The organism is Thalassospira sp. Z349TD_5, from assembly GCF_056173045.1.
In genome coordinates this window covers 2048238-2105908 of record NZ_CM149654.1, presented here as the reverse complement: position 1 = coordinate 2105908, position 57671 = coordinate 2048238, and the positions used below count along the sequence as shown (strand labels likewise).

Below are 57671 nucleotides of genomic sequence, written 5' to 3'. Positions count from 1 at the left end.
TTGGGGCGATTCTCTGACCAAAGTTTCCGAGAAAATGTGTGCCATCAACGAAGAAATCTTTGGCGATGCGCCCGAACTGAAACTGGCCAATGCCTTTGTTCAGGAACGCGTTGAAGGTACGCGCAGCTGCTTGATGGACCTCCATCGCCTATGCAGCTTTGGGCATTTCAAACTTGAAAAGCACCTGTTGACCGTTCGTGAGATGCTGTCTGCCATTGGTGAGTCCCATAGTGCGCACAACACCATGTTGCTGCTGCGTGCCAAGGGCGTGAATGCTGTGTTCGCCGACCTTTCGGGGTGGCGTGAGCCAGAAGCATCAACCCTTGATGGTCGCATTTCAAAAGTCTTCGACGACATTGACCTTGGCAGCCAGCTTGCGATTGCAACCGGCTATGCCCAGTGCAGCGAAGGCCTGATGAGCATCTATGGCCGCGGCTATAGTGAAGTCACCTTCTCACGCATTGCATGCCTGACACAGGCGCGAGAAGCGATCATTCACAAGGAATTCCACCTCTCAAGTGCTGATCCGCGCATCGTCGGCGAAGATGCTGTGCGCCCAATTGGCCGCACGAGCTATGATGTGGCTGATCAGCTGTCAAACATGGGGATGGAAGCTATCCACCCACGTGCAGCCAAGGGTTTGCGTCAGAACGACATTCCGCTGCGTATCGCCAATACCTTTGAACCGGAACATCCCGGTACGGTCATTGACGATCATTGGGATCCTGAAAACAGCCGGGTTGAGATTGTCACTGGCGTTCCGACCGCGTTCGAGATTGAAGTTTTCAATCAGGATATGGTGGGCATTCCGGGCAGCGAGGAATCAATCCTTAGCGTGCTTAAACGTTATAAGGTTCCGACCGTCACCAAGAACCTGAACGCCAATACAATTACGCATTATGTATCAGCACCGCTCAAGCAGATCCGTCGTTGTGTTGACGAGATCGAGGAAAAGCACCCTGAAGCAACCGTTCAGACCCGTAAGGTCGCGATTGTTTCGGTAATTGGCGCCAATATCGATCAGCCTGGCCTGTTTGCACGTGCTGTGACAGTCCTTGATAAGGCAGGCGTCGAACTGGTTGCCTCGCACTTCCCGAGCCGTCGCGTCGATCTGCAGTTTGTTGTGGCAGAAGGCGATTTCAACAAGGCAATCGTTGCCCTGCATCGCGGTCTTGTTGAAGGTAAAAAAGAAGAAGGCGCGTCAGACAAAAAGACCAAGAATGATAGCGCTAACAAACAGGACAAGCTTAAGGCTGCATAAGCCTTAAGGCATCCGAACATCACATCAGAACCCGCAGTGCTTGCAAAAGCCTGCGGGTTTTGTTTTGTGCCAACCCCATACTTGCCATTGTCAGAGATGGTGCGTCGCGATAGGACTTATCTGTCTATTCCAGTCCAAAGCCCGTTTCTCAGGAAAGCCCGCATGAGCACTCATAACAGCAAAGCGATTAACGACCTTCTTGATATTATGGCCAAGCTGCGCGACCCGGATGGCGGGTGTCCTTGGGATCTGGAACAGGATTTTTCGACCATCGCCCCCTACACCATCGAAGAAGCCTATGAAGTTGCCGACGCCATTGCCGATGGTGATATGAACGAACTTCGCGATGAGTTGGGGGATTTGCTGTTGCAGGTGGTTTTCCATGCGCAGATGGCACAGGAAGAAGGTCATTTCACCTTCGAAGATGTCGCCAACAGCATCAATGAGAAAATGATCAGCCGCCATCCCCATGTATTTGGCAACGGAAACGCCACTACAACCGATGGCGTCAACCAGACGTGGGAGAAAATCAAGGCTGCCGAACGGGCGCAAAAGGCCGAAACCAAGGGTCACGACCGTCACAGCGCGCTTGACGGTGTTGCCAGCGCCCTCCCCGCACTCATGCGGGCTGAAAAGCTGACCAAACGTGCTGCACGTGTTGGCTTTGACTGGCCAAGTACGGATGAAGTGTTTGACAAGCTTCATGAAGAAATTGACGAGCTTAAAGCCGAAATGACCGAAAACCCCGATCAGGACCGTATCGAGGATGAACTGGGCGACATGTTATTTGTCATGGCAAACCTTGGTCGTAAGCTTGGCGTCGATCCCGAAGTCGCCCTGCGGCGCGCGAACCATAAATTCACCCGTCGCTTCCACTTCATCGAAGATGAACTGGCGAAAGACAGCCGCACCGCGTCACAGTCCGATTTGCAAGAAATGGACGCGCTTTGGAATAAGGCAAAGAAGGTTGAACGGGGTCAGGCATAAGTGCACCGGCACGACACCTGCCCCTTCATATAATATGTGCGTCAACCTTCAAGCGGCATATAAATCTCGGTCAAAAGCTCGGTTGGTGCCGTTTCACGCGGGTTGTTCAAATATTCCTCGAACACGGGGCCCTCGCGTACTTCTTCACCAGACTGGGGCAACCATTTGCCAAATAACCATAAATAAGCTGACTTCATATCAGCATATGGTCCCTTATACCGCAGGCATGCGTATCTTCCGGCCTCCACCACTGTGCGTTCAACCGGCGCCTCAATCGTAATTGATTCCGTCTGATCAAGTAGCGCACCCGCCTTTGAGAACAGATCGTTTTCGGTAAAGGCATCTGGGTCGGTGTGATACACGCCAATAAGTCTGACATTTGGCTCAATCAGGTCACGCACCGCAAGCCACCCAAACAGGCGATCAAATGCTTCGCCAATTTGCATGAATGATCCGTGGTGATCGATGGTCAAAAGCGACATTTCAGGCACATCGCGTATTTCGACAGTCCAAGGACCACAGACGCTTTCACGCTGCTCTTCAAGGGCGTCATGGAATTGGCGATGGCTGCCTTCCTTGCCATAGCGCGCCGGTGGCATCCCATAGCTGTCAGAGAATATTCGGGTGAAAGATTGTATATTGGGATAACCACATCGTTTGGCGATCTCATCAATCTGAATTGCACTGTTTGCTAGCATCCCGGCCGCGCTATGAAGGCGAACGCGCTTTACCGTCGCGGCGACGGTTTCACCAAACACACCGTGATAAATGCGATGCCAATGCGTTGGCGACATACAGGCAATTTCGGCCAGTCGATTTAAATCAAGTTCGTCAGAAAGATGGTCATGGATGTGGGCCTGTACGCGGGAAAGGCGGTCTTGGTAGGAGCGTTGGGCATGTAATTTGTTCATCGTTCTCTCATGCAATTTGTTGTGCACTTTGAAAACGCTAACACGCGTCGATTTGACAAATCTTGCGATCTTGCGTCAAGCCGTGGCTCGGATCGACTTACGAAAAGAGCGGCAGAAGAATTTCATTCATCTCAGACCACAGGTCTTCGGAACTGGCACACAAAAGTCCGGGGGCCTCTGTATTGGCGTTATATTCATTACTACGGTCTGCGGTAATATAGCGGGCATACCCACCAGCTTCGCGCACCAAAAGCGTGCCCGGCGCGTGGTCCCAAGGCTTTAGAGTCCGATAGGCGCAAAAATCGAAATCACCACGTGCCAATTCTTCATACTCAGCCCCGCAGCATGAATAATGCGCAACAGTGTCAAAGAAATCGATATGGCCGTAATGGCTTACAAGACGGTCACGCGCATAGGAAATCAGAAATCCTTTGGCATCGCAGGCTTTTGTGATGTGGGATCGCACCGAAACAGGGCTACCCTGATAGCACGTTCCAGCACCCTTTTCGGCCACGGTTGCGGTTCCCTCAATCGGGTCAACAATCCATGCCGCAACCGTTTCACCCGCAACATACAAACCAACCATGCAGCGAAACGGTTGACGATTGTGGGCAAAGTTTTTGGTGCCATCGACTGGATCAATGATCCAGACGGGATCGGATGCCGCAAATGCATGGTCCTGCAATTTCGGATCGGCATGTGCGGCCTCTTCGCCCAAGGCGATACTGCCCGGTAACAGGTCGGTTAACCGGGCAGTTAAAACGCGTTCGGCTTCTGTATCGGCGATGGTCACCAGATCAAGCGCGTGGGTTTTGGCCTCGATATCTTCATCGGCCAGTTGGCCAAAGCGCGGGGCAATTTCAGCAGCCGATACTTCCCGGATGATACCGGTTACTTTTTCAATATCGACTTTCACCAACACGCAACTTCTCCTTCTGGCGTTTAACGACAATCAGACAACGTGTATTTCAAAACCAGATTTAGCACACCAGTCTTCAAACCGCCCCACCCGCGTAGAATCTATCCGCACCTGAATGGCAATGCCGTCATCGCCTTCTGTGCGCTGAAGAACTTCACCATGTTCATAAAGGCGTGCAAGCGATTTGCCATCCGAATACGGCACGCACAGCTCAAACACCGGCATATGTTCCGTAAGCCGGTCTTCAACCAAGCCCAGAAGCGCATCGCAATTCGTGCCTTTGATGGCCGAAATGGCGATCGTGTTGTCGTGGCGCGCCGCTGACTCGTTCACCGCCTGCAGGTCATCACCTTTAAGCTGGTCAATCTTGTTAAGCGCTTCAACAAGTTCTTCGCCGTCAATTGCCTTTTGCAGCCCAAGTTCCTTAAGAACTTCAAGCACGTCAAGCCTTTGCTCTTCGGTTTCTGCCGAAGCCACATCACGGACATGGACAATCAAATCCGCTTCAAGCACTTCTTCAAGTGTTGCACGGAATGCTGCCACCAGATCGTGCGGCAAATCGGAAACAAATCCGACAGTGTCTGACAGAATGACCTTGCGTCCACTTGGCAAGATCAGACCGCGCATGGTCGGATCAAGAGTTGCAAATAGCATGTCCTCGGCAAGCACTTCGGACGTGGTCAGCTGATTAAACAGCGTCGATTTTCCGGAGTTGGTATAGCCCACCAAAGCCACAATAGGATATGGCACACGGCGACGTGCTTCGCGGTGAAGCTCACGTGTTCGTTTAACTTCCTCAAGCTCACGCCGAAGTTTGGCAAGCTTGTCACCAATCAAACGACGGTCAATCTCAATCTGACGTTCACCCGGGCCGGCAAGGAAGCCGCGACCACCTCGCTGACGCTCAAGGTGGGTCCACGTGCGAACCAGTCGTGACCGCTGATAACTCAGCAAGGCCAATTGTACCTGCAAGCGTCCCTCACGGGTCCGCGCACGGTCCGCAAAAATCTCAAGGATCAGACCGGTACGGTCAATAACCTTACACTTCCACTCTTTCTCCAGGTTACGCTGCTGGATCGGGGTAAGTTGGCCATTGATCATAACGATGTCGGCTTCTTCTGCCTTGATCTGCAGACCGAGCCGTTCGGTAACGCCCTTCCCGAATAAGGTAGAAGGGCGTACTTTTGCGATGGGCACAATATCTGCGCCCACCACTTCAAAATCCAACGCGCCAGTCAAACTGATTGACTTGGCCAGACGCGACGACGCGTCGCGCCAGGACGCTTTTTGGTCCGCGCGTTTTAGTTCCGGGTGGAAAACGAGGACTCGGGGGGCTTCCGGCTCAGTGCCTCCCCCCGACGTCAAAGATTCTTCAGCTATTTTCTTCTTCCGTTGCTGGCTGGCTCGGATCAAACAGTTTGATCGGTGTCGTCGGCATTACCGTCGAGATCGCGTGTTTGTACACGAGCTGGGTGTGAGCATCGCGCCGCAGCAAAACAGAGAAATTGTCAAACCAGGTGATAATACCCTGCAATTTGACTCCGTTGACCAGAAACACGGTAACCGGCGTTTTGTTTTTACGGCAATAATTCAGGAAAACGTCCTGAACATTTTGTGATTTTTCCGCCATTGGTTAGACCTAGCCTTCTTTTATGAGCGTTTTTTTAGTTTCGGGCGGCCAAGCAAAATGCGGAACCATCGACGTCAAGTTCGTCACGGTTCCAGCCCCATCTTAATGACCAACCTGAACTATAAGACTTTCGTAAAGGTTTTTACAACCCTTACAAGCGCTTCGCAATCAGCGAAATGCCAATCAGGTTCGAGATTCGCGGAATTCTGCGCATCACTGTGTCCGGTAATTTCATCCCCGATCAGGATTGCAGTTGCCCCGACGTTGCGCGCGCATTGAATATCGACAACACTATCGCCTACAAACCAGAGATTCTCATATTGCGGCGCCGAAGAGTCGCCCATTGCCATATGCACCGGATCGGCGGCAGGTTTATCATTAGCCGCATCTGTCGCCCCGACAATTTGACCAAAAAACGCGGTCCAGCCAAGATGTTCGGCCTCTTTGCGCAAGAAGTCGCCGTTCTTGTTGCTGACGACACCGATGTAGGTCCCGTTTTCACGCAGCGCACACAAAAGATCATAGGCACCGGTCAAAGGTGTCAGCGTTTCAAGGTGAATGCTGCGAAAATGCGCGTAAAAACTATCCTTGGCCGCTTCCCAGCGATCTTCGCCAAACAAAACAGGGAAACTGTCACGAAGCGATCGGGCAACCCGTTGCTTGGTTTCATCAAGCGACCATTTGGGTTTGTCGAACTCTTCAAATGTCATGTTCAGGGCTGCCTGAATGGTGCCCCAACTATCAACAAGGGTATTGTCCCAGTCAAACAGGACGGCATTTGGTCGATGGGGCAATTGATCAGACATAACGAAATCCGGTAGCTTGGATGGATACAATTTGTATGAGGATAACGAAAATCCCGATGCCGGTCAGAAGTATTCGAGACGCACAGCAAACATTTTCTCGACCTTTTTGATCTGCTCAGACCCGGCAAAGACAACAATGCGATCATTCGCTTCGATCACGGTATTGGCACGCGGCATGACAACTTCACCATTTCGCAAGATTGCGCCAAACACCACACTGGCGGGCATGGCAATATCCTTAATTGCCTTACCGACAATCGGTGCTGTTTCAAGTGCCTCAGCCTCAAGCACCTCGCCAAAGCCCTCTGACAGGCTATGAACCGCACGGATACGCCCACGGCGGACATGATGCAGGATCGTCGACACCGTCGTCATGCGCGGGCTGATGACAACATCAACGCCCAGTTCGGACACCAGCGAGTTATAGGTGCTTTTGTTAATCAGCGTCAGAGCACGCGGGCAGCCATACCGCTTTGCCAGAAGGGATGCCAGAATGTTGGTTTCGTCATCGTTGGTAAGCGCAACAACGGCCTCGGCATTGCCGACGTTGGCTTCTTCAAGCAATTCTGGATCCAGAACGTCACCGTGCAAAACCACGCTTTTCTTTGGCAACTTCTGTGCGACATAGCGTGCGCGCTCGGCATCTGCCTCGACAAGGCGTGTGGTCACGCCCGGGAAGTTCTTGTTGATTTCTTCGGCCAGGAACAGCGCAATGTTACCTCCACCAAAGATGACAATACGGCGTGCTTCGGGGTCTTCGTGCCCGAATGCGGACATTGCCCGATCCACCTGATCGCTTGATACCGCAAGATACACAAGGTCACCGGCCAGCATCTGATCATCGCCCTTGGGATAGACCGGCTTGTCGTTTCGGATCATGCCAAGGATCGAAATATTCAAATCCGGGAACAGCTGATGAAGCTGACGCAGCGGCGTATTGATCACCGGGCAATCTTCGCTACACCGCAGGCCAAGGATTTTGACCTTGTCATCGGCAAACGGGATCATGTCGAACGCACCAGGCGCCTGCAGACGGCGTGCAACGGCACGGGCCACTTCCATTTCCGGTGAAATCACTACATCAATTGGCAGCTTTTCGCGGCCAAACAAGCTGGCCCATTCCGGCTGCAAATAGGTCTGGCTTCGGATACGGGCGATCTTGGTCGGTACGTTGAACAACGAATGCGCGACCTGACAGGCTGTCATGTTGACTTCGTCAGCAAAGGTCACTGCAATCAGCATGTCGGCTTCTTCTGCGCCGGCCTGCTGGAGAATATCGGGGTGTGAGCCAAACCCGATAATGCCCTTGACCTCTAGCGTGTCGGAAATTTTCCGCACCAGTTCTTCGGACTGGTCGATCACGGTTACATCATTGTTTTCTGCAGACAGATATTTGGCAATGTGGAAACCCACCTGCCCGGCCCCGCAAATGATGACCTTCATCGTGTATTCTCCCGTTCACAGCAGCCTGCGATGTCGCGACTGGTAATCAGACTGGTCCGAAGACTGGTATCAGCAGGCTGAAAATCAGCCCCCAACACCCAGACTTTTAAGTTTGCGATGCAACGCGGAACGTTCCATCCCGACAAAGGCCGCTGTTTTGGAAATGTTACCCGCAAACCGGTCGATCTGTGTCTGCAGATATTCTTTTTCGAACATCTCGCGTGCTTCGCGCAGCGGCAATGCCATGATTTCACTGGTTTTGTCAAAACTTAGCGATGTCGGCATGTCCGAAAACAGCTCTGACGGCAGCATCTTGCCCGTGATGATATCGGTTGTATTATCGTCCGGCGCCATGATCATCAAACGCTCAATGACGTTACGAAGCTGCCGGACATTCCCTGGCCAATCGTAAGCGTGAAGGGTCGCCATGGCTTCTGGCGAAAGCTTACGTTGCGGAAGGCCAGTGGCCTCGGCATAGCGCACCAGAAACCGTTCGGCAAGTTCGGGGATATCATCGCGACGTTGCTGAAGTGATGGCACATCAAGCGGAACCACGTTCAAGCGATAATAAAGATCCTGACGGAATGTTTGCTCGGCAATACGGGCTTCAAGATCACGCGCCGTTGTCGCAATCACACGAACATCGACACTTACCGGAAGCGCACCACCGACACGTTCAAACGTCTGATCCTGCAAAACACGGACAATTTTTCCTTGCGTTTCCAAGGGCATGTCAGCCACTTCATCAAGCAGAAGCGTGCCGCCATGCGCCAGTTCAAGAACCCCGGTACGCGCGTCGCGATCTGATGACGCCTCCGCACCAAACAGGGATTCTTCCATCGTTTCAGGTGAGATATTTGCGCAGTTCAATACGACAAACGGGGCTTCTGACCGTGCTGATTTTTTATGGATAAGCCGCGCAATAACTTCCTTGCCCGACCCTGCTGGTCCATTGATCAGGACGCGACTGCCCGTTCTGGCAACACGTTCGGCCGCCTGACGTAAGTTATTAACCGCAGAAGATTTGCCAATCAGTTCGTTGTCACCGCCAGCCTTAAGGGTGAGTTCACGGTTTTCACGACGAAGACGCGCATCATCAATGGCGCGCTCGACAACCAGCAACAGACGATCCGTATTAAACGGCTTCTCAATGAAGTCATAGGCACCGCTACGCGATGCTTCGAGTGCGGTTTCAATGTTGCCGTGGCCTGAAATCATCACAACAGGCACTTCGCTGTGTTCACGTTTGATCAGCTTAAGCGTCTCAATACCATCGTGATCGCTCTGATCCATCCAGATATCGAGCACAACCAGACTGGGGCGACGCGCAGAAACCTGCGACAGCGCTTCCTGACTCGAACCCGCTTGTCGTGTGGTATAGCCCTCGTCTTCCAAAATACCGGAAATAAGTGCCCGGATATCTTGTTCATCATCGACAATCAGAATGTCGTGCGCCATATCGTGACCAAATCAATTTTCTGTTTTCGTTGTAAGGCAGGCAATTGGATCAACTGCCTTAGGAGTGTACGTCGTCCGCTGGATCGTCCGTTGCAAGATCAACAACCAGCGGGAAGGAAAGCGTAACCGTTGCCCCCGCATCAACGCCGTCAGACAGTATCAGTTCTCCACCATGATCTTCCATGATTTTCTTGACGATCGCCAATCCAAGTCCAGTTCCCTTGGCACGGGTCGTAACATACGGTTCGGTGAGACGTTCACGATGTTCAACCGGAAGCCCACGGCCATTATCGGAAACCGCAACAAACACGCGTTTTGTTTCATCTGATTGCGTGATCGATACTTCAATCCGCCCCGGTGGCAGATCACTGGCATTGCCATCGCGACCATCAATTGCCTCAGCCGCGTTCTTCAGCGTATTTGTCAGGCATTGGTTCACCTGTCGTGAATCACATGAGATTTTCAGATCGCTAAACGCATTCGAATCAAAGTCATACGTAATCTTTGTATGCGCCTGTTTTTGAAGAAAAATAGCGCTCTTAACAAGATCGGTTATTTTCTCTGAACGCATTTTGGGCGTTGGCATTCGAGCGAAACTGGAAAACTCGTCAACCATACGGCCAATGTCAGATACTTGACGAATGATCGTGTCGGTACAGGTCTGGAAGACTTCCTTGTCGTCGCCAATCTGCTTGAGGTAACGCCGCTTAAGCCGTTCAGCCGAGAGCTGGATCGGGGTAAGCGGATTTTTGATCTCATGGGCGATACGGCGTGCAACATCGGCCCAAGCGGCCATGCGCTGGGCAGTTTGCAATTCGGTAACATCATCAAATGTAACGACGTAGCCGAAAACAGCACCATCGTCGGCCCATTCCGCGGTAACACGCGCCAAGAGTGTCAAATTGACACCATTTCGGCGAATTTCGATCTGGCGCGGCTTGCTGCGGTCTCCATCACGGGTCAGATCGCCAAATAGCGGCGCAAACTCGGGGATAACAGTGCTCAGCTTCTGACCGAGATAATCTTCGAGGTCTACACCCAGTAGATCAGATGCACTACGGTTCGGTAGCTCGATATTGCTTTCAGGGTCCAGGCCAATCACACCCGCAGTTACCCCGCCAAGGATCGCTTCGGTAAACCGGCGGCGCTCATCATTTAGCCGGTTTGCCGCGACCAACTCATTGCGTTGCGTATCAAGCTGCGCGGTCATTCGGTTAAAGGCACGCGACAACGCTTCGAGTTCGTCACCCTGCCCGTCGAGTGGCACACGGTAGGTCAAGTCACCATCGCGCACACGCTCAGCAGCAATGATCAACTGGGACACCGGTTGCACCAATCGGGTGGCAACCATAAGACCAAGCGTCACCGCGGCCAGCAACAACACAACCGAGATCAACACAAAGATCATCACAAAGGTAATGACAATCCCTGATCGTTCGCCTTCGAGACTTTCATAGGCGTCAACAGCACGACGCGCTTTGTCAATGCGATCCAAAACGTTGGGATCAACAAACCGGCCGACCAGCAAATATGCATCCACAAAGCTTGGGATTTTTGCCAACGCCCGGATCCGGTTGTCAGACGACCCGATCATCAGGACCACATCCTTGATCCGTGCGTCGTCAAAAACTTCCGGTGGGATATTCTTTAATTCGAAATCATTCGAAAAACTGTAATCGGACTGGGCAATAATCTGCCCGGAACCATCAATCATCAAGACCTCCGGCAACCCACGCGCCAGCGCCTGATCGGTTAGAATATCGGAAATTCGATCCGCATTGGTCGAGAAATTCACACCAAAACGTTGAAGATCGTTGGTCGTTGCCAGTACGTCGGCACGGATCAATTCCTGATGCTCTTTAAGATACGCATCCGCAATCACCATGCTTTCTTCGACCGCCGTTCTGATCCGGTCACTAAACCAGCCCTGAATCCCGAAATGCAGGAACAAGGCCGAAAAGACGGCAACCACAATCGCCGGCGTCACCGCCACAAGCGAAAACATCAGAACCATACGGGTGTGAAGCTTTGCGCCCGCAACACCACGCCGACGTTCGACCCAAATCTGCACCAGTTTCCGGGCCACCAGTGTTGCCAGCAGCAACACCAGCACCAGATCGGCATTCAACAGCAACAGGATCAGGCGCGGATCGGGCTGGAATGGCGCCGTTCCCGTCATCGCAAGATAGGTTGCAGTTACCGATATGAGTGCGGCTGCGACCAAGCCAAACGCAAACCTGCGCGATTGGCCCAACCGCCCCAGAAACCGTACAAAGCCCGACCGTAAAAAACGGTTGGAGATCGAACGGTCGGTATTATTCATTTCGTGCCTCTCACGACTTCCAGCCCAAGATCACGAATTTTCTTACGCAGGGTATTTCGGTTCAACCCAAGCACTTCGGCCGCCTTGACCTGATTTCCACGGGTCGCTTCAAGAGTGATATTCAAAAGCGGACGTTCCATTTCGCGCAAGATGCGATCATACAACCCGGCAGACGGCAAGTCTTCATCATGGGCGTCAAAATACTCACGCACATGACGTTCGATCGATTCCGATAGCGACTGTGGTTCGGTACTTGGCGCTGCATCATTGAGGCTGTTTTCGGAAAACTCGGTCTCGATCACATCAACGCCGATCACGTCATGCGAATAAAGCGCGGTAAGACGGCGAACCATATTTTCCAGTTCGCGAATGTTACCCGGCCAGCGATGCGCCTTAAGCCGTGCCATCGCGTCTGATGACAGGGTTTTACGCGGTAGTCCCTCTTCGCTGGCTTGCATCAGGAAATGATTAACCAGTTCCGGGATGTCTTCCAGACGTTCGCGCAAGGACGGCAAACGGATCGGCACAACGTTCAGGCGATAGAACAAATCTTCGCGGAAGGTTCCTTCGCGGATCAATTTGCGCAAATCACGATGGGTTGCCGCAACAATGCGCACATTAACCCGGATTGGTGTACGACCACCCACACGGGTATATTCGCCTTCCTGCAAAACGCGCAAAAGTCGGGTCTGGGCTTCCAGCGGCATGTCACCGATTTCATCAAGGAACAGTGTTCCACCCTCGGCCTGTTCAAACCGACCAACCTTGCGTTCGTTGGCACCGGTAAAGGCGCCCTTTTCGTGACCAAACAGCTCGCTTTCGATCAATTCGCGCGGAATTGCCGCCATGTTAATCGCAACAAACGGTCCATGACGGCGTCCGCCGTATTCATGCAAGGCACGTGCAACAAGTTCTTTACCCGTCCCGCTTTCGCCAGTCACCATCACCGTAAGGTCGGTATTCATCAAGCGCGCCAGCGCACGATAAATTTCCTGCATTGCAGCCGAACGGCCGATCAACGGCAGGCGATCGTCGCCTTCTTCATCTGTGGCGGCACGTTTTTCGTCTTGCTGCGGCGTTTCGAGTGCCCGATCAACAATGCTTATCAACTCGTTGAGATCAAATGGTTTTGGAAGGTATTCAAACGCACCACGCTGGGCAGCTTTAACCGCAGTCATAAGCGTGTTTTGTGCGCTCATAACAATCACGCGCAGATCCGGGCGCAGTTTGCGAATACGCGGAACCATATCCAGCCCGTTTTCATCAGGCATCATCACATCCGTGATCACCAGATCGCCATCCCCATCGGCAATCCAGTCCCAAAGTGTGCGGCCATGGCCGGTGCTGCGGACTTCATGCCCCTGACGGGACAACGCCTGTGTCAGTACTGTACGGATCGCACGATCATCATCGGCTACAAGAATTCTTGCCGGGCGCGTGGTCATACGGTTTCACCCCTGTTCTTCATTGTTTCCCCCTCGTCAACATCTTCGGCCAGCGCGCGGTTATATATCGGCAGCATGATCTGGAATTCAGCGCCGCCCCCCGGCACATCCTTGACCTCAATCACGCCGCCATGGTCATTAATAATTTTCGCCACCAGTGCAAGGCCAAGCCCCGTACCAGTTGGTTTTGTTGTCACAAATGGGTCAAACAGGCTTTCGCGCATATCTGGCGAAATCCCCGGACCATTGTCGCGGACCGACACGACAAGCGGCAAATGCACCCGCGCATCCGCACCTGCAACCGCAAGACGGACACCGTGTTGATAGCGGGTAGAAATGATGATCGTACCATCGTCAGCATCGACCGCCTCACCAGCATTTTTCAAAAGATTGAGAAACACCTGAATAAGCTGATCGCGGTTGCCAAACACCGGCGGCAAGGATGGATCATATACCTCTTCGAAAACCAGATGTTTACCAAAACCATTTTCAGCCAGGCGACGCACGTGCTCAAGAACCGTATGAATATTCACAGCCCCACGTTCGAGCGGCTTGTCAGAGAAAATCTCCATCCGGTCGACAAGGTCAACAATCCGGTCGGCTTCATCGCAAATCAGACGCGTCAAAACCCGGTCATCCTCATTACTTGTCTGTTCAAGCAGTTGTGCAGCGCCACGAATACCCGAAAGCGGGTTTTTGATTTCATGGGCAAGGATGGCCGCCATGGCACTGACAGAGCGGGCAGAATTTCGGCTCAGCAGCTGATTGTCAATTTTTTGCGCGATAGAGCGTGGTTCAAATGTCAGAACAGCACAGTCACTTTCATCTGGCATCGAACCGACGGTCAGATTGACCGTGTGCTTACCGATTTTCGGGCTTTCGATCATCAGATTGTGGTCTGCAACCAAAGTAGCGCCATCAATTGCCTGCCTGATCAAAGAAAAAACCGGGCTATCACCTGGAATATAGTCCGTCAGATTGGTGCGGCACAGAACACTTGCACTGGTGTTAAACAGCTGTTCCGTCGCCTGATTGACAAAACGGATATTACCATCCCGGTTGGCAACGACGACGGCGCTCGCAATGGCGTTAAGTACGCCCGTCGGGTCAACCCCGTTGCCTTTTCCAAATCCCAGTCTCATTCAATTCTTCCCCAACGATTTTCATCGTCATTTTATTGTTATAATACGATCAGGCTGCTTGCCGATCGAGTTTGATTTCGTTTTCTACCAGCGGCTCGTAAAAAGCGCGGATTTGATCTTTCACCTTATCTGGATCATCCAATACATTGACAACACGCCGAAATTCCGTCGCGTTGCGAAGGCTATTGCAATACCAGGCCAGATGTTTGCGCGCGATCCGGACACCCTGACGACCATGATGGGCGATCATCGCGTCATAGTGACGCAGGATGGTTTCAAGCTGGACTGCCAGTGATGGTGCAGCCAGCTTCTCGCCGGTTTTCAAATAATGTGAAACTTGTTCAAGGAACCAAGGCCGCCCCTGCGCACCGCGCCCAATCATGACACCATCCGCACCGGAACGTTTCAAAAGTTCAGCAGCGTCTTCTTCGCTGTTAACGTCCCCATTGCCGATAACAGGAATGGAAACTGCATCCTTGACCAGCGAAATAGCGTCCCAATCCGCGTCGCCTTTGTAAAACTGACACCGAGTACGACCATGAATGGTCAGCATCGCAATACCGAGGTCTTCGGCAATTTTGGCAAGAGCCGGTGCATTCCGGCAATCATCGTCCCAGCCCAACCGCATTTTAAGCGTCACTGGAACAGACACCGCATCCACGGTGGCCTTGATGATATCAGCTGCAAGGCATTCATCGCTCATCAAGGCCGAACCCGCGTATCCCTTGGTCACTTTCTTTGCCGGGCAGCCCATGTTGATATCAATGATCATGGCACCGCGTGCTTCATTCATCTTGGCGGCTTGCGCCATTTCTTCGGGCTCTGTCCCGGCCAGTTGAACGGAAAGCGGGCTTTCGGCTGCACAATCTCCATGCATCTTGCGCACTTCCTTATCGTGGCGCTGGATGCGAATCATGGCGTCTGACGCAATCATTTCAGACACAACAAGGTGTCCGCCAAATTGGCGGACCTGCTGTCGAAATGGAAGGTCAGTCACACCTGACATGGGTGCCAGAATGACATTCTCTGGCACGTGTACAGAACCAATCTGCAATGACATGAAGGAATTCCGATTGCCTAAAACTTGGGCAGATTAATAAAACTGGCCCCCAGTTGCAACAACTCTAAGCGTATCATCTGAAATAACGTTGTGCGAAAGCACGTAAACGATCAGGAATATACTGAAAACAGGGGATGTTTTAAGGGGTGTTGAACTTAAGGCGGAGACATATCGCACCGCACACTGATCAGCAATTACGCACTGATCAGCCGACGATATAACCGGTAACAAACCGAACGCCCGGAAATGCCAGCGTCAGCAGCAACCAAGCCCCAAGAACAAAGCGCACAGCCATTCTACCGCGCAAGGTAGACTTTTCGTGGATAAAGATAAGCGTGCAGATGGTGGCAAAACCCAGAAGGGTCAAAAGCATTTTATGGTCAATCGACCAAATGGGGCTACCTTCGACATAACGAAGCGCAAAGCCCGATACAATGCCGATCACCAACACCCATGCCGACCATTTCAAAAAGCCAACCAACATGTATTCACTATCGCGAAGCGGTGGCAAGCGACGGCTCCATCGTGTCGGTTTTCGATGTTTGAGAGCATGTTCCTGCACAACATAGGCCATTGCCGCAATCGCAGCCAAGGTCACAAGGGCATAGGTCACAAGCGAGCTGCCGATATGCGCCCACAGCCAGCCCGAATATAAAGCAGGACCGTGAACGGTTGCCGGCTCATGTCGATACAACAACACACTGAAAACAGCCGCCAACACCGCAAACAGCAACAAGTACCCGCCGATATAGCCCGCCAGTCGCCAAACCTGTTGCGGACCCTTGCAAATCACCAATCCGCCGAATATCACAATAACGGTAAGCTCGGACCAGTGCAGGGCTGCGGCAAATCCGCGTGACTGCACTTCTTCACCGGTCACGCCAAGCAAAACCATTGTCCCGATCGCGGCCAGGAAAATCGCCCCATACAGCCATATGTCGCGACGCGGCTCCTGACGCAAAATCTGCGCGGTCAGCGGTAACAATGCCAAGATATGAATGTATGCAGCCAGCATAGGAAGGTCCGTTGATCCGTTTGTCTTGATCGAAAGATCTCGATAGGCAAAATGCCGACTTGGCAAATTCTCCGCATAAAGATAGCCTGCGGCGCAATTCAGACAAGCGACGGCATAATATTTATGACCCAAAAAATCGGGGTTGTCATCGTTGCTGCGGGCAGCGGTAGCAGATTTGGTGACCCATTACCAAAACAATATCACCAACTTGGCGGCAAAAGCCTGCTGGCTCATTGCGTTGATTGCTTTGTCGGTCATACATCCGCAGACCTTATTCAAATCGTCTATAATCCAATCCATCAGGATTGGTATGAGGACGCAATGTCCGAAGTTGCCTGCAAAGCCGATATCCCAATGCCGGTTAACGGTGGCCAAACCCGCCAGCAATCCGTTTTAAATGGTTTGCGGGCACTGGCGGGCAAATCGCCTGATGTTGTTTTGATCCATGATGCCGCCCGGCCGGGAATTTCCGATGCGGTTATTTCGCGTGTTCTTCATGCCCTTGAAACCCATGCCGGGGCCATACCCACCCTGCCCGTCGCGGACACGATCAAGCAAACAGATGAAAACAATATCATTTTGCGCACCATTTCGCGCGATAGCCTTCACCGTGCCCAGACCCCGCAAGGGTTTATCTTCAAGACCATTTTGGATGCCCATTCGCAGTTCGAGGGTCAAGAACAGACCGATGACGCGTCCCTTCTCGAGCAACTTGGTCTGGACGTGGTCTGCGTCGAAGGTGCAACAGCGAATGACAAGATCACCCTGCGCGATGATTTTGGCCGGGCACAGAACTGGATCGCCCCCACTGAAATGAAAAAAATGGAAGATACGGCAATGCCACAGGAAGAATACCGTGCGGGAACCGGCTTTGACGTGCATCGGTTTGCACCGGGCGACCATTGTATCCTGTGTGGCGTTAAAGTACCGCACACAGCCCGCCTTGAGGGGCATTCCGATGCCGATGTCGGACTGCATACCTTAACCGATGCGATCCTTGGTGCGATTGGTGCGGGTGATATTGGCCAGCATTTCCCTCCCAGCGATATGAAATGGAAAGGTGCGGCATCTGATATCTTTCTAAAGCACGCAGCCGAGCTTGTCCGTCAACGCGGCGGCAGGATTGTGAATGTCGATCTGACGTTGATTTGCGAACGGCCTAAAATCGGACCGCATACAAACGCGATGCGCCAGAAAGTCGCAGAAATCCTTGCGATTGATATCGACCGGGTCAATGTCAAAGCCACCACCACCGAAAAACTTGGCTTTACCGGTCGCGAAGAAGGCATCGCAGCACAGGCAGCAGCCAGCATCGCACTCCCGATCGCATAATCATCCGGGTTCGCGCGTAGCACCTTTCGCTGAACAACAAAGGGGCAGGATATAAATCCTGCCCCTTTGTCTATTTTTATGTCCGATCGATCAGGAAGCCGCTGGGTCGCCCTCTTCTTCTGGTAACTGATATTTCATCAGCACCGGCACTTGCGCCATGCCGAACACCATGGTGAGCGGCATGATGCCCCAAACCTTGAACGCAACCCATGTGTCGGTCGAAAAGTTGCGCCAGACCACTTCGTTGATCACCGCCAGAACAACGAAAAAGATCGCCCAGCGCCACGTCAGGATACGCCAACCTTCATCGGTTGCCTTGAACGCACTTTCCAAAACCAGCTTGAGAAAAAGCTTTCCGGCCATCAGGCCGCCAAACAGGATTGCCGCAAACAACAGGTTCACAATCGTCGGCTTGATTTTGATAAACAGATCGTCATCAAGATAAAGGGTCAATCCACCAAACACGATAACGAAAGCACCGCCAATAAGCGGCATAATCGGAATGGTGCGCGCGATGATGTAAGATACGCTAAGGGCGACAACCGTAGCGGCAACGAACACAGCCGTCGCCGTCATCAGATTGGTTGTCGCATTGGCAGCAAAGAATAAAATCAAAGGCCCCATTTCAAGGGCCATTTTAGTAAGCTGGTTCATTAAAACACGTCACCTAATGGATTAAATTTGCGCCATCCTAGGGGGCAAATCGCTGCGATGCAATCACATCAACCGTGATCTTGATCCCATCTGCTTTTGCAACCAGCTGACATAGTCGTGGTTCCCCCGGCCAAGCGGTATTTCAAGAATACAAGGTACCTCATACGGGTGATTGTCTTCGATCCATTTTGCCAGAGCAGATGCGGTTGATTTTGCAGTCTTAAGGATCACAATAAGTTCGCTTTCCTCTTCGACATCCCCATCCCATTCGTAAATAGCTGTCATTTGGGGCAACACGTTTGCGCATGCGGCCAATTTTTCGCCAATGGCACCGCCCGCAATCACACGCGCCATGTCCATATCCGGAACGGTGACATACAAAAATGACATTTCGCTTGGCTGAAAGTGATCTACTGTCATTGCGATTGCTCCAAAGTTGATTATCCGCCACACTGATGGCATCCAATGTTGAATATATCACTGATACCATAACGGTGCAGGGAGTACCGATGACGGGTAAAAAACATTCAAAACCAACCGATGTTCAGCTTGAATGGCTACGTCGGGGCCTGAGCCAGCCGGGCGGGAAGCTGCCACTGTTTGACAAAAATGGCAAACAGATCAGCGACAAGACAGTCCAAAGCTGCATTGATCATGGCTGGGCGGCACCTTGGTTCGACAACCCGATCAAGCCCGATTGGCTGATCTGCAAACTGACCGACGAAGGTCGCCGTGTTTCTACGACTAATGCAAAGGCGTGACCCTTTGGCATAGGCCATAGGGCACTATACAATGCGCAGGACGGCCTGCTTGCTCGCAAGTCGTTGCGCAAAACCTGTGATCTGACGATCCTGCTCACGTGCGACAAAGCATATCAACTGATCCGTATGACAGGTCACCGGGTATCAAGGAGACCTCCTTGTCACCAGCGAAGGTGAAGTGTCATGCGATCAATCCTCATCACAATAGTATCTGTCTGTGTTGTACTAGCACTCGGACGAATGCCTACCAATGCGCAATCATCCCCACAAGAACCATGGGAAATATTGGCCGAACCGGGCGTTCATGCCTTGATGCGCCATGCAATTGCGCCGGGAACCGGTGATCCCGCCCAATTTAAATTGGGCGATTGCAGCACCCAGCGTAATCTTGATGACACCGGAAAAAGTCAGGCACGCATCACAGGGGCACTTATCCGCGCGCAGGGCATTGCGATTGATATCGTGCTGAGCAGTCAGTGGTGTCGGTGCCTTGAAACCGCAGCACTGCTTGATCTGGGGGCCGTTCAGGAAGAACCAGCACTTAATTCGTTTTTCTCAGACCGTGGCATGCAAAACAGCCAAACCAATCAGACGATTGAACGCCTTGGCAGTCTTCCGACCGGCATGAAGGCCTTAATGGTTACCCATCAGGTGAATATCACGGCACTGACCGGGATTTACCCACAGTCTGGCGAAATTATTCTGATCCGTGTCACGGATAATGGTGACATCACAACTGTCGGGCGCCTGATGCCTGACGCATTACAAGGCACCTGATGTGGAATTTATCTGTAAGGGGAAATAAATTGGTCGGAGCGAGAGGATTCGAACCTCCGACCCCCTGCACCCCATGCAGGTGCGCTACCAGGCTGCGCCACGCTCCGACCGTATGTTTGCGCTCTTTAGCGCGGCTCGATAAATAGCCGCGCGGCGCCAAAGACGCAAATGGTTTTTATGGATTTTTTTTGATGTCTTGCAAGCTAGCACGAAGGATGTCCTGCAGTTCCTGTAATTCACCAAGAACCCCCTCAACCGCAGCTTTATTCAATCCGGTATTGCTTGAAACACCGGATGCAAAACCGCCAACAGAACCCTGATCAACATCATTGGCATTTACCGTGATTTCACCGGGAAGTTTGCCCTTGTTCTGATCAAGCAGCTTCTGGACACCTTTGATGGTGAAACCCTGATCATGCAACAGCGTCCGAATACTGGCGAGGAATTCGATATCCTCCGGACGATAATAGCGACGCCCGCCAGCCCGTTTCATTGGCTGGATTTGAGGAAACTTGGATTCCCAAAACCGCAGCACATGCTGTTGAAGACCAAGTTCTTTTGCTGCCTCGCTAATTGTACGAAAGGCAGAATCAGACTTTGCTGTCCGGCGGGATGGTCCCGCCGCAGCCCCCAAGTTCGTTTTCATGACTTCTTTTCTTAAGCGTTAATGCGGGCTTTCAGCACCTGCGACGGTCGGAACACAAGAACCTTCCGCGGCAAGATGGGCACTTCGTCACCCGTTTTAGGATTCCGTCCGATACGCTGGCCTTTCTGACGTACAGAGAAGCTTCCAAACGAGGAAATCTTCACCACTTCGTCTTTGATCAGCGCGGTCGAAATTTCATCAAGAACAGTTTCAAGTAGCTGGGCGGACTCGTTCCGCGACAGACCTACTTCCTGGTAAACGGCTTCAGCGAGATCCGCACGGGTAATCGTTGTTTCCGACATAACAGGCCGCCTCCTTATTTCGGGACTATATACACAAGGCTATATCTGGTGGCGAAATCAGTCAATATCAACAGGATACACTGCTTTATGGCGGAATGTTGTGATTTTTAAGGAAATGGCGTTCTTTTCTGCCTAACACCAAAGATAACTGCCGTCATTTTACCAGCGAACGAGCGATGCGCCCCAAGTAAAACCACCACCCATCGCCTCAAGAATAACGATATCGCCGCGTTTAATGCGTCCATCATGCACGGCTTCTGCCAATGCCAGGGGAATCGACGCCGCCGACGTATTGGCGTGACGATCAACAGTCACCACAACCTTGTCTGGCGAAATTCCGAATTTCTTGGCCGTGCTGTCAAGGATGCGACGGTTCGCCTGATGGGGAACCAGCCAGTCAATGTCAGCGGCCTCAAGCCCTGTATCAGCAAGAACTTCACGAATCACAGCGGCCAAGTTGGTTACGGCATGACGGAAGACTTCTTTGCCTTCCATCCGCAGATGTCCAACGGTCTGGGTGGCAGATGGGCCACCGTCAACATAAAGAAGTTCATACTTGCTGCCGTCTGAATGCAAACGGCTGGCATGGATGCCCTGATCTTCGAGCGTTCCGGTACCTTCAAATCCCTGAACGACAACAGCCCCTGCCCCGTCACCAAACAACACACAGGTCCGGCGGTCTTCCCAGTCAAGAATACGCGAAAATGTTTCGGCACCAATCACAAGGGCGGTTTTGGCCTGACCGTTGCGGATATACATATCAGCTGTCGTCAAACCATAGATGAAGCCAGAACATACGGCCTGAACGTCAAAGGCAAAGCCGGTCACACCAAGACGGTGTTGAACCTTGGTCGCGGTCGCTGGGAATGTATTATCAGGTGTCGCAGTCGCAACAATAATCAGATCGATATCAGCAGCCGTAACGCCGGCATGTTCCATCGCCTTTTTTGCCGCCTCAACCGCCAGGTCGCTGGTGGTCTGGTCTTCGGCAGCAATGTGACGTTGACGAATACCTGTACGCGCAACAATCCATTCATCGGATGTATCGACGCGCTTTGCCAACTCGTCATTGGTTACGACATTTGCAGGAAGGTAGGAGCCGCAACCAATAATGCGAGAACGAACTGTCATGATGTGAAGACCGCCAGTTTTCTAGTATTTTGTTGAATTTATCAGTCGGCCTGACCGGCAGAAACAGCAATTTCTTCTACTGTTTTACCTGACATGGCCTGTTCAAAGGCAGCAAGTTCATTTTTGATGCTGTCATTGAGATTATTCACAATCAGATCATGGCAAACGCCAATCGCATTTGAGAACCCAAGAGCATCCGTGCCGCCATGGCTTTTAACCGCGATACCATTAAGGCCAAGCAACATCGCACCGTTGTAGCGGCGCGGATCCATACGGTCGCGAAAACGCTGAAGCGAACGACGCGCAAGAAGATAGCCAAGTTTGGCAAAAAATGAACTTTTGAAGGTTTCACGCAGAAAATGCACAAGAAGTCGTGCTGTGCCTTCTGCGGTTTTAAGGGCAACGTTGCCGGTAAAACCATCGGTGACGATCACATCGACCGTACCTTTTGCAAGATCATCGCCCTCAACAAAACCAGCAAAGCGGATCGGCAAATCAATTTCGCGCAGGATCACCGCAGCCTTCTTTACCGATTCGTTGCCTTTAAGCTCTTCGATTCCAACGTTAAGCAAGCCAACCGACGGTTTTTCAAGGCCAAACAGAATGCGGGTAAATACTTCCCCCATCAGGGCGAACTGCACCAGATTGTTCTCGTCACATTCAATGTTGGCACCAAGATCAAGCATGACGGTTTCGCCACGCTGGGTCGGCATATATGTCGCAATGGCGGGACGATCGATACCGCGCACGGTTTTTAGAACGAATTTTGCCATCGCCATCAACGCACCGGTATTCCCGGCCGATATGACACCCTGTGCGCTACCGTCTTTGACCGCATTGATCGCCAGGCGCATGCTGGAGTCACGGCGTTGACGCAGCGCGACAGAAGGCTTGTCGTCCATCGTGACTTCTTGCGAAGCGTGGCGAACCTCGCTCACCGCTTTCAATGCTGGGTATTTGGCAAGCAGCGGCGTAAGTCGCGCTTCATCGCCAAACATCAAAAACTTGAGATGGGGGAGCCTCTTAAGTGCGATCTCCGCACCAGCTACGACCATCTCTGGCGCGTGGTCTCCTCCCATCGCGTCAAGTGATATGCAAACCTGTTCAGGCAACGTCTTCTCTTATGGTTGTTCTAAAACATCTGAACCGGATTTCCGGCAGGTGGCCCTTTGGACCGTCACCTGTCATCTATTGGCCGGAACGCCCGTAATTACCGGAATTCTCGACCAGATACAAGGTAAAGCACACGAACCGAACCAACCTTACCAGCGTAACCGACCCGCACTGTATTCCATAAAAGTGAAATGCCGGTAAAGACCGGCATCCCACCTGACACATCGTGTCAAATTTTCAAGCCGAAACCGGCTTACTTCTTCTTTTCAAGCTGCTCTTTGAGACCAGCAAGCTTGGCAAACGGGTTCGGGCGTTCTTCATCAGATTCTTCTTCGATCAAAGCAGCCTCAGGAAGTTCTGCGCCATCTTTGCGCGGATACGGGTTCATTGCGACGGCCAAAAATTGCGAAACGACCTCACCCACATCAATTTTGCCGTCAACAAGCGGTTCTGGCTGATCAAGAAGTGCCATCAATTCATCTTCTGACAGGTCTTCGAGATCATCAGGGTTTGACGGCATGTCTTCTTCTGACACGTGCGGTGAGAACAGTACTTTGACCTCGTCTTCAACCATTTCAGGCACAGGTTCAAGTGTCGTCACACAGCTCTGTACGATCTGCGCATGCATTGGGCCGCGCACCGTTACTTCGCCATTTGATGCCGCAATGATTGTCAGTTCAGCCGTCAGGCTGTCAATCGAGACCAACTCAAACCGCTTGGCCAAGGCCGCACGTTCCTGTGCGCTGGCTTCAAGGATGATTTTCTCTTTTTTACTGACCTGTTCTTCGGTGTTAACGATGCGGGAAAATTCCGGGGTATATTTTTTAGACATGGGTGGACTCTTTTTTCAATTAGTTTGCGATTACGGCGGGCACCGGCACATCCGGGAAACGCACATCGCCGTTTTGTATTTCTGAGACTGGCTGTTTTTCAAGCATGGTCAGTGCGTCATGCACATAGCCAACCAATGCCATAAGTTGTTCGTCACGGACTTCGGTATCGGCATAAAGATTGCGGCTCAAGGCAGCGGCAAGTTCGGCAGCACCACTTTGCACACCTTCTTCATATGCAACGATCCGACCGTGGTACGATTCCGACATTTTACGGATGCGCTTTAAAATTCCAACGTCGCCAATGCCCATTTCACGCATGTTTTGATCAAGATCAGCAAACATCACGTCAAATACCTTCTGCGCCAGATCCTTGTCACCATTTTCGGTTTTCAAGCGGCGAAACAGGATGAAGGCATGGACCAGAATAAGGTCAAATCTGCCCTCCAACGTATCGGCAACGCCCAGCTTTGAATAGAATACGGGCTGGCGCGCCTGGGTGACCATTGCGGTGTAAAGATCGAACGCAGCCGACTGGTTGCGGTCTTTTTTCTTAAGCCATCCAAACAACAGTAACACTCCTTCGTTGACATTCCTGTCGTGGCACGCAGAATGCCGTAAATCTTTAGGGGCGCATCTGCCCCAAACATTGCCCGGCAATATCATGCGCATCGCGCAGAAACTCAAGGCAATTCCGGTTTGGTTTCAATAAGAGGGTCGCTCTGGTGAGCTTCATGCACAATAAAACTACACGCATTCCCCTGATGATGCTGGCAGGACTGGCCGTCCTGTATGTATCGGCTTGCAGTCCCCGGGTCGCGTCGCGCGGTAACGCGCCGGAACCAGAAATGCTTGAACAGATCACAATCGGAGAATCGACCAAGGGCGATGTCACCGATATTTTGGGCTCCCCATCCACCGTCGCCGCGTTTGACGAAAATGTATGGCTTTATATTTCGCGCAGGACGGAAACCGTCGCTTTTTTTGCCCCCGAAACCGTTGAGCAAAAAGTTGTCCTGATCAGCTTTGACAAGGCAAACCGTGTCAACATCCTCAGCGAATATGATCTTGAAGATGGTAAACCGGTTATTCCATCTGATCGCGTTACGCCGACCGAAGGTCGTGAAATGACCATTCTGCAACAGCTGTTTGGCAACCTTGGTCGTTTCAGCGAAGGTAAATAGAACAGCACCCTGATCACGCGTTCAGGCTTTATCGAAAATGGTCGAACCCGCCCGGTGCGAGTTCGGCCATTTTGCCATCTGGCCCGATCAATTCGACTTGCCCAACCTTGTCGGTAACTGTGCCGATAACTGTCACCTGATCCCCCAATGCGGCCACGTCATCTGGCGCGCCCGCGATCAGCAATTCATAGTCATCACCGCCAGCCAAAACGTTTTGCCATCGGTGTTCATCATGCTCAACGGCTTGCAACGCGGGATTTGACAGCGGGATTTTCATTCGATCAATCGTCATGCCAACGCTTGATGCTGCACAAATCTTGCGACAATCCCCCGCCAATCCATCCGATATATCCATCGCGGCAAACCGTTTTTCCAATGAAATGCAGGATTTCGCGATATCAATGCGTGGACGAGGCAACCAATAGCGATCCTGTAAGTGATCGCGCGCCACGTCATCAAGGTCATTACAGTCACCCGCCAGGACAGACAAACCAATCGCCGCGTCACCCAACGTGCCGGTAACGGCCAAAAGGTCGCCGGGCCGCGCCTGATCGCGTCGCAGAGCCCTGCCCGTCGCGACATAGCCGAATGCCGTCAGACTGAAAAATGTTGGACCGGGCGTTCCGACCGTATCGCCGCCCATTAACGCAACCGAATAGGCCGCACAATCTTCGCCAAACCCTTTGGCGAAGCATTCTATCCAGTCTTCGGACACATCCGGGCCATATCCTGCCGTCAGAACCACGCCAAGCGGGGTCGCGCCCATTGCCGCCAGATCAGAAAGGTTCACACGCAGAACCTTCTTGGCGATCAACTCAGGGGCATCAAGATTGCGGAAATGGACGTCGGAAACCAACGCGTCGGTGGTGACGACAACTTCACAGCCGGTTGGCGGTGTAAAGACCGCGGCATCATCTTTAAGCGACAATGCCGCAGGGTCACGCAGTGCAATAGGCGCAAAATGGCGCGCGATCAGATCAAATTCCCCTGACCGCGCTGCCATATCAGTTTTTCCCGGCTTCACCGGGACGCAGCGTTTTGCCAATGCGATCAAGAACCGCATTGACAAGTTTTGGTTCATTCTCATCAAAGAATGAATGGGCTGCATCGACATATTCGGTGATAACAACACGCATCGGAACGTCTTCACGCGCCATAAGTTCATAGGTACCTGCACGCATGATGCTGCGCAGAACCGTCTCTAAACGTTTGGTTGTCCAGCCTTTTTCAAGGGCGCCATCGATCAACGCATCGATATCAACCATGCGGGCCGCGACCCCCTGAACCAGATCTGCAAAAAAGCCGCGATCCGGATCAATCAAATCGTCATTGGTGATATCAAGATCACGTCCACCTTCGCCATCAAGCCGAAAATCGGAATATTCCCGAACGATGTCACCGGCCGAAAGCTGCGACAGTTCGGCCTGGTAAAGTGCCTGAATGGCGGAAAAACGCGCTGCGCTGCGCCGCTGTGCGGCAGATGCCTTTGGTTTATCAGTCATTACTTGTGATGGATTCCAAAATGGTTTTGAACTTCGATCATCCGCAGAACAGCTTTGGCAGCCTCGCCACCCTTGTTCTTCTGATCGGCCTTACAGCGTGCAATTGCCTGTGCCTCATCCTCAACGGTCAGGATACCGTTCCCGATCGCCAGTCGAAGATCAAGGCAAAGCTGCATCAAAGCACGGTTGGCTTCTTCGCAAATGTGATCGTAATGGGTCGTTTCGCCGCGGATAACACAGCCAAGAGCTAAATACCCGTCATAACGCGGACCGGTTGCAAGCTCTTGCATGGATTGCACCGCATAACGGATGGCAATTGGCACTTCGAACGCGCCTGATACCGAAATGCGGTCCCACGTTGCGCCACCAGCTTCCAAAGTAGATGCAGCCCCCTTCACGAGGTCTTCAACGATATGCGTGTAATACGGCGCATCCACAATCAAAATGTGGGGGGCGTTTTTCATGGTTTTATTCCTCCGAGACGACAAGCGGACGCTGATCAACCAGATTTAGACCGAAGCCGTCAAGTCCTACAATGTGGCGTTTGGTATTTGAAAGCAGAATCATGTCGCGAATACCCAGATCATGCAAGATTTGTGCGCCAACGCCGTAATCGCGCAAATCTGTTTCACCTGTCGCCTGCGCCAGTTCCTGACGCAGGGCTTCGCCGTCTCCGCCATTCAACTCAATCAGCTTTGCAACAGAAGAAGACAAGCTGTTGGGGCGCGGCTCACGGATCAGGACAACGACGCCGCGTCCTTCGTCGCCAATCTGGCGCATTGCGGCTGCCAAATGGCCATGATGACCCGACTGCGTATCGCCCAACACATCATCAAGAACATTAAGCGCATGCACACGGGTCAAGACTGGCGCATCGTCGCTGATGTCGCCTTTTACAAGCGCGATATGTTCGGCATAGGTGACGTTGTTGACATACAGATGAAGGTCAAACTCGCCGCCATTGGAACTTTTGATCTTCGTCGTTGCCTTGCGCTGCACGACTTTCTCGTGTTTGCGGCGATACCGGATCAAATCGGCAATCTGTGCAATTTTAAGGTCATGTTTCTTGGCAAATTCAACAAGTTCCGGCAGGCGCGCCATTTCGCCGGAATCGCTCATGATTTCGCAAATCACGCCCGACGCATTCAATCCGGCAAGACGCGCAATATCAACCGATGCCTCGGTATGACCAGCCCGAACAAGCACCCCGCCTGCCCGCGCCCGCAGCGGAAACACATGGCCTGGTGTCACGATATCATGCCGCCCCGCGTTCGGATCAATGGCAACCGCCACCGTACGCGCACGGTCCGGTGCAGAAATCCCGGTGGTCACACCTGTTTTTGCCTCAATCGACACGGTAAAGGCCGTTTCGTGACGCGTGCCGTTATGGGCACTCATCATTGTCAGGCCCAATTCGTCGCACCGTTGGTTCTCAAGGGTCAAACAGATCAACCCGCGCCCGTGGGTCGCCATGAAGTTAATGGCATCCGGGGTTGCCATCTGAGCGGGAATGACAAGATCACCTTCGTTTTCGCGGTCTTCATCATCAACCAGAATAAACATCCGACCATTGCGGGCTTCTTCGATGACGTCTTCAATCGGCGAAAGATAATTGTTTGGCATCTGTGATCAATCCTTGCCCAGCATGCGCGCAACGTAGCGTGCAAGCATGTCGATTTCGAAATTGATCCGGTCACCCGGCTGCTTCGAACCCAACGTGGTGTGTATCTGTGTATGAGGTATCAGATTGATACCGAAAGTGTTTCCGTCAACCTCATTGACCGTCAAAGATACACCTTCAAGGGTCACTGACCCCTTTGACGCAATATATTTGGCAAAGGTTTCCGGCACTTCAAAGGTCAGACGCAAAGAATCGCCTTCAGGAACACGTTTGGTCAGTGTCGCGACACCGTCCACATGGCCCGACACGATATGCCCGCCCAGTTCGTCGCCAACGCGTGTCGCTTGTTCAAGATTAACTTTCGATCCCGTTGACAGATCACCAAGCGTGGTCCGGTCAAGACTTTCGGCAGATGCTTCAATCGCAAACCAGTTGTCGCCGGTTTCAATCACGGTCATGCACGCGCCATTACACGCAATTGATGCCCCCAAAACGATCTTGGACGTATCAATAGATGTGGTGAATTCAAAACGGGTATCGCCCGTTTTTTTAATTGCGCGAACGTTTGCAATATCGGTGATAATGCCAGTAAACATGCACTTAATCCGTTTTATTATCGTAGGTTACCACGATATCTTCACCTGTTTCGCGAACCGAAACACGTTTGAACCGTGGCATATCTGAAAGCTGCTTCACACCCAGTGCCGCGACCATTGCCTTACCATCATCGCCCATCATCGACGGGGCCGTAAAATGAACAACCCGATCAACACAATCCGCTTTGATCAACCCGGCAGCAAGGTTCCCGCCACTTTCGACCAGAACACGCGTTAGTCCCAGATCAGCCAACTTTCGCATGACGTCATGTAGGTTCAAATGATCGTCAACGCATCCCGCAGCGATCACTTTTACCGAAGTTTTTTCAAATTTTTCCGATAGTTCGGCAAAGTGATCGCCTGATACGACAAGCCAGGTAGGAACCTCATTCGCGGTTTGAACAAGTTTCGCTGATGCTGGCACAGCACCGGTCCGATCAAGAATGACGCGCACAGGCGATTGATGCTCCCGCCCGGCAAGACGACATGTCAGGGTCGGGTCATCGGCAACAACGGTGCTGGCACCAACAAGGATTGCGTCATGATTGGCCCGCAGAAGATGCCCCTGCGCGCGTGCATCTGTCCCTGTGATCCACTGACTTTCACCGTGTGCGGTGGCCGAACGCGCATCAAGGGTCGATGCCAGTTTCAGCGTCACGAAAGGACGATGACGCGCAACCCGCGACAGAAACCCTTCGTTCAAACGACGTGCTTCTTCGCCCAGAAGGCCAACATCAACATTTATCCCTGCGTCCAGCAGCATTTGGTGGCCCCGCCCTGATACACGGGCATCGGGGTCCTCAAGCGCACTGACAACACGGGAAACACCCGCATCAATCAAGCCAGATGCGCATGGTGGAGATTTGCCAAAATGACTACAGGGCTCAAGAGTGACATAGGCCGTCGCCCCCTTTGCAAGGCTGCCTGCCATATCAAGGGCAACACGTTCAGCGTGCGGACGACCACCGGGTTGGGTATGACCACGCCCGACAACTACACCGTCAGGGGACACAAGAACGCAGCCAACAGCCGGGTTTGGCCAGACATTTCCCAAACCGCGTTTAGACAGGCTTAACGCGACCCGCATGAAATGCCGGTCGTCTTCTGTAAACGCGGGGGCTGTCATTACTCTGCGTCCGCCTCTTCTTCCCCGTCCTGCATGTTTTCCACGAATTGTTCGAAATCACGGGCTTCGCGGAAGTTTTTATACACTGAAGCGTAGCGCACATACGCCACCTGATCGAGTGCGTTTAACGCCTCCATTACCATTTCACCGATGGTATCGGTGGTAATGTCACTTTCACCGCTGCTTTCGAGGCGCCGTTGAATGCCATTTAAGGCCTTTTCAACACGTTCGTCCTCGATCGGGCGTTTACGACAGGCCAGAAAGATCGACCGCGCCAGTTTGTCGCGGTCGAACAATTCGCGTTGCCCGTCGGTTTTGACAACCATCAGTTCACGCAGTTGAACACGTTCAAATGTCGTAAAACGTGATCCGCATGCAGGACAGAACCGGCGACGGCGAATAGCATGATGCTCTTCGGTCGGACGGGAATCCTTGACCTGTGTGTCAGTATGTCCGCAAAACGGGCAACGCATTTTCTTTACTCGCTCTTGGCGCGATCAGGAATAGATCGGGAAGCGTTTGCAAAGGTCTTCGACCTTCGCACGCGCAGCGGCTTCGACCTCGGAATTGCCTTCCGGGCTATCGACCATTGCGTCAAGAACATCACCGATCAGCTCACCGATCTGTTTGAATTCCTCAACACCAAACCCGCGCGTCGTACCGGCTGGTGTACCCAGACGGATACCCGACGTGATGGTTGGTTTTTCGGTATCAAACGGAATGCCGTTTTTGTTGCACGTGATGCCCGCACGCTCAAGTGCGACTTCTGCTGTGTTGCCCTTCAGGCCCTTGGGACGAAGATCAACCAGCATCAGATGGGTATCCGTGCCGCCGGTCACGATATCAAAACCGCGTTTCACCAGAACTTCTGCCAGTGCTTTGGCATTGTCGATGATCTGCTGCGTGTAATCTTTGAATTCCGGACGCAGTGCTTCGCCAAAGGCAACCGCCTTTGCTGCAATCACGTGCATCAACGGACCACCCTGCAAGCCAGGGAACACAGCCGAGTTGATCTTTTTGCCGATATCAAGATTGTTCGACAGGATCATGCCTCCACGCGGACCACGAAGGGTTTTATGCGTGGTGGTGGTTACAACGTCGGCATAAGGAAGCGGGCTCGGATGCACACCACCGGCAACCAGACCGGCAAAGTGCGCCATATCAACCATCAAAAGTGCGCCGACTTTATCGGCGATTTCACGGAACCGTTTGAAATCAATCTGGCGCGGAATGGCAGAACCACCTGCAATGATCAAGGCAGGCTTGTGTTCAACAGCAAGGGCTTCGACCTGATCGTAATCAAGGGTCAAATCGTCTTCACGTACACCGTACTGGATGGCATTGAACCATTTACCTGACAGGGCCGGACGTGCGCCATGGGTCAGATGGCCACCAGCATCAAGCGACATCCCCAGAATGGTATCGCCCGGCTTGCACAGTGCCAGCATAACTGCACCGTTCGCCTGCGCACCGGAATGTGGCTGAACGTTGACAAACTCACAGCCAAACAGTTCTTTGGCGCGATCAATCGCAAGCTGCTCGGCAACATCAACAAATTCGCACCCGCCGTAATAACGACGCGAAGGATAACCTTCGGCATATTTGTTCGTCAGAACCGTTCCCTGAGCTTCGATCACGGCTTTGGAAACAATGTTTTCCGAAGCAATCATCTCGATCTGGTTTTGCTGACGATCCTGTTCATCGGTGACGGATTTGAACAATGCCGGATCGGCGTCGGACAAGCTGGTCGTGAAAAAGCCTTTGAACGACATGCTGGGGCCTCTCTCAATGCAATATGACGGGTTGGTGCGAACCGAAGCGAACCAACCCGGTCTGGTTGATGCCAGATGGCGGTGTAATTGGTAGGATTAAGACATCTTCGCAACACGAAGCGCGTGACGACCGCCTTCAAACTCGGTCGAAATAAACGCATCCACGCAATCAAGTGCCTTCGCGTCACCCACGATGCGCGCGCCGAGACACAAAACATTCGCGTTGTTATGCTGACGGCAAAGCTCGGCCGAAAGGCGATCATGCGCCAAGGCAGCGCGCACTTCCGGGAAACGGTTGGCGGCAATGCTCATGCCGATCCCAGAGCCACATACAAGAATGCCCGCTTCGGATTGACCATCAATAATCGATTTGGCAACGGCTTGCGCATAATCGGGATAATCAACAGATTCGGAGCCGTTCGTTCCAAAATCGAAAACTTCAATGCCGCGATCCTTAAGAGCACTGATAATTGCGGTTTTAAGTTCGACGCCACCATGATCGGCAGCAATGGCAATGGTCTTTACAGTCATCGGCGCGCCCTTGAACGAAGTCAGTGATTAAATTTGAGCGCCTTGTAGCATATAGGACGCAAACTGCCAACGCGCAGGACACCCTGATCTGCAAGTTTTACGAAGACCAGATATGCGCTCCAACAACAGAAATCGTTGCGCCAGTCATGTTGTGAAGCTTCACACACGCTATAATATTATTATTACCCCCACATACGCGCAAATGATCAAAGCGTGATGAACTTAAAGAAACACCATTAAGCACACCCAGCACGATTATTCGCAGCCCACAATATTAGTTTTTCGGACATGACCGCCTTTTAATGACAACAGACAATTGGGTACCACTGATGCAATCGAATGTACTTTGATTAAATCATTTTATTATTAAATCCTCTTGCTCTTTTCTGTTGTTTGACTATATCGGGTAATTAGTGCATTAATTTTTATGTAATTTTCAAACTAAAGGAAACTGTCACTCATGGCTGACGCCGATAATAGCGTGCTTGATCGCGACGAACTCTTGCAGATGACCGTCGATATTGTTTCTGCATATGTGAGTAACAACGCACTTGCCGCGGCACAAATCCCTGAACTGATTTCGACCGTATTTGGCTCACTCGATGAAATCCGCGCCGACGAGAGCGAGCCAGAGCAAGAACCGCTTAAACCGGCTGTTCCGATCCGCAAATCGGTTGGTGATGATTACATCATCTGCCTTGAAGACGGCAAAAAGCTGAAAATGCTAAAACGCCATCTGCGCACGACCTACAACCTGACGCCGGAAGAATACCGTGCGAAATGGGGTCTGCCATCTGATTACCCGATGGTTGCGCCGAACTATGCAAAACAGCGTTCGCAATTTGCCAAGAAAATCGGTCTTGGTCGCAAGGCGAAGTAACACGCCCTGCCCGATCACCAAACGACTAAAATACGTTGACGGTTTTCAAGGAGCCAGCGGATATCGTCCGCTGGCTTTTTGATGCACTTGTTCTGGGGTTTGCATCGCCAGTGCGAGGTGCGGTCGCATGGTATTGTATGTCTGTATAGCCTCCTTGACCAGTTGCCTGAGATCTTCGAATGTCTTGCAGCGGTGAAACAGGAATTCCTGTTTGAGAATGCCGTTGATGCGTTCGGCCAGCGCGTTCTGATAGCAATCATATCCATCTGTCATCGACGGAGTGATCCTGTGTTTGCGCAAGACAGATTGATAGCAGCCAGAGCAGTACTGTAATCCCCGGTCAGAATGATGGATCAGGGGATGTGTCGTCAGTCGATTGCGCACCGCCTGTTTCAGGGCGCCAACCACATCCGATGCTTTCATTTCGCGGCTGAGAACATGTCCCATGATTTTACGTGAGAAGGCATCCGTTACCAGAGACAGATAATGGATGCCCTGGTCACTCTCGACATAGGTGATGTCGCTGACAAAAATCTCCTCGGGGCGAACCACCTTGCGTTCGATCAACAGGTTTGGGTGTTTGCGCATCCAGTGGTGACTGTTGGTTGTTTTGGTGAAGTTCTTACGCGGCCTGACCAGAAGGCGTTGTTCACGCAACCAGTCAAACAAACCGTCTCGCCCCAGCTTGATGCCAAGTCGGCGCAGATCCCCGGTAAGCAGGTGATAGAGTTTGCGTGTGCCGAGACGGGGCATGTGCTGACGCAAGCGCATCACACATGCATGCAACGGTTCAAGCTGCACCTGTCGCTGTCGACGACGGTGCAGTAATTTGGTAAACCGATTGCCGCGACAAACCAAAACAACGGCAGCTTCTGCTCAGACTGACTTTGCCTTGCGCCTGTAATGTTCTTGCAGTTCGGATGAATACTTTTTTCGCAAGCCCGCTCCATATTCCTGATCCAGAATGGTCATCATGCCATCAAGGACCATGACGCGGATCCGCTCATCCTCAAGCTCCCTTTCAAGACGCTTGATCTTTTGTTCCGGGGTTTCTTCCAATTTGGACATGGCTGTGTGCCTCGCTGTGGACCAGTCGAGATTACCATGTTTGCGCAACCAGTTCAGGACTGTACTTCGTCCCTGAATGCCATAGCGGTCCTGCGCTTGCTTATAGGTCAGTTCACCTTTTTCAACCTGATCAACAACAGCCAGTTTAAAGCCCATGTTGTAATCTCGTTGTGTGCGCTTACGACGCACTTTGCCTGAAGTAGACATTGTCATCTCCTGTAGGTGACAACGTATTTCAGGACGTGACACCACCCATAAAAAAGCCCGGCAAGAAGCCGGGCTTTTCCCAAATCAGATGATTTGATTATTTTGCGTAATCGTACGAACCATTTTCCCATTCGTAGAAAACATAACCCGGAGCAGCAACGTCACCTTTGGCATCAAACGAGATGGAGCCAAGAACGGTGTCGAATGCATCGCCGCTGTGCAGAGCTTCGATAACAGCTTCGGAGTCAGTGGTACCGGCTTTGGTTGCAGCCTGTGCCCAAGCCTGGATCGCACCATAGGTGTAAAGGGTATAACCTTCAGGCTTGTAGTTCTGAGCTTCGAAGTATTTTACGAGTTCAGCGTTGCGCGGATCTTTTTCAAGAGCCGGACCAGCGGTGAAGAGCGTGCCTTTACCGGCATCACCCGTGATTGACCAATACTCAAGCGAGTTCAGTGCATCACCGGAGATTGCAAGTGTATCAAGGCCCTGGCTGCGCATCTGACGAACAATCAGGCCCAGCTCGGTGTGGTAACCACCGTAATACAGGACGTTAACGCCTTCAGATTTCAGTTTGGTCACCAGTGCCGAGTAATCTTTTTCACCCGGGGTGATGGCTTCGTACATGACTTCTTCAACGCCAGCAGCGTTCATGTTTTTCTTGGTTTCGTCAGCCAGGCCTTTGGAATAAGCCTGTTTGTCGTGAACGATGGCAATTTTCTTGTCGCCATAGTTTTCAGCCAAGTATTTACCAGCAACTTCACCCTGCTGGTCATCACGACCGCAAACACGGAATACGTTGTCCATGTCACGCTCGGTGAGCTGCGGGTTGGTCGAAGCCGGAGAAATCTGAACGATGCCTTCTTCGAAGTACACTTCAGAAGCCGGGATCGAAGAACCCGAGCAGAAGTGACCAGCAACAAGTGCAACATCTTTGCTGACGAGCTGGTTGGCAACAGCCACAGCCTGTTTCGGATCGCATGCGTCATCGCCGATTTCGAGAACGACTTTTTCGCCGTTAACGCCACCAGCCGCATTGAGGTCCGCAACAGCTTTCTCGGCGCCCTTGGTCATCTGTTCGCCAAAGGCGGCATAAGGGCCGGTCATCGGACCAACGGTCGCGATAACGATGTCTGCTTTTGCCACACCCATCGAAAGTACAAGTGCAGAAGCAGTTGCCAGAAGGCCGAGCTTGGTTTTCGACATTAGAGAAGTCTCCCTGTTCCAAAGGTTGGTTCCGTCACCATGACAGAACCGTCTTTCTGGACACAAAACCGGCTCGTTTTATCTTCCGATTACCGGTTTCATCTCCGTGTACTTTAACACCCATAAATTGGTGTGCAATAGTACAAAGCAATGCGCTGCCAACAATTTAGCAACGTGATGGTGGCAACACCCTGCCACCATCGGATGATCAGACGTCCGCCCCTTCACGTGCGCGGAACCCAAACGGCCCGACACGCTCATAAAGCCACGGATATTGCGACAGCATCTTGTTGACCTTTGTCACGCGGAAGGCTGCCGACATGATCGCAAAAATGATCACCGTGTCAAAAATGTAGCCCGAAAGCGAAAGTAACTCGCCCTCGAACAACGCATAGGTCAGAAACCGGTCAGTCAGCCCCAGCAGCAATGAATATGCATAGAGCTGATGGACAGAACGCCACGTATTGGCAATCGCCTGCCCGGTCATGAATGCACAGAACCCCATCAGGATGACGGTCATTCCGATCGTGACACCAGTACTGGTACCTGTAATCGCTTCCATATCCGCCCTCCTAGTGGCCACCTTCGAGATAAGCTGCGCGGACTTCCGGATTGGCCAGAAGTTCGGCACCTGTTCCCGAAAGGGTAATGTTGCCGTTCACCATCACATAACCGCGATGGGCAAGCTTGAGCGCATGGAACGCGTTCTGCTCGACCAAGAAAACCGTAACTTTCTTTTCCCGGTTGATCTTTTTGATGGTTTCAAAGATCTGCTTTACGACCAGCGGCGCAATGCCAAGCGACGGTTCATCAAGCAACAACAGACGCGGACGGCCCATAAGCGCACGGCCAATCGCCAGCATTTGCTGCTCACCACCAGACATCGTCCCGGCACGCTGGTTGATACGTTCCTTCAGACGCGGGAACAAATCGAACACCATTTCAAGATCGTCTTCGAAATACTTCGGATCCTGGGTGTTTGCTCCCATCTGCAGGTTTTCATGCACAGACATGCGCGGGAAAATGCGACGACCTTCGGGCGACTGCTGAATACCAAGATGGCAAATCTCATGCGTTGGCATGCGACTGATATCCTGACCTTCGAACAAAATGCGTCCTTTGGTGGCCTGCGGTGACCCGCAACACGTCATCAGCAAAGTCGTCTTACCAGCGCCATTGGCGCCGATCAGTGTAACGATTTCACCTTCGTTGACTTCCATATCGACACCCCGGAGGGCTTCGATATTGCCATAGAAGGTATGTACACCTTCAATTTTCAGCATGGACATATCGATCTACTCCCTCACTGCGCTTTCGGATCAAGATGAAGGTCGGCAGCGACTTCCGGCGGCAATTCATCGTCTTCATCCTCACCGAGGTAAGCACGAATAACAGCCGGATCATTCTTGACGGCATCGGGATCGCCATCGGCGATCTTTTTACCGTAATCAAGCACGATCACATGATCGGAAATCTTCATGACGACGCTCATGTCATGTTCAATCAGCAAAAGACCAATCCCCTGATCATCACGGATGCTCTGCAACAGAACATTAAGCTCCGAAGACTCACGAGGGTTAAGGCCAGCTGCCGGTTCATCAAGACACAGCAGTGAAGGGTTCACACACATCGCACGTGCAATCTCAAGGCGACGCTGTGACCCATACGGCAGGTTGCCAGCGTTCCAGTCGGCCTGATCATACAGACCAACCTTGTTCAGCCAGAATTTGGCGGTTTCAAGCGCCTCTTTCTCCGCCTTGGCATAGCGACCAAGATTGAATAGACCCGCCAGCGAAAAGGCAGATGCATCCATCAAGGCATTATGCTGTGCCACAATCAGGTTTTCCAAAACAGTCATGCCGGTAAACAGGCGGATGTTCTGGAAAGTACGTGCCACACCATTGTTGCGTGGGATGCGGAAGCCTTCACTACGCTCCAAAAGACGCGGCCCATCATTGGCATAAAGCGTCAGACGACCTTCGGTCGGAACGTAGAACCCGGTAAGACAGTTAAAGACCGTGGTCTTCCCTGCCCCGTTCGGGCCGATGATTGCCGTGATCTCACCCTTTCGCGCGGTGAAAGAAAGATCATCAATGGCGACCAGGCCGCCAAAGCGCATGGTCAGGTGTTCGACTTCAAGTTGGACGTTGTTGTCGGTCATTTGGCTTCTCCGGCAACTTTTTCTTTCTTGCTCATATTCAAAAGGATGGTCGGATCACGGAAAGACAAAAGTCCACGTGGGCGCCACAACATGATGGCAACCATACCAGCCCCGAAGATCAGCATGCGATACTCGGCAAGCTCACGGAACATTTCCGGGAAGCCAATCATCACGACCGCGGCAAGCACCACACCAATCTGACTGCCCATACCGCCCATCACAACGATGGCCAGGATCACAGCAGATTCAAGGAAGGTGAAGCTTTCCGGACTGATAAAGCCCTGACGGGTTGCAAAGAACGCGCCGGCAAAACCACCAAACATCGCGCCGATTGCAAACGCAGACAGCTTGGTATTGGTTGGATTGATGCCAAGAGAACGACAGGCGATTTCGTCTTCACGCAACGCTTCCCACGCCCGCCCGATCGGCAATTTACGCAAGCGCATGGTTACAAAGTTTGTAACCAACGCCAGAATAAGGATCAGGTAGTAAAGGAAGATCAGGCGATGCATGGATGAGTATTCAATACCCATCAAATCACCAAACCCGATGGAACCTTCCGGAACACGGCGCGAAAATTCCGCCAGCCCAAAGAAACTCGGTCGTTCAATGGACGAAATGCCATCCGGCCCGCCGGTTAAATCATACCAGTTGATCAGGATAACACGGATGATTTCACCAAAGCCCAAGGTCACAATCGCCAGATAATCACCGCGAAGCCGTAAAACCGGGAAGCCCAGAATAATGCCAAAGCTTGCGGCAAAGATACCGGCAAGCGGCAGGCACAGCCAGAAGCTCAGATCGAAGTTCTGCGACAGCAATGCATAGGAATATGCACCAACAGCGTAGAAGGCCACATAGCCAAGATCAAGAAGACCGGCCAGCCCGACCACGATGTTCAACCCCCAACCGAGCATGATGTAAATCATAACAAGGGTTGCAAGGTCGATCGCAGAACGGTTTTCACCAAAGATCAACGGGAAAATGAAGAAGAAGATAATCCCGATTAAACCGATTTTTTTGGTATTGGACCGATAGGCAACCTGAATTTTCGATGAAATTTTCGTGCTTTCATCAACGACAACAGCACTCTTTTCCTTCATCGAGAAGTACGCGATGGCAAAAACAATCGCGAGGAAACAAACCGTCACAACAATGCTTGTGAAGCTGTCAACCGCCATGTCGAGAACCACAGGCGATGCCCAACGGTCGTCCATGTCGCGGAAACGCACAAACATTTCGAAAACGCAAACCGCAGCCAGCGTAATCATGAGGGCCTGAACCAGCCGTGAAATACCTTCACGACGAACGATCAGGGCAAGACGGCCAATAACCGTCGATCCAATGGCGATCAGGACAAGGTCCCACCGCACAGCCAGTTCAAGACCGGTCGGACGGTCAACGGTCTCGACCCCAAGGATCATGACCGACATGAGCAGCGCAATCACGGCAAAGAACGCGAGTTCCTTGACGATCTCTGAGCCGCTGGTACGAGATGAAGCAAATGCAGAAGACATCAGACTTTCTCCACCTCAGGCTTACCAAGCAGCCCCCAAGGGCGGAAGATCAGCACGAGAACGAGAATACCGAACGTCGCAACGTCCTTGTATTCAATCGTGAGATACCCCGACCAGAATGCCTCGATCAGACCAATCAAAAGCCCGCCGAGCATCGCACCTGGAAGTGAACCGATACCGCCCAGAACAGCGGCGGTGAAGGCTTTCACACCAGCAAGGAAGCCGATGTAGAAATCAATCACACCATAATACAGTGTCACCATCATCCCTGCGACCGATGCCAGGGCAGCCCCCATAACAAAGGTGGTCGAAATTGTGCGGTTGACATTGACGCCCAGAAGGCCCGCCATTGTGCGATCCTGTTCACAAGCGCGCTGCGCACGACCCAGTGATGTTTTGGCAATCAGTGTGGAGAACACGACCATCAGCACAAAGGTAAGAACAATAATGATGATCTGCATATAGCTCAGCTGAACATCGAAGTTCGCACTTTTCATCATGGTGATGCCGCCTTCAATAAGCGGCTGCATCGGCTTAACGCGTGCACCTTGCGAAATCTGAACGAAGTTCTGCAGGAAGATGGACATGCCGATGGCAGAAATCAGCGCTGCAAGCCGGAATGATCCGCGCAGCGGCCGGTATGCGACCCGTTCAACGCCCCAACCATAGATCGAGGTCAGAACCATTGAAACGAACAGCATCAAAAGAAGTGTGAGCGGTAAAATACCGCTAATCCCTGCTGCCTGACAGATCAGGAAGGTGATCAGGGAGTGAAACGCACCGATCATATAGATCTCGCCGTGCGCGAAGTTGATCATGCCGATGATGCCATACACCATGGTGTAACCGATGGCGATCAGACCATAGATGGCTCCCAGCGTCAGACCGTTGATCAATTGTTGTAGGAAATAAGCCCAATCCATTGCACAACCTTAGATTTGGCACAGACAAACAAGGTCTTCGCCTGATCAACAGAAGGCATCAAGTCATAGATATATGTATTGATTGGATGAGACATAGTCTCCCCCTTGCCCCCTTGCAAACCCCGCAAAGCCTCCGTCTTATTGTTATCGGGTAGGACCCCGTTTAGCTCCCGGAGACGGCCATTCTTTTTGTGGCTCTTCCGTCCGGGAACGCGATTAGAGCGCAAACCTTAGACACATGTGTTCAAAGGCTGCAAGCGGCTTTCGGAATTTAGCAGAAATCACCAAATCCGGATTTGGAATTGGAATAAAACACTGACCGACATCGCCACCCGCTCTTTATATTGTATACATTATCCTTTGTTGAGAACGTATTCAAGTTTTCGTGCAGCAACCCGCTTCAACTGTTCCGGATTCCGGCTGACCGGCCCTGCCACAGTCACTTCTGTTCCCGTCTGTCCGTCAATCGCTGTGCACCGCAAATAGGTTCCGACCTGACGCAGTTCGAAATAAATCTCTCGGGTCGTGGTTGGGCGCGTGCTCATGTCGAACGTAAAACCTTACTCGGGATAAAATACCACTCTATTTTGCGCGCATTTTCAGACAACGCAATAGTTATAACAAAAACGGGCCCGGCGAACCGGACCCGTCGTAACAACTCGTCAAGATGATGCGTTACTTCTCACCATCAAGCATTTTGACAATCGCCGAGAAATCCATACCGCCATTTCCACCATTGGAATAAAGCGCATAAAGGCTTTCCGCCAGCGCCCCCATCGGGGTTGTTGCCCCCGATGCCGCCGATGCTTGCTGGGCCAGCTTCAAATCTTTAAGCATCATGTCCACCGCAAAGCCCGGTTGATAGTCCCGGTTTGCCGGTGACGTTGGCACCGGCCCCGGCACCGGGCAATAACTGGTCAAGGCCCAGCACTGACCTGACGCCTTTGATGAAACATCAAACAGCTTCTGCGCATCAAGACCAAGACGCTTGGCCAACATAAATGCCTCGGACACAGCAATCATATTCACGCCAAGAATCATGTTATTACAGATCTTGGCTGCCTGCCCGGCCCCACTGTCACCCGCATGGATGATATTGCTGCCCATCGCATCAAGGATTGGCTCGGCACTGGCGAAATCAGCTTCGCTACCACCAACCATGAACGTCAACGTTCCTGCGGCCGCCCCGGCCGTGCCGCCCGATATCGGTGCATCAACAGCGCCAAACCCCTTGGCTTTTGCCAAGTCTGCGGCCTTGCGCGCGGCATCCACCTCAATCGTCGAACTATCAATCAGGATCGTTCCGGGTGCCGCATTGGCAACCACGCCATCCGGTCCGTCATAAACCGACAAAACATGTTTTCCCGCCGGAAGAACCGTCACGACAAAATTCACATTACTGACAGCCTGGGCAACGGTATCTGCCTTGGTGGCACCGGCTTCAACTGCCTTGGCCACCGCATCTGCAGACAGATCAAATACCTTCAGCGCGTGACCAGCCTTAAGCAGGTTTTCCGCCATTGGCCCGCCCATATTACCCAGACCGATAAAACCGATATTCGCCATTTGAAGTCTCCTCTGACGTCCCGTTTGCGGGACTTTGTATTCATCACATTCGTCACAGATCGCTGTGACTTAAAGATTCAGTTCCCGATCCGCTGGCAACGGTGCGAAATATTCGGCCACTTCACGCGGATCAACCTGCCCAACATCACCATGCTGCCATTTCGGCGCATGATCCTTGTCAATAATCACGGCACGCACCCCTTCAAACAAATCGGGCTTGCGGACCATGCGCTGTGACAGGCGAAACTCCATATTCAGCACCTCGGCCAGTGTCATATCCCGCCCTTGGCGGATTTGATCGAAACTGACGCACAGTGCTGTTGGCGACTTGCCACTTAATGTCTTAAGACAATCTGTGTTGAACGCCGTGTCCTCACGCGCCAACGCATCAAAAATTGCCGCAACACTGTCAGCGGAAAATGCCTGATCAATCGTATCACGCTGCGCAACAAGGCTGGCAGCGCCAATGTCGGCATGAAACCCGGTCAGAATCTCTGTGACTGCGGCAAAGGCATCCGAACCGTAATCGGCCTGCACCAACGTAGCTTTCACTGCCGCAACCTGATCGGCATGAACACCGTGGGTCGCAAGACCTGCATAAAGACAGTCTGCCGCCTTAAGGCGCGCCCCGGTCAAACCAAGGTACATCCCGATTTCTCCGGGGCATCGCGACAGGAAATACCCACCACCAACATCCGGGAAAAAGCCAATGCCGGTTTCAGGCATGGCAAACATGGTGCGTTCCGTCACAACGCGGAACCGACCGTGAATGGAAACCCCGACACCGCCCCCCATCGTGATGCCATCTATCATCGCGACATAGGGTTTTTGGTAATTGGCGATGGCATGGTTCAAATGATATTCACGGCGATAGAACGCATCGAGCATATCTTCGTCGTCAACAGCGCGCGCATCATAAAGACCGCGAATATCGCCACCAGCACAAAACGCCTTCTCGCCAGCCCCCTCGACAACAACAACCTTGACCGCAGGATCATTTTCCCACGATTTCAGTTGGGCAGCCATCATGTCCACCATATCGAGATCAAGCGCATTCAGCGCGCGCGGACGGTTCAACAGGATATGACCAACCGGTCCGTCCTTTTTGAACAAGACGGGGACTTCAGACGGCTGGCTCTGATCGTTGTTTTTTTCGCTGGTCATTTCTCAATCCTTTAGGGCGGCACGCGATATGATCAGGCGCATGATTTCGTTCGTGCCTTCCAGAATTTGATGCACCCGCAAATCGCGCAGCAACCGTTCAATCGGATATTCGCGAATATAGCCGTATCCACCATGCAGTTGCAGGGCCTCGTTACAGACTTGAAATCCGATATCGGTCGCAAACCGTTTGGCCATGGCGCAAAACTGAGTTGCGTCATCGGCCTTAAGGTCGAGTTTCCATGCGGCTTTATGCAGCATCAAGCGGGCGGCTTCGAGTTCCGTCACCATATCTGCAAATTTGAACTGCAACGCCTGAAACTGATCAAGGCTACGGCCAAATTGCTTTCTGACTTTCATATGGTCACGCGCATGGTCCATCGCGGCACGCGCCCCACCGATTGAGCAGGCAGCAATGTTAAGGCGCCCACCATCCAGCCCCTTCATGGCAAACTTGAACCCCTCGCCTTCGGCACCAAGGCGGTTTTCGGCTGGAACCTTGCAATTGCTAAAAATAACAGCGGAGGTCGGCTGACTGTTCCAGCCCATCTTTTCTTCAAGCTTGCCAAAGGACAGGCCCACGGCGTCCTTTGGCACAATAAAGGTCGAAATCCCGCCCGGACCATCATCCCCAGTACGCGCCATGACAACATAGATATCACTACGCGATCCACCGGAAATAAACGCCTTCTCACCATTTAGGATATAATGATCACCGTCGCGTACCGCACTGGTCCGAAGGGCACCCGCATCCGACCCCGCACCGGGTTCGGTCAGGCAGTAACTTGCAAAATGCTCCATCGTGACAAGCTTTGGCAGAAACTGGGCACGTTGTGCATCCGTTCCAAAGCTGTCAATCATCCAGCAGGCCATATTGTGAATGGAAATATAGGCCGCAGTCGACGGACAGGCCGCTGCCAGTTCCTCAAAAATCACAACCGCGTCATGTCGCCCAAGGCCCGACCCGCCATATTCATCACGGGTATAAATCGCGGCAAAGCCAAGCTCAGCCGCCTTGCGCAGGGTTTCTTCGGGGAAGATATGTTTTGCGTCCCACTCACCCGCATTTGGCGCCATTTCGTTCTGGGCAAAGTCGCGGGCAGCATCAGCAAAAGCCTGCTGATCGTCTGTCAGGTTGAATTCCATTGGATCGCCGCCTCTGATGTTCTTCTATTTTCCCTTTACGTAAACGTGAAACGGCCTGTTTGTCAATTCATTCGGTATAACAGTACCGAATTATCACAATGCATCGCAGCCTCACCAACGACGTGCAAAACATTTGTCGAAATCACCAAATGTTTCTTGCTGACGCCCTATCGGTGCGCGTACCTTTTTTGCCTCAGAGAAAAATCATAAATCAGGGAAAACGACATCATGACGTCCATGAAACCGGAAACCATTGTTCTCCATGCTGGATACCGCGCCGAACCGACAACTGGTTCTGTTGCCGTACCGCTTTATCAAACCACCAGTTATCAGTTCCGTGACACACAACACGCAGCTGACCTTTTTGCGCTCAAAGAGTTGGGCAACATCTATACCCGCCTGATGAACCCGACCAATGATGTGCTTGAACAACGCGTTGCCGCCCTTGACGGTGGTGTTGCAGCCGTGGCACTGGCGTCCGGTCAGGCCGCGTCAACCTTTTCTATTCTCAATATTGCCCAGGCTGGCGACAATATTGTCAGTTCCACCGACCTTTATGGCGGCACATGGAACCTGTTTGCCAATACCTTTAAACAGATGGGGATCGAGGTCCGCTTTGCCGATCCGTCCGACCCTGAAAACTTCCGTCGTCTAACCGATGAAAAAACCCGCGCCTATTACGCCGAAACCCTGCCTAATCCGAAATTGCACGTCTTCCCGATCCGCGATGTCGCCAATATCGGTGATGAACTTGGTATTCCACTGATTGTCGATAACACCGCCGCCCCGGTCATTTGCAAACCGATTGAACATGGTGCGAGTATTGTGATGTATTCAACAACCAAATTCATTGCTGGCCATGGCACATCGGTTGGCGGGATCGTGGTTGATTCCGGTAAATTCGATTGGGAAAAACATGCAACCCGCTTCCCGCTTCTGAACGAACCCGACCCCAGTTATCACGGGGCTGTCTGGACGCAGGCCGTCAAACCGATTGGCCCGGTTGCCTATGCTATCAAACTGCGCTGCACTGTGCTGCGTGACATTGGAGCCGCCGCCTCCCCATTCAATTCGTTCCAGACCATTCAGGGCATGGAAACCTTGGCCCTTCGCATGGAACGTCATTGCGAAAACGCCAATAAGGTTGCCGACTTCCTGTCCAAGCACCCCAAGGTCACAAAAGTCATTCACCCCAGCCAGCAAGATGGCGAAAGCCGCAAACGTGCGGACACTTATCTTAAGGGCGGTTACGGATCCTTGATGGGCTTTGAACTGTCGGGCGGCAAGGAAGCCGGTGAGAAGTTTATCAATGCGCTGGAACTTCTTTATCATGTTGCAAACATCGGTGACACACGCTCACTCGCCATTCATCCGGCGACAACGACTCACAGTCAGCTTTCAGAAGAAGACCGTCTTTCATCGGGTGTGACCGATGGCTACGTGCGCCTTTCCATCGGGATCGAGCATATTGACGATATCCTTGCTGATCTGACACAGGCGCTTGCCAAAGCCTGACAATCTGCGCGGTTACGATAAAGCAACTGCCTCAGACCAAGACCGGCCATGAAATGTCATGGCCGGTTTTTTGTTGACCCCGTTGCCCAAACGCCGTAAATGCGCATTATCGGCAAAACATGCAAAACGTGCAACTTACGCAACAGGCAAACGATCATGTCCGTCACCACCCGGCAACAAGAAATACAAACCTTGGTCCGTGCCCATGGCACCGTCCATATCCATGATCTGGCCGCTTTGTTTCACGCATCTCTTGATACGATCCGACGTGATTTGCGCCAACTTGAAGACGAAGGACACCTGCGCCGGATTTATGGCGGGGCAATCCTGCCCAATACTGCCACAGCAACCTATGACGAACGCGCCAAGGAACTTCAGCCCGAACGCGCGGCCATCGCCAAAAAAACCGCAAACGACCTTATCCCCGATCACGGTGTTTTCTTTTTTGACAGCGGCACGACCATCTGCGAGGTCGCCCGGCATTTAAAACCATCGTTTCGTGGCACGATCATTACGGTTAACCCCATGGTTGCGGTTGAACTGGCCAAGCACCCCAACGCCAACGTCATCATGATTGGTGGTTTTCTGTTGAAAAACGACATGGTGGTCAGCGGCCCGACAACGGTTGACGAAATTCGTAACTACAATGCCGATATCGCCCTTTTGGGGACCTGTGCACTTCACCCCGAATCCGGTCTTTCGACCAGCACGGCCGAAGAACGCGCGACCAAGGCCGCAATGATTAACCAGACTGCTGAAATCATTGCTGTCACAACGGCCGATAAACTCGAAATAAGCCTTCCTTACCGCGTATGTGACATTGACGCGATTTCGTACCTTGTGACCGGGCGGAAACTTTCGGCGGGATACCTCGCCAATTATTCTGATCGCGGCCTTAACGTTATTCAGGCGTAAACGACATGCACGATCACACCAAAGCCCACAACAGGGTCCGCGCGATTTTCTTTTTGCATGGGGCTGCGTTTTCAAGCTGGGTTCCCCACATCCCGCTGGTTCAGGAACGTCTTGATCTTGGTCACAATGACCTTGGCGGTATTTTGCTGGCGGCGGCCATCGGTGTTTTGGCCGTAATGCCAATTGCCGGACGGCTGGCTGACCGTTTCGGCAGTGAACGTGTCGTGCGCTATTCCGGTTTATTCTATTTCATTGCTGTTGGGCTTCCTGCATTCATGCCGTCCTATCTCAGCATCACGATTGCGATGTTTGCCTTGGGCTTTTCTGGCGCGTTTCTGGATGTCGCGATGAATGCCAACGGCCTGAATGTGGAACGCCTGCGGGGCCGTAGCATCATGTCGGGCCTACACGGCTTCTGGAGCCTCGGCGGTTTTGCTGGTGCCGGGGTTGCGGCCGCGTGGTTTGCCCTGCCCATCCCCATCGCCGCGCACTTGCCAACCGTGCTGTCTATCTTCCTTGTCGCACATGTGATCGTGCAGGCGGGCCTCGTCCCTGATGCCGCCGTCCATACTCAAACAGCTCAACCTGATGTACAGCAATCCAACCAAAGCACCCAAAACCTCAAACGGCGCCCGCTCATTGTGTTTTTGTTGCCATTTGGGGTCTGTGCCTTCATCGGGCAATTTGGCGAAGGTGTGATTACCGACTGGGCGACCGTGTTTATGAACAGCGAACTATCGTCCGGTCCTACCATGGCGGCAGTTGGATTTGCGATCTACTCATGCGCCATGGCCGCAACGCGATTGTCGGGCGACATGCTGGTGATGAAATTTGGCCGAGCACAGGTTCTTTTGGCCAGTTCATGCCTAGCATCCCTCGGTACATTCATCATCGCATTATCTGCGCATTTCGTTGTGGCCTGGATCGGATGTGCCATCGCGGGGATGGGACTTGCCGTGATATTGCCATTGCTGTTGTCTGCCGCTTCAAAGGCCACAAGCAAAGGCGGTGGAACGGTTGTTTCGATCATCGCGGCCACGGGATATTCAGCCATCATGGCCGGGCCGCCGGTTATTGGTGCAATTGGCGAAGTATTCGGGCTTGTGAATGCCTTCATCGTCACCGCCAGTTTCCTGTCTCTGATCATTCCTGTTTATCTGCTAACCATGCGTCGGCGTTTGCAAATTGCGGGCAATGGTTGATCCGGCGTGCATTCTGCCGCATAAATTGACCAGCCGGTCCTGCCGGTGACACAGCCCCACAAAGCAGCCCACAAAATAGAGAACAGATCATGGCCAAATCCCATACCTATGGCGCATTCCCCCGCAACCGCCAGCGCCGCAACCGCATGTCCGACTGGTCGCGGAAAATGGTCGCGGAAACCCGGCTGACACCCCATGATCTGATCTTGCCGGTGTTTGTTGTGGATGGCTCCAATCAACGCATGCCCATTCCATCCATGCCCGGTGTCGAACGTCAATCAATTGATGTTCTGGTCGAGACGGCCAAACATGCGCAAAGCCTTGGCATTCCGGCCCTTGCCCTGTTTCCCTATATTGATGTTAGCCTTAAAACCAAGGACGCGCGCGAAGCATACAACCAAGACAATGTTGTCTGTCGCGCAACCAAGGCCATCAAGGACGCCTGCCCTAACCTTGGCGTGATCACCGATGTCGCCCTTGATCCGTTCAATGCCGATGGTCAGGACGGTATCGTGGTCGATGGTCAGATACTGAATGATGAAACCACCGAGGCACTGGTCCGTCAGGCACTGGTTCAGGCACAGGCAGGTTGTGATGTCGTCGCCCCATCCGACATGATGGATGGCCGCATCGGCGCCATTCGCGACGTGCTTGAGGGTGAAAACCTTAAAAACGTGCAGATCATGGCCTATGCCGCGAAATACGCGTCATCGTTCTATGGACCGTTCCGCGATGCCATCGGATCGGCAAGCGCACTGGGCAAGGCTGACAAAAAAACCTATCAGCTTGACCCGGCCAACACCGACGAAGCCATGCGCGAAGTGGCTTACGATTTGAACGAAGGTGCAGACTCCGTCATCGTCAAACCCGGTTTGCCCTATCTTGACGTGCTTTATCGGGTCCGTCAGGAATTTGGCGTTCCGGTCTTTGCCTATCAGGTGTCGGGTGAATACGCCATGCTGCGTGCGGCCGCGGCGAATGGCTGGCTGGATTATCTTGGTTGCGCAATTGAAACACTGTCGTGTTTCAAACGTGCCGGCGCATCGGGCATTCTGACTTACAGCGCAATCGAAGTTGCCGAAGCGCTTTAATCTGCAAATGTAATTAGCTGACTTAAAAGATTATTGAACGGAACAAAGGGCCTCACCAGAGGCCCTTTGTTGTATGGTTTATGTGGTTGATCTTCGATCAGGCGACTTCGGTTTTGATGTTGTCATCGATGCCAAATCCAATCGCGCGGGCACAGAAATGCGGTCGAAGACCGGCACGGGAAAATACGCCTTCGATATCCTGCCCATCAAGGAAACCACCCTGATGCACCAAAAGGGTCTTAATCCCGACAGAAAGCCCGCCCAGCACATCGGTATGAACCGTATCGCCAACCATCAGCACACGGTCGCGCTTTACATCCGGATGCCGCCGCAGGACTTCTTCGAATACGTGATGATACGGTTTCCCAACACATTGCGGCATCACGCCGCAGGCATCTGCGGCCAAATGCGCGAAATAACCTGACTCAACCGACAGGAATTCCCCCATCGGGGCGCAGATATCCGGGTTACCCACCAAAATCGGGCGTGGATTGTCACGCAGGCTTTGCTCAAGCAGGTTCTGCTGTGGGTCAGACCAGCTTTCAGAATCAATAAGAAGGAAACCACCGACCGCATCATATAGTGCGCGGTCTTCGCCAAGCGGTTCAACAGTGTCAGGCAGCACATGGAACGGCCAATCTTTTGGCGCCATTGCCCCCCAATACGTAATGTCGCCATGACTATTCATCATCGGGGCGACAAATTGCTGGCTGCTGATCAGACTGCTGGTACCAAAATCAAAGCCGCGGTTGCGATGACGGGCCAGAATGGCCTCCGCAGAACTCGATGCGTCGTTGGTCACAACGGCGATGCTCTTGCCCATATCCTGCAAACGTCGAACAGTATCGACCGCACCGGCGATGGCTGTCGGGCCGCTATTAAGCACGCCAAAGGCATCAAACACGATCAAATCAAACTGATCCGCAATCGACAGAAGGTTTTCAACATATTCTGTCTTTTGGGGCACCGCATCAGCACGCACCTCTGGCAAACGGGGCGCATAATGCAAATAGGCCTCGATTGCCTGCTCAAAATTGAGCCTGGGGCGATTGATGCTCATGTTCGATTCTCCTGATCGTATGGGGTGTGGAACGTATAGCGGGCCCATTCAACCCGATTAAGCCACCTTTTTACATCCCAATTTTTCAATGCAAGGCCATTCCGGACGAAACAACCAAGACGCGTTAAGCAATTTCGTTAGCCATGCACTGAAAGCATAGCAATAAAACATCTAAAAGCATCGTGCCATGACAGAATTAAAGCCAATTCATTGCAATTTGGTGACTTTCTGCACTTTCCAAACGACTGCCATGCAAAAAATGCATTGGAATTACACAAATGCCGAGCGTAGATTGCCCTCACGAAATGAATAGGACGTATCGACTGGTGAATGCGCCATCAAGCAGATGATCATTCGATACATTGTAAACAAACCGACACGTCAAACCAGTTAACTATTCCGCACGCGGAATACCTTCGGTGAGAACATGCCGGTTATCTGAACAGGCGCCGAAAAATCGGCCGGTTTGAAATAGGTGATGAAATGATCGTAACTAAAATTTTTGCTTTCCTCCGCGCTCTTCGCGTTCAGTACCAGACCCAGGTTGCGCTGCGTAAACTTGATCCGCGCGAACTTGCCGACATCGGTCTGAACCGCGACATGATCGACGATGTAGCACACCGCGTTGCTTTCGGTCGTTAATCAACGACTGAAACGTCCGACGAAAAAACCCCGGCAGTTTTGCCGGGGTTTTTCTTTGTCTGCCTGCTGCAATAGACCAAACGAATGACCTACCCCGCAGAGCCTATCAATGTTCTAATTGGCAAATAGCGCCTTGTGTTCGTCGCGCAGGATATTCTTCTGCACCTTGCCCATCGCATTGCGGGGCAGTTCGCCGACAAAAAATACCCGTTTTGGCACTTTGAAATTCGCCAACTGTGACTTGATGGCACCGATGACATCGTCTTCTGACAATTCATCGTTACTACGTACGATCACTGCGACGACTGCCTCGCCAAAGTCCGGATGGGCAACACCAATCACAGCACTCTCAACAACACCATCCATTTTGTCGATCAGCGTTTCAATTTCCTTGGGATAGATGTTAAACCCGCCGGAAATCACCAGGTCCTTGGCCCGACCGACGATATGGACATATCCCTTGGCATCGATCTTGGCGATGTCACCGGTGATAAAGAAGCCATCATCGCGAAATTCCTCAGCCGTTTTTTCGGGCATCTGCCAATAGCCGGCAAACACATTCGGACCACGGGCCTCAAGCACACCGACCTCATCGGTTGCCAAAACCGTGCCGTCATCATCACAAACGCGCACATCCACATCGGGTAATGCCGGTCCAACCGTATGCACAATGCGTTCACCAACCAGCGGGTTTGACGTCGCCATCCCCATTTCAGTCATGCCATAGCGTTCAAGCAAGGCCTTGCCGGTGCGCTGTTCAAACGCGGTAAAGGTCTCGGGCAGCAACGGGGCGGAACCGGAAATAAACAACCGCATGTTAGCGCTAACATCGGTAGTAAAATCATCCTCGGACAGCAAACGGACGTAGAAGGTCGGAACCCCCATCATGACAGTACTGCGCGGCAAAAGCGCCATCACCTGATAGCGGTCAAACTTCGGCAGGAAGAACATCTTTGAACCCGACAACATCACGCAGTGGCAGGCAATGAACAGACCATGGGTATGAAAGATCGGCAAGGCGTGCAGCAAAACATCACCGCCAGTAAAGCCCCACAGTGTTTCGAGTGTTGACGCATTGGACCACAGGTTCATCTGGGTCATCATCGCGCCCTTGGGCTTGCCGGTTGTGCCAGACGTGTAAAGGATTGCGGCAAGGTCATCATCAGCACAGGCCACGGGTGCGAAATCATCGCCCTGCTCTGCTGCGCCGGAGACCAGCGTCCCGTCCGCTTCCGTGCCAAGGGTCAAAACAGATTTAACACCCTGTTCTGCGGCAATCGCACTGACTTCTGCTTCACGATGCGGCTGACAAACAAAGATCACCGGCGATGCATTGCCCATGAAATACGCCAACTCACCGGCCTGATAAGCCGTGTTGAGCGGCAAATAAACAAGACCGGCACGAATACATCCAAGATACAAAAACAGGGCTTCGGGTGATTTATCGACCTGAACCGCGATCCGGTCGCCCTTTTTGGCCCCCAGTGAGATCAAAAGCCCGGCAATGCGGGCTGAATACGTATCCGCATCGCCATAGCTATAAGTCTTGCCATCTGGTGTTTCGATCAAAACTGACGACAAATCAGCCGGGAACCGATCCCGAATACGCATAAAAAGGCTGTTGGTCACAGTAACGCTTCCCCGATGAATTATCATTGGACCGACAGCTTTCTGCTGTCGGTCATATTCGCGGGAAGCATAGTGCAACCAACCATTATCGGTAAACAAGTACTATTTTACCGTAATGGTTGGTTTTATGCCAAATGCGTTAGGCGGAAAGATTACGCAACATACGGGAATTCGCCGTCGACAAACGGGAAAGCCTCGCCGACGGTGACTTGCACTTCCGGGTGGAACCCATTGAAATTCGTCGCAAGTGCGTTGCTATAGGCCCCAATATGACCAAATTCGATCCAGTCCCCTTCACGAATATCTGCTGGCAAATTGACGGTTGCTGGCAGAACATCCATATTGTCGCAGGTTGGTCCATAGATGGTGAAGTCTAGCGTTTCCTCAGGATCAAATTCACCCTGAAGACGCATAGGCCGCACAGGATAACGTAACTGACCGGTGACGGTTTCGGACAGGCTGCCATACACACCATCATTGATGAAAAGCTGATCTTCCTTGCGCAGTTGCACCTGAGTAATCAGCGACACGCCGCTTGAAACAAGGGCTCTGCCCGGTTCGCACATAAATGTGGTTTCAGGCATATCAAGCCATCGGATGCAGTCCTTGATTTCATCCATGATTTCTTCAAGTGCCGGACCGCGCTGGTTCATATACTGGCCGGGGAAACCGCCGCCAACGTCAATGTGTTTCACCTTCACACCCGAGAAATCGACAACTTGGCGGATCAGCTCAATCGCAATGCGATAGCCGTTTGCCGTTGTACATTGCGACCCAACATGGAAGCAAAGCCCGGCCTCATAGCCCAATGCGTCAACCTGCTTAAGAAGTTCGGCCGCAGCCATTGGGCGCGCGCCAAACTTTGCCGATAGATTATAGATTGCACCGGCTGGCGGGGTCGCCAAACGCACATGGATTTTCAGATTGGTGTCGCCGTCGGTTTCTTCGCGGATTTTTTTAAGTTCATCTTCGGTATCAATCACATAGTGATCAATGCCAAAGACCCGGTGCGCACTGCGAATGCCATCGCGGCTTTTAACCGGGTGCATGAAGTAGGACTTCATACCGGGGAACTGGCGGCGCACCAATGCAATTTCATCTGGCGAGGCCGTATCAAAATGCCTCACCCCACCTTCATGCAGATAGCGCATGACTTCGGGATGCGGATTACATTTCACCGCATAAAGAACGTCACCAGGGAACATATCGACAAAGCGCTGCGCTGTTTCTCGAAGGATATTGGGCCTGAGACAATAGACCGGATAGGACGGCTTAAGTTCCTTAACAACATCGAACGTCGTATCGAAATGACGCGGCATGTAAACTCCATCGTTCACGGGTAACTGGCGCCCAGACACGCATTATCGCCGGGCTGGCCATTTATAAACATAAGGGTAGCAGCCCTTTTGGGCGCTGTCATGCCCCAACCGGCGAATTGATCTTGATATTCCAAACGCCCACCGATAAATTGGTAAAACAATACCAAATAACCAATATCGTGTGATTTACGCTTTTCTGCGCCACAGCACACCAACATACAGGGAGCCTGAAATGCCCATCGACCCGATCCTTGATCCCAGCAGCCTTGCACGCGAACTTTCTGGCCGCCACCTGATCAATGGAGAACTCGTTGCATCCCAAAGCGGCAAAAATTTTGATGTCTTAAACCCTGCAACCGGCAAGGTCATTGGTCAGGCCGCAGACGGTGATGCCCAGGACGTGGCAATTGCCGTTGGCGTAGCTAAGAAAGCGCAAAAACACTGGGCAGAACGCCCTGCACGTGAACGCGGAAAGCTGGTTGTCGAATGTGGTCGTGTGCTGATGTCGCACACCGAAGAACTGGGTCGTTTGATTGCCCTTGAATCGGGCAAGGCACTGCGCACCGAAAGCCGGGTCGAGGCATCGGTTCTTGCCGATATGTTTGTCTTTTTTGGTGGGTTGGCTTCCGAACTTAAGGGCGAAACCGTCCCATTTAATCCCAACATGATGACCTTGACCACCCGTGAACCGGTTGGTGTTGTCGGTGCGATCATTCCCTGGAACGTGCCGCTTCTTTTGATGGCGATCAAAGTCGCACCGGCACTGGTTGCTGGCAACGCAGTTGTCGTAAAATCGGCCGAAGACACCCCGCTTGCGGCTTTGCGCGTCTGTCAGATCATGCAGGAAATCCTGCCCAAGGGCGTTCTGAACATCCTGTCTGGCTTTGGCCCGTCCTGTGGTGGACCACTGGTCGAACATAAGGACGTCAAAAAAGTATCCTTCACCGGCTCTGTCGAAACCGGCCGCACGGTTTACAAAGCTGCGGCTGAAAAACTGATCCCGGTCACCCTTGAGCTCGGCGGTAAATCACCAATGATCGTGATGGACGATGCCGACCTTGATAAGGCAATTGCCGGTGCTGTTGGTGGGATGCGCTTTACCCGTCAGGGGCAAAGCTGTACGGCATCATCGCGTATTCTTGTTCATGAAAAACTTCATGATGCGTTTGTTAAGCAACTGATTGACAAGGTCAATGCCCTTAAAATGGGGGATCCGCTTGACGAAGAAACCGACATCGGCACCATCATCAACCGCAAGCAGTTCGACAAGGTACGGAGTTACATCGACATCGGTGAAAAAGAAGGTGCGACCAAGCATGAACTAAGCGCCCTTCCAACCGATAGTGCACTGACCGATGGCACGTTTGTGCGCCCGGTGATCTTTACCGATGTTGATCCGAACGCCCGCGTCGCCCGCGAAGAAATCTTTGGCCCGGTGGCATGCGTGTTTAAGTTCAAAACCTTTGAAGAGGCACTTGAGCTTGCCAACGATAGTGATTTTGGCTTGGCAGCAACCGTATGGACAACCGATCTTAAAACCGCACTGACGGCAACCAAGCGCCTTGAAGCGGGCTTTGTTCAGGTCAACCAGAACCTTGTTGTTCAACCCAACCTGTCATATGGCGGGATCAAGCTTTCCGGGCTGGGCAAGGAAGCCTCGCTTGAAAGCATGCTTGAACATTTTACCTACAAGAAAACCATCATTCTGAACATGGAATAACGCCAAACCAACCCTATGCCAGGCGTTTAACCTTGCCGGGTTGCATCTTTTGCAACCCGGTTTTTCTTTTGCGGCCCTTGACCTTAGGCAACTAATCCGCAAAGCTGCGCTCGAACATACGTCCATAAACCTGAAAGAACATGGCAATGTCTTTATACAATGACATCCCCGCATCGCATTCCCGTCCGACGCTTCGTGCTGGTGCGATGGCCATGATTATCGGGATTTCCGACCTGCGAATGTGAACCCTGTCATTCGCGAATGACAGGACCGGTTTAAACCCGTTTATCACCCGTTACATGATAATATTGCCACCACATCAAGCTTGATGGTGGCCGCAGGAGCATGGAAATTATGGCTGTTTCCTATCACGATATCGTCCGTGCAGCTGGACTGTTAGAGGGCATCGTTGCCAAAACACCTTTGGTAAAGTCCTTAACGCTTTCAAATATTTGTCAGGCAGAAGTTTATCTTAAGCTTGAAAACCAACAATACACCGCGTCCTTCAAAGAACGCGGCGCCTATGTCAAACTGGCAAGCCTGACGCCGCAAGAACGCGAAAAAGGCGTTATTGCCGTCTCGGCGGGCAACCACGCACAGGGTGTGGCCTATAACGCCAAACGACTTGGCATTCCGGCAACCATCGTGATGCCCAAAAATACCCCGTTCACCAAAGTACATCACACGCGATCTCATGGCGCCGAAGTTGTCCTGATCGGTAATGTATTTGCCGAAAGCCTTGAAGCTGCAGGCAAAATCCAGAAAGAACGCGGTCTGACCTTTGTGCATCCGTTTGATGACCCGCATATCATCGCCGGACAGGGCACTGTCGGGCTTGAGATTCTCAATGAAAGTGCCGACATCGACACCATTGTCGTTCCGATTGGCGGCGGTGGCCTTGCGTCGGGTATTTCAACCGCGATTAAGGCGCGCCGACCCGACATCGAAATCATCGGTGTCGAAACAAAGTTATATCCGTCGATGCTTGAAGGCATGACAGATCAGGAGTTCACTGGCGGTGGCGTTACAATTGCCGAGGGCATTGCAGTTAAGCAACCCGGCGGCCTGACGCTTGAAATCTGTAAGGAAAAACTGGATGACGTGGTTCTGGTTGAGGAAAGCTCAATCGAACGTGCCATCCAGATGCTGATTGAAATCGAAAAAAGCGTTGTCGAAGGTGCCGGGGCAGCCCCACTTGCCGCCCTGCTCGACCATCCCGAACGGTTTAAGGGCAAAAAGGTCTGCCTGATCATAAGTGGCGGTAATATAGACACCCGCCTTCTGGCACAGGTCCTGATGCGCGGCATGGCCCGTCAAGGCCGCCTTGTGCGCGTTCGCATTGAAATCCCTGATGTCCCGGGTGCATTGGCAACCATCAGCACGCTGATCGGTGAAGAAGAAGCCAACATTATTGAAGTCTATCACCAGCGTCATTTCTATGATGTTCCGGCCAAACAGACTGACGTTGATATGGTTCTTGAGGTCCGCGACACCGTACATGCAGAACAGGTCATTGCACGCCTGATTGACGCCGGGTTTGGCGGAAGACTGCTTGGCAACACATCGCTTGATTGATCAACACCTTCACACAAAATAAAAAAACGGCCGCAAGCATTTCGCTGCGGCCCGTTTTTTCTAACTTTGGTGTTTGGTGCTGTTAGCAATCAAGTCCGCGGTAACGCCCGCCATAATACAAAAGCGGATTACCAGTTTTGCCCAAGTCGATTTCCTGAACTTGCCCCACAATGATGCTGTGATCCCCACCATCATGGATCGCGTGGCGTTTGCAGGAAAATGTTGCAAGGCTGTCGCTAAGACACGGAACACCGTGACAATCATCGCGATAGGTCACACCATCCCAATCATTCTGACCGGGTGAAGAAAAAAGATCAGACAGGGTTTGCTGTTCCTGACGCAGGATATTGATGCAAAACCGGGTGCATTCGCCTGCAAACATGTCATGTGTCGCCGCCCGGCAATCGACAGAAAACAGGACCAAGGCCGGTTCAAGCGACACGGAGGCAAAACTGTTGATGGTGATACCTGCTTTGGTTCCATCCAGTGCGCGTGTCGTCACAACAGCAACACCTGTTGCGAACTGACCCAGACAGTCACGAAAATCGCGCGGAGAGAATGACATATTGAAGAATGCTCTTGCTGACTAAACATATAATCTAACGGCCCTTGCTCAGGGCAAAGGGAAAATGGCGATTAATCTTCGCGCTGTCAAACCTATCTCGCAGCAGATTTAAACGCGATATTAATAACATTAAAAGTTAATAGGACCATATAGATGGGGCTTGCGTCTTATCTGGATGCAAAAAACAGCTTGGGGCCAGATAAATGTATCGTGAATTAATCCGGTATCGATATCGGCGGAACGGGGAAAAATAGTGTTTCTGATAATCGGTTATATCATAGTACTCGGCTCGGTGCTGGGCGGTTATTTACCACACGGGTCATTTGA

58 protein-coding genes, 1 tRNA gene and 1 pseudogene (2 of these 60 cut by a window edge) are annotated in these 57671 nt (G+C 52.2%); 15 read left to right on the top strand and 45 right to left on the bottom strand.

Annotation, left to right across the window (positions count from 1 at the left end; translation table 11 throughout):
• Positions 1–1261: the 3' portion of an aspartate kinase gene (locus tag AC0VXT_RS09550; RefSeq protein WP_475548410.1), read on the top strand. 182 nt of this gene lie to the left of the window's left edge; only the last 1261 of its 1443 coding nucleotides appear in the window; its start codon lies off the left edge, out of view; its stop codon occupies positions 1259–1261.
• A 162-nt stretch (positions 1262–1423) separates the two neighbouring features.
• A complete protein-coding gene (gene mazG / locus AC0VXT_RS09545; protein WP_475548409.1) occupies positions 1424–2248 on the top strand; it encodes a nucleoside triphosphate pyrophosphohydrolase in 825 nt (274 codons plus the stop codon).
• 41 nt (positions 2249–2289) lie between these two features.
• Here the strand turns inward: mazG and AC0VXT_RS09540 are convergent, their stop codons facing one another.
• The 12 genes from AC0VXT_RS09540 to AC0VXT_RS09485 all read right to left on the bottom strand — a co-directional run bounded on the left by AC0VXT_RS09540 (position 2290) and on the right by AC0VXT_RS09485 (position 16400).
• The gene (locus AC0VXT_RS09540) at positions 2290–3159 is read right to left on the bottom strand and encodes an AraC family transcriptional regulator (protein ID WP_475548408.1); all 870 of its coding nucleotides are present in this window, start codon (positions 3157–3159) and stop codon (positions 2290–2292) included.
• A gap of 97 nt (positions 3160–3256) precedes the next feature.
• On the bottom strand, positions 3257–4081 hold the full coding sequence (locus AC0VXT_RS09535; protein ID WP_475548407.1) for an inositol monophosphatase family protein: 825 nt from the start codon (positions 4079–4081) through the stop codon (positions 3257–3259).
• A gap of 30 nt (positions 4082–4111) precedes the next feature.
• Positions 4112–5443 (bottom strand): GTPase HflX, encoded by a 1332-nt coding sequence (hflX, locus tag AC0VXT_RS09530; RefSeq protein WP_475548406.1) that lies wholly within the window; start codon positions 5441–5443, stop codon positions 4112–4114.
• Positions 5444–5450: 7 nt separating this feature from the next.
• Positions 5451–5708, bottom strand: a complete 258-nt coding sequence (hfq, locus tag AC0VXT_RS09525) for an RNA chaperone Hfq (protein ID WP_008891082.1) — start codon at positions 5706–5708, stop codon at positions 5451–5453.
• A gap of 119 nt (positions 5709–5827) precedes the next feature.
• Positions 5828–6514 (bottom strand): HAD family hydrolase, encoded by a 687-nt coding sequence (locus AC0VXT_RS09520; protein WP_430470304.1) that lies wholly within the window; start codon positions 6512–6514, stop codon positions 5828–5830.
• A 63-nt stretch (positions 6515–6577) separates the two neighbouring features.
• Positions 6578–7957, bottom strand: a complete 1380-nt coding sequence (trkA, locus tag AC0VXT_RS09515; protein ID WP_022732252.1) for a Trk system potassium transporter TrkA — start codon at positions 7955–7957, stop codon at positions 6578–6580.
• Between the two features lie 84 nt (positions 7958–8041).
• The gene (gene ntrX / locus AC0VXT_RS09510) at positions 8042–9415 is read right to left on the bottom strand and encodes a nitrogen assimilation response regulator NtrX (protein WP_475548405.1); all 1374 of its coding nucleotides are present in this window, start codon (positions 9413–9415) and stop codon (positions 8042–8044) included.
• A gap of 58 nt (positions 9416–9473) precedes the next feature.
• Positions 9474–11738: a sensor histidine kinase NtrY-like gene (locus AC0VXT_RS09505; protein ID WP_475548404.1), complete on the bottom strand. Its 2265-nt coding sequence runs from the start codon at positions 11736–11738 to the stop codon at positions 9474–9476.
• Positions 11735–13183, bottom strand: a complete 1449-nt coding sequence (ntrC, locus tag AC0VXT_RS09500; protein ID WP_022732255.1) for a nitrogen regulation protein NR(I) — start codon at positions 13181–13183, stop codon at positions 11735–11737. Before ntrC ends, AC0VXT_RS09505 begins: the two co-directional genes overlap by 4 nt.
• On the bottom strand, positions 13180–14325 hold the full coding sequence (locus AC0VXT_RS09495) for a two-component system sensor histidine kinase NtrB (protein ID WP_022732256.1): 1146 nt from the start codon (positions 14323–14325) through the stop codon (positions 13180–13182). The genes ntrC and AC0VXT_RS09495 overlap by 4 nt, the downstream gene beginning before the upstream one ends.
• Positions 14326–14374: 49 nt before the next feature.
• Positions 14375–15385: a tRNA dihydrouridine synthase DusB gene (dusB, locus tag AC0VXT_RS09490; RefSeq protein WP_475548403.1), complete on the bottom strand. Its 1011-nt coding sequence runs from the start codon at positions 15383–15385 to the stop codon at positions 14375–14377.
• A 205-nt stretch (positions 15386–15590) separates the two neighbouring features.
• Positions 15591–16400 carry a cytochrome C assembly family protein gene (locus tag AC0VXT_RS09485; RefSeq protein ID WP_475548402.1) on the bottom strand — a complete coding sequence of 270 codons (810 nt, stop codon included), beginning with the start codon at positions 16398–16400 and terminating at the stop codon, positions 15591–15593.
• A 123-nt stretch (positions 16401–16523) separates the two neighbouring features.
• Here AC0VXT_RS09485 and AC0VXT_RS09480 point away from each other — a divergent pair, with 123 nt between their 5' ends.
• Positions 16524–17732, top strand: coding sequence for a bifunctional 2-C-methyl-D-erythritol 4-phosphate cytidylyltransferase/2-C-methyl-D-erythritol 2,4-cyclodiphosphate synthase (locus tag AC0VXT_RS09480; RefSeq protein WP_475548401.1), 1209 nt, complete (start codon positions 16524–16526; stop codon positions 17730–17732).
• Positions 17733–17822: 90 nt separating this feature from the next.
• On the opposite strand, the gene AC0VXT_RS09475 is transcribed toward AC0VXT_RS09480, so the two are convergent.
• Both AC0VXT_RS09475 and cutA read right to left on the bottom strand, forming a co-directional pair.
• Positions 17823–18386 carry a septation protein A gene (locus AC0VXT_RS09475; RefSeq protein ID WP_475548400.1) on the bottom strand — a complete coding sequence of 188 codons (564 nt, stop codon included), beginning with the start codon at positions 18384–18386 and terminating at the stop codon, positions 17823–17825.
• A 63-nt stretch (positions 18387–18449) separates the two neighbouring features.
• A complete protein-coding gene (gene cutA, locus AC0VXT_RS09470) occupies positions 18450–18806 on the bottom strand; it encodes a divalent-cation tolerance protein CutA (RefSeq protein ID WP_475548399.1) in 357 nt (118 codons plus the stop codon).
• Between the two features lie 89 nt (positions 18807–18895).
• Between cutA and AC0VXT_RS09465 the strand changes: the two genes are divergently transcribed.
• Positions 18896–19147 (top strand): hypothetical protein, encoded by a 252-nt coding sequence (locus AC0VXT_RS09465; protein WP_102782752.1) that lies wholly within the window; start codon positions 18896–18898, stop codon positions 19145–19147.
• A gap of 240 nt (positions 19148–19387) precedes the next feature.
• The gene (locus AC0VXT_RS09460) at positions 19388–19924 is read left to right on the top strand and encodes a histidine phosphatase family protein (protein ID WP_475548398.1); all 537 of its coding nucleotides are present in this window, start codon (positions 19388–19390) and stop codon (positions 19922–19924) included.
• 30 nt (positions 19925–19954) lie between these two features.
• On the opposite strand, the gene AC0VXT_RS09455 is transcribed toward AC0VXT_RS09460, so the two are convergent.
• From AC0VXT_RS09455 to AC0VXT_RS09425, 7 genes are all read right to left on the bottom strand, one after another.
• Positions 19955–20031, bottom strand: a tRNA-Pro gene (locus AC0VXT_RS09455).
• A 68-nt stretch (positions 20032–20099) separates the two neighbouring features.
• Entirely contained in the window at positions 20100–20570 is a 471-nt protein-coding gene (locus tag AC0VXT_RS09450; RefSeq protein ID WP_475548397.1) for a MerR family transcriptional regulator, read from the bottom strand.
• An 11-nt stretch (positions 20571–20581) separates the two neighbouring features.
• The gene (locus tag AC0VXT_RS09445) at positions 20582–20872 is read right to left on the bottom strand and encodes an integration host factor subunit alpha (protein ID WP_101300519.1); all 291 of its coding nucleotides are present in this window, start codon (positions 20870–20872) and stop codon (positions 20582–20584) included.
• A gap of 159 nt (positions 20873–21031) precedes the next feature.
• The gene (locus AC0VXT_RS09440) at positions 21032–22003 is read right to left on the bottom strand and encodes a beta-ketoacyl-ACP synthase III (RefSeq protein WP_475548396.1); all 972 of its coding nucleotides are present in this window, start codon (positions 22001–22003) and stop codon (positions 21032–21034) included.
• Between the two features lie 41 nt (positions 22004–22044).
• Complete coding sequence (gene plsX, locus AC0VXT_RS09435; RefSeq protein WP_051145985.1) at positions 22045–23115, bottom strand: phosphate acyltransferase PlsX; 1071 nt, start codon at positions 23113–23115, stop codon at positions 22045–22047.
• Positions 23116–23369: 254 nt separating this feature from the next.
• Complete coding sequence (locus tag AC0VXT_RS09430) at positions 23370–23948, bottom strand: YceD family protein (protein ID WP_475548395.1); 579 nt, start codon at positions 23946–23948, stop codon at positions 23370–23372.
• Between the two features lie 19 nt (positions 23949–23967).
• Positions 23968–24516 (bottom strand): ubiquinol-cytochrome C chaperone family protein, encoded by a 549-nt coding sequence (locus AC0VXT_RS09425; RefSeq protein ID WP_475548394.1) that lies wholly within the window; start codon positions 24514–24516, stop codon positions 23968–23970.
• A gap of 164 nt (positions 24517–24680) precedes the next feature.
• Between AC0VXT_RS09425 and AC0VXT_RS09420 the strand changes: the two genes are divergently transcribed.
• Positions 24681–25130 (top strand): outer membrane protein assembly factor BamE, encoded by a 450-nt coding sequence (locus AC0VXT_RS09420; RefSeq protein ID WP_475548393.1) that lies wholly within the window; start codon positions 24681–24683, stop codon positions 25128–25130.
• 28 nt (positions 25131–25158) lie between these two features.
• Here the strand turns inward: AC0VXT_RS09420 and thiL are convergent, their stop codons facing one another.
• From thiL to rpiB, 9 genes are all read right to left on the bottom strand, one after another.
• Positions 25159–26133: a thiamine-phosphate kinase gene (gene thiL / locus AC0VXT_RS09415; RefSeq protein WP_475548392.1), complete on the bottom strand. Its 975-nt coding sequence runs from the start codon at positions 26131–26133 to the stop codon at positions 25159–25161.
• A gap of 1 nt (position 26134) precedes the next feature.
• A complete protein-coding gene (nusB, locus tag AC0VXT_RS09410; protein ID WP_022732271.1) occupies positions 26135–26632 on the bottom strand; it encodes a transcription antitermination factor NusB in 498 nt (165 codons plus the stop codon).
• Positions 26632–27096: a 6,7-dimethyl-8-ribityllumazine synthase gene (ribH, locus tag AC0VXT_RS09405; protein WP_022732272.1), complete on the bottom strand. Its 465-nt coding sequence runs from the start codon at positions 27094–27096 to the stop codon at positions 26632–26634. Before ribH ends, nusB begins: the two co-directional genes overlap by 1 nt.
• Positions 27097–27100: 4 nt before the next feature.
• On the bottom strand, positions 27101–28255 hold the full coding sequence (gene ribB / locus AC0VXT_RS09400) for a 3,4-dihydroxy-2-butanone-4-phosphate synthase (RefSeq protein WP_412776227.1): 1155 nt from the start codon (positions 28253–28255) through the stop codon (positions 27101–27103).
• A gap of 6 nt (positions 28256–28261) precedes the next feature.
• Positions 28262–28849, bottom strand: coding sequence for a riboflavin synthase (locus AC0VXT_RS09395; protein ID WP_475548391.1), 588 nt, complete (start codon positions 28847–28849; stop codon positions 28262–28264).
• 4 nt (positions 28850–28853) lie between these two features.
• Positions 28854–29975, bottom strand: a complete 1122-nt coding sequence (ribD, locus tag AC0VXT_RS09390; protein WP_475548390.1) for a bifunctional diaminohydroxyphosphoribosylaminopyrimidine deaminase/5-amino-6-(5-phosphoribosylamino)uracil reductase RibD — start codon at positions 29973–29975, stop codon at positions 28854–28856.
• Positions 29975–30448, bottom strand: coding sequence for a transcriptional regulator NrdR (gene nrdR / locus AC0VXT_RS09385; RefSeq protein ID WP_022732276.1), 474 nt, complete (start codon positions 30446–30448; stop codon positions 29975–29977). The genes ribD and nrdR overlap by 1 nt, the downstream gene beginning before the upstream one ends.
• Positions 30449–30472: 24 nt before the next feature.
• Positions 30473–31747, bottom strand: a complete 1275-nt coding sequence (gene glyA, locus AC0VXT_RS09380; RefSeq protein ID WP_101300531.1) for a serine hydroxymethyltransferase — start codon at positions 31745–31747, stop codon at positions 30473–30475.
• Between the two features lie 96 nt (positions 31748–31843).
• Positions 31844–32278 carry a ribose 5-phosphate isomerase B gene (rpiB, locus tag AC0VXT_RS09375; RefSeq protein WP_022732278.1) on the bottom strand — a complete coding sequence of 145 codons (435 nt, stop codon included), beginning with the start codon at positions 32276–32278 and terminating at the stop codon, positions 31844–31846.
• Between the two features lie 460 nt (positions 32279–32738).
• On the opposite strand from rpiB, the gene AC0VXT_RS09370 reads away from it, so the two are divergent.
• Positions 32739–33158: a Ros/MucR family transcriptional regulator gene (locus AC0VXT_RS09370; protein ID WP_101300534.1), complete on the top strand. Its 420-nt coding sequence runs from the start codon at positions 32739–32741 to the stop codon at positions 33156–33158.
• Between the two features lie 45 nt (positions 33159–33203).
• Here AC0VXT_RS09370 and AC0VXT_RS09365 read toward each other — a convergent pair.
• The 11 genes and pseudogenes from AC0VXT_RS09365 to AC0VXT_RS09315 form a co-directional block, all read right to left on the bottom strand.
• Positions 33204–34433 (bottom strand): annotated as a pseudogene (locus AC0VXT_RS09365) (IS3 family transposase).
• A 97-nt stretch (positions 34434–34530) separates the two neighbouring features.
• Entirely contained in the window at positions 34531–35637 is a 1107-nt protein-coding gene (locus AC0VXT_RS09360) for a branched-chain amino acid ABC transporter substrate-binding protein (RefSeq protein ID WP_475548389.1), read from the bottom strand.
• Positions 35638–35845: 208 nt separating this feature from the next.
• Positions 35846–36199, bottom strand: a complete 354-nt coding sequence (locus tag AC0VXT_RS09355; protein WP_022732281.1) for a DUF6867 family protein — start codon at positions 36197–36199, stop codon at positions 35846–35848.
• Between the two features lie 10 nt (positions 36200–36209).
• Positions 36210–36920 (bottom strand): ABC transporter ATP-binding protein, encoded by a 711-nt coding sequence (locus tag AC0VXT_RS09350; protein ID WP_028791542.1) that lies wholly within the window; start codon positions 36918–36920, stop codon positions 36210–36212.
• A gap of 20 nt (positions 36921–36940) precedes the next feature.
• A complete protein-coding gene (locus AC0VXT_RS09345; RefSeq protein WP_022732283.1) occupies positions 36941–37798 on the bottom strand; it encodes an ABC transporter ATP-binding protein in 858 nt (285 codons plus the stop codon).
• The gene (livM, locus tag AC0VXT_RS09340; protein ID WP_475548388.1) at positions 37795–39315 is read right to left on the bottom strand and encodes a high-affinity branched-chain amino acid ABC transporter permease LivM; all 1521 of its coding nucleotides are present in this window, start codon (positions 39313–39315) and stop codon (positions 37795–37797) included. Before livM ends, AC0VXT_RS09345 begins: the two co-directional genes overlap by 4 nt.
• Complete coding sequence (locus AC0VXT_RS09335; protein WP_475548387.1) at positions 39315–40238, bottom strand: ABC transporter permease subunit; 924 nt, start codon at positions 40236–40238, stop codon at positions 39315–39317. The genes livM and AC0VXT_RS09335 overlap by 1 nt, the downstream gene beginning before the upstream one ends.
• 353 nt (positions 40239–40591) lie before the next feature.
• Complete coding sequence (locus AC0VXT_RS09330) at positions 40592–40783, bottom strand: DUF6898 family protein (RefSeq protein ID WP_081649506.1); 192 nt, start codon at positions 40781–40783, stop codon at positions 40592–40594.
• 130 nt (positions 40784–40913) lie between these two features.
• On the bottom strand, positions 40914–41804 hold the full coding sequence (gene mmsB, locus AC0VXT_RS09325) for a 3-hydroxyisobutyrate dehydrogenase (protein ID WP_475548386.1): 891 nt from the start codon (positions 41802–41804) through the stop codon (positions 40914–40916).
• Positions 41805–41873: 69 nt separating this feature from the next.
• Positions 41874–42968 carry an enoyl-CoA hydratase/isomerase family protein gene (locus AC0VXT_RS09320; RefSeq protein WP_475548385.1) on the bottom strand — a complete coding sequence of 365 codons (1095 nt, stop codon included), beginning with the start codon at positions 42966–42968 and terminating at the stop codon, positions 41874–41876.
• Between the two features lie 3 nt (positions 42969–42971).
• A complete protein-coding gene (locus tag AC0VXT_RS09315; protein WP_475548384.1) occupies positions 42972–44111 on the bottom strand; it encodes an acyl-CoA dehydrogenase family protein in 1140 nt (379 codons plus the stop codon).
• 228 nt (positions 44112–44339) lie between these two features.
• On the opposite strand from AC0VXT_RS09315, the gene AC0VXT_RS09310 reads away from it, so the two are divergent.
• From AC0VXT_RS09310 to hemB, 4 genes are all read left to right on the top strand, one after another.
• Entirely contained in the window at positions 44340–45626 is a 1287-nt protein-coding gene (locus AC0VXT_RS09310; RefSeq protein ID WP_475548383.1) for an O-acetylhomoserine aminocarboxypropyltransferase/cysteine synthase family protein, read from the top strand.
• Between the two features lie 156 nt (positions 45627–45782).
• Positions 45783–46541, top strand: coding sequence for a DeoR/GlpR family DNA-binding transcription regulator (locus tag AC0VXT_RS09305; protein WP_475548382.1), 759 nt, complete (start codon positions 45783–45785; stop codon positions 46539–46541).
• A 5-nt stretch (positions 46542–46546) separates the two neighbouring features.
• Positions 46547–47743: an MFS transporter gene (locus AC0VXT_RS09300; RefSeq protein ID WP_475548381.1), complete on the top strand. Its 1197-nt coding sequence runs from the start codon at positions 46547–46549 to the stop codon at positions 47741–47743.
• Between the two features lie 89 nt (positions 47744–47832).
• Positions 47833–48834, top strand: coding sequence for a porphobilinogen synthase (hemB, locus tag AC0VXT_RS09295; RefSeq protein ID WP_475548380.1), 1002 nt, complete (start codon positions 47833–47835; stop codon positions 48832–48834).
• Between the two features lie 97 nt (positions 48835–48931).
• Here the strand turns inward: hemB and AC0VXT_RS09290 are convergent, their stop codons facing one another.
• Entirely contained in the window at positions 48932–49894 is a 963-nt protein-coding gene (locus tag AC0VXT_RS09290; RefSeq protein WP_475548379.1) for an HAD-IIA family hydrolase, read from the bottom strand.
• A gap of 483 nt (positions 49895–50377) precedes the next feature.
• On the opposite strand from AC0VXT_RS09290, the gene AC0VXT_RS09285 reads away from it, so the two are divergent.
• The gene (locus AC0VXT_RS09285) at positions 50378–50536 is read left to right on the top strand and encodes a DUF1127 domain-containing protein (protein WP_081649507.1); all 159 of its coding nucleotides are present in this window, start codon (positions 50378–50380) and stop codon (positions 50534–50536) included.
• 114 nt (positions 50537–50650) lie between these two features.
• On the opposite strand, the gene AC0VXT_RS09280 is transcribed toward AC0VXT_RS09285, so the two are convergent.
• Both AC0VXT_RS09280 and AC0VXT_RS09275 read right to left on the bottom strand, forming a co-directional pair.
• Entirely contained in the window at positions 50651–52165 is a 1515-nt protein-coding gene (locus AC0VXT_RS09280; RefSeq protein WP_475548378.1) for a malonate--CoA ligase, read from the bottom strand.
• Positions 52166–52317: 152 nt separating this feature from the next.
• Positions 52318–53484: a type III PLP-dependent enzyme gene (locus tag AC0VXT_RS09275; protein WP_475548377.1), complete on the bottom strand. Its 1167-nt coding sequence runs from the start codon at positions 53482–53484 to the stop codon at positions 52318–52320.
• 232 nt (positions 53485–53716) lie between these two features.
• On the opposite strand from AC0VXT_RS09275, the gene AC0VXT_RS09270 reads away from it, so the two are divergent.
• Both AC0VXT_RS09270 and AC0VXT_RS09265 read left to right on the top strand, forming a co-directional pair.
• A complete protein-coding gene (locus tag AC0VXT_RS09270) occupies positions 53717–55204 on the top strand; it encodes an aldehyde dehydrogenase family protein (protein ID WP_475548376.1) in 1488 nt (495 codons plus the stop codon).
• 354 nt (positions 55205–55558) lie between these two features.
• A complete protein-coding gene (locus AC0VXT_RS09265; protein WP_475548375.1) occupies positions 55559–56779 on the top strand; it encodes a threonine ammonia-lyase in 1221 nt (406 codons plus the stop codon).
• A gap of 82 nt (positions 56780–56861) precedes the next feature.
• Here AC0VXT_RS09265 and AC0VXT_RS09260 read toward each other — a convergent pair whose 3' ends face one another.
• Positions 56862–57344 (bottom strand): flavin reductase family protein, encoded by a 483-nt coding sequence (locus tag AC0VXT_RS09260; RefSeq protein ID WP_022732301.1) that lies wholly within the window; start codon positions 57342–57344, stop codon positions 56862–56864.
• A 253-nt stretch (positions 57345–57597) separates the two neighbouring features.
• Between AC0VXT_RS09260 and motA the strand changes: the two genes are divergently transcribed.
• On the top strand, positions 57598–57671 hold the 5' end (the start) of the coding sequence (gene motA / locus AC0VXT_RS09255) for a flagellar motor stator protein MotA (protein ID WP_101300554.1). It continues 781 nt past the right edge of the window; 74 of the gene's 855 nt are visible here — the first part of the coding sequence; its start codon is at positions 57598–57600; its stop codon lies off the right edge, out of view.

Coding starts and splice junctions, on each gene's coding strand:
- mazG (WP_475548409.1), top strand. CDS start 1,424: ATGAGCACTCATAACAGCAAAGCGATTAACGACCTTCTTGATATTATG.
- AC0VXT_RS09540 (WP_475548408.1), bottom strand. CDS start 3,159: ATGAACAAATTACATGCCCAACGCTCCTACCAAGACCGCCTTTCCCGC.
- hfq (WP_008891082.1), bottom strand. CDS start 5,708: ATGGCGGAAAAATCACAAAATGTTCAGGACGTTTTCCTGAATTATTGC.
- AC0VXT_RS09520 (WP_430470304.1), bottom strand. CDS start 6,514: ATGTCTGATCAATTGCCCCATCGACCAAATGCCGTCCTGTTTGACTGG.
- trkA (WP_022732252.1), bottom strand. CDS start 7,957: ATGAAGGTCATCATTTGCGGGGCCGGGCAGGTGGGTTTCCACATTGCC.
- ntrX (WP_475548405.1), bottom strand. CDS start 9,415: ATGGCGCACGACATTCTGATTGTCGATGATGAACAAGATATCCGGGCA.
- AC0VXT_RS09505 (WP_475548404.1), bottom strand. CDS start 11,738: ATGAATAATACCGACCGTTCGATCTCCAACCGTTTTTTACGGTCGGGC.
- ntrC (WP_022732255.1), bottom strand. CDS start 13,183: ATGACCACGCGCCCGGCAAGAATTCTTGTAGCCGATGATGATCGTGCG.
- AC0VXT_RS09495 (WP_022732256.1), bottom strand. CDS start 14,325: ATGAGACTGGGATTTGGAAAAGGCAACGGGGTTGACCCGACGGGCGTA.
- dusB (WP_475548403.1), bottom strand. CDS start 15,385: ATGTCATTGCAGATTGGTTCTGTACACGTGCCAGAGAATGTCATTCTG.
- AC0VXT_RS09485 (WP_475548402.1), bottom strand. CDS start 16,400: ATGCTGGCTGCATACATTCATATCTTGGCATTGTTACCGCTGACCGCG.
- AC0VXT_RS09480 (WP_475548401.1), top strand. CDS start 16,524: ATGACCCAAAAAATCGGGGTTGTCATCGTTGCTGCGGGCAGCGGTAGC.
- AC0VXT_RS09475 (WP_475548400.1), bottom strand. CDS start 18,386: ATGAACCAGCTTACTAAAATGGCCCTTGAAATGGGGCCTTTGATTTTA.
- cutA (WP_475548399.1), bottom strand. CDS start 18,806: ATGACAGTAGATCACTTTCAGCCAAGCGAAATGTCATTTTTGTATGTC.
- AC0VXT_RS09465 (WP_102782752.1), top strand. CDS start 18,896: ATGACGGGTAAAAAACATTCAAAACCAACCGATGTTCAGCTTGAATGG.
- AC0VXT_RS09460 (WP_475548398.1), top strand. CDS start 19,388: ATGCCTACCAATGCGCAATCATCCCCACAAGAACCATGGGAAATATTG.
- AC0VXT_RS09450 (WP_475548397.1), bottom strand. CDS start 20,570: ATGAAAACGAACTTGGGGGCTGCGGCGGGACCATCCCGCCGGACAGCA.
- AC0VXT_RS09445 (WP_101300519.1), bottom strand. CDS start 20,872: ATGTCGGAAACAACGATTACCCGTGCGGATCTCGCTGAAGCCGTTTAC.
- AC0VXT_RS09440 (WP_475548396.1), bottom strand. CDS start 22,003: ATGACAGTTCGTTCTCGCATTATTGGTTGCGGCTCCTACCTTCCTGCA.
- AC0VXT_RS09430 (WP_475548395.1), bottom strand. CDS start 23,948: ATGTCTAAAAAATATACCCCGGAATTTTCCCGCATCGTTAACACCGAA.
- AC0VXT_RS09420 (WP_475548393.1), top strand. CDS start 24,681: ATGCACAATAAAACTACACGCATTCCCCTGATGATGCTGGCAGGACTG.
- thiL (WP_475548392.1), bottom strand. CDS start 26,133: ATGGCAGCGCGGTCAGGGGAATTTGATCTGATCGCGCGCCATTTTGCG.
- nusB (WP_022732271.1), bottom strand. CDS start 26,632: ATGACTGATAAACCAAAGGCATCTGCCGCACAGCGGCGCAGCGCAGCG.
- ribH (WP_022732272.1), bottom strand. CDS start 27,096: ATGAAAAACGCCCCCCACATTTTGATTGTGGATGCGCCGTATTACACG.
- ribB (WP_412776227.1), bottom strand. CDS start 28,255: ATGCCAAACAATTATCTTTCGCCGATTGAAGACGTCATCGAAGAAGCC.
- AC0VXT_RS09395 (WP_475548391.1), bottom strand. CDS start 28,849: ATGTTTACTGGCATTATCACCGATATTGCAAACGTTCGCGCAATTAAA.
- ribD (WP_475548390.1), bottom strand. CDS start 29,975: ATGACAGCCCCCGCGTTTACAGAAGACGACCGGCATTTCATGCGGGTC.
- nrdR (WP_022732276.1), bottom strand. CDS start 30,448: ATGCGTTGCCCGTTTTGCGGACATACTGACACACAGGTCAAGGATTCC.
- glyA (WP_101300531.1), bottom strand. CDS start 31,747: ATGTCGTTCAAAGGCTTTTTCACGACCAGCTTGTCCGACGCCGATCCG.
- rpiB (WP_022732278.1), bottom strand. CDS start 32,278: ATGACTGTAAAGACCATTGCCATTGCTGCCGATCATGGTGGCGTCGAA.
- AC0VXT_RS09370 (WP_101300534.1), top strand. CDS start 32,739: ATGGCTGACGCCGATAATAGCGTGCTTGATCGCGACGAACTCTTGCAG.
- AC0VXT_RS09360 (WP_475548389.1), bottom strand. CDS start 35,637: ATGTCGAAAACCAAGCTCGGCCTTCTGGCAACTGCTTCTGCACTTGTA.
- AC0VXT_RS09355 (WP_022732281.1), bottom strand. CDS start 36,199: ATGGAAGCGATTACAGGTACCAGTACTGGTGTCACGATCGGAATGACC.
- AC0VXT_RS09350 (WP_028791542.1), bottom strand. CDS start 36,920: ATGCTGAAAATTGAAGGTGTACATACCTTCTATGGCAATATCGAAGCC.
- AC0VXT_RS09345 (WP_022732283.1), bottom strand. CDS start 37,798: ATGACCGACAACAACGTCCAACTTGAAGTCGAACACCTGACCATGCGC.
- livM (WP_475548388.1), bottom strand. CDS start 39,315: ATGTCTTCTGCATTTGCTTCATCTCGTACCAGCGGCTCAGAGATCGTC.
- AC0VXT_RS09335 (WP_475548387.1), bottom strand. CDS start 40,238: ATGGATTGGGCTTATTTCCTACAACAATTGATCAACGGTCTGACGCTG.
- AC0VXT_RS09330 (WP_081649506.1), bottom strand. CDS start 40,783: ATGAGCACGCGCCCAACCACGACCCGAGAGATTTATTTCGAACTGCGT.
- mmsB (WP_475548386.1), bottom strand. CDS start 41,804: ATGGCGAATATCGGTTTTATCGGTCTGGGTAATATGGGCGGGCCAATG.
- AC0VXT_RS09320 (WP_475548385.1), bottom strand. CDS start 42,968: ATGACCAGCGAAAAAAACAACGATCAGAGCCAGCCGTCTGAAGTCCCC.
- AC0VXT_RS09315 (WP_475548384.1), bottom strand. CDS start 44,111: ATGGAATTCAACCTGACAGACGATCAGCAGGCTTTTGCTGATGCTGCC.
- AC0VXT_RS09310 (WP_475548383.1), top strand. CDS start 44,340: ATGACGTCCATGAAACCGGAAACCATTGTTCTCCATGCTGGATACCGC.
- AC0VXT_RS09305 (WP_475548382.1), top strand. CDS start 45,783: ATGTCCGTCACCACCCGGCAACAAGAAATACAAACCTTGGTCCGTGCC.
- AC0VXT_RS09300 (WP_475548381.1), top strand. CDS start 46,547: ATGCACGATCACACCAAAGCCCACAACAGGGTCCGCGCGATTTTCTTT.
- hemB (WP_475548380.1), top strand. CDS start 47,833: ATGGCCAAATCCCATACCTATGGCGCATTCCCCCGCAACCGCCAGCGC.
- AC0VXT_RS09290 (WP_475548379.1), bottom strand. CDS start 49,894: ATGAGCATCAATCGCCCCAGGCTCAATTTTGAGCAGGCAATCGAGGCC.
- AC0VXT_RS09285 (WP_081649507.1), top strand. CDS start 50,378: ATGATCGTAACTAAAATTTTTGCTTTCCTCCGCGCTCTTCGCGTTCAG.
- AC0VXT_RS09275 (WP_475548377.1), bottom strand. CDS start 53,484: ATGCCGCGTCATTTCGATACGACGTTCGATGTTGTTAAGGAACTTAAG.
- AC0VXT_RS09270 (WP_475548376.1), top strand. CDS start 53,717: ATGCCCATCGACCCGATCCTTGATCCCAGCAGCCTTGCACGCGAACTT.
- AC0VXT_RS09265 (WP_475548375.1), top strand. CDS start 55,559: ATGGCTGTTTCCTATCACGATATCGTCCGTGCAGCTGGACTGTTAGAG.
- AC0VXT_RS09260 (WP_022732301.1), bottom strand. CDS start 57,344: ATGTCATTCTCTCCGCGCGATTTTCGTGACTGTCTGGGTCAGTTCGCA.